49 protein-coding genes, 1 tRNA gene, 1 rRNA gene and 1 riboswitch (1 of these 52 running past the window's edge) are annotated in these 57,671 nt (G+C 37.2%); of the genes, 7 read left to right on the forward strand and 44 right to left on the reverse strand.

What is annotated here, in order from left to right:
- The 11 genes from L866_RS0100470 to L866_RS0100520 form a co-directional block, all read right to left on the reverse strand.
- Positions 1–187: ribosomal RNA gene (locus tag L866_RS0100470) — 16S ribosomal RNA — on the reverse strand; the annotation flags it as partial.
- 471 nt (positions 188–658) lie between these two features.
- Positions 659–1,447: a class C sortase gene (locus L866_RS0100475; protein WP_051452830.1), complete on the reverse strand. Its 789-nt coding sequence runs from the start codon at positions 1,445–1,447 to the stop codon at positions 659–661.
- Between the two features lie 58 nt (positions 1,448–1,505).
- On the reverse strand, positions 1,506–2,315 hold the full coding sequence (locus L866_RS0100480; protein ID WP_245578418.1) for a class C sortase: 810 nt from the start codon (positions 2,313–2,315) through the stop codon (positions 1,506–1,508).
- 80 nt (positions 2,316–2,395) lie between these two features.
- Positions 2,396–3,325: an MSCRAMM family protein gene (locus tag L866_RS0100485; protein WP_025728088.1), complete on the reverse strand. Its 930-nt coding sequence runs from the start codon at positions 3,323–3,325 to the stop codon at positions 2,396–2,398.
- A 119-nt stretch (positions 3,326–3,444) separates the two neighbouring features.
- The gene (locus tag L866_RS0100490; protein WP_084030222.1) at positions 3,445–4,995 is read right to left on the reverse strand and encodes a SpaH/EbpB family LPXTG-anchored major pilin; all 1,551 of its coding nucleotides are present in this window, start codon (positions 4,993–4,995) and stop codon (positions 3,445–3,447) included.
- Between the two features lie 91 nt (positions 4,996–5,086).
- The gene (locus L866_RS0100495) at positions 5,087–8,155 is read right to left on the reverse strand and encodes a VWA domain-containing protein (protein WP_025728092.1); all 3,069 of its coding nucleotides are present in this window, start codon (positions 8,153–8,155) and stop codon (positions 5,087–5,089) included.
- A 417-nt stretch (positions 8,156–8,572) separates the two neighbouring features.
- The gene (locus L866_RS08930) at positions 8,573–12,493 is read right to left on the reverse strand and encodes an alpha-amylase family glycosyl hydrolase (RefSeq protein ID WP_245578420.1); all 3,921 of its coding nucleotides are present in this window, start codon (positions 12,491–12,493) and stop codon (positions 8,573–8,575) included.
- 260 nt (positions 12,494–12,753) lie between these two features.
- A complete protein-coding gene (locus L866_RS0100505) occupies positions 12,754–13,317 on the reverse strand; it encodes a hypothetical protein (RefSeq protein ID WP_025728096.1) in 564 nt (187 codons plus the stop codon).
- A gap of 158 nt (positions 13,318–13,475) precedes the next feature.
- A complete protein-coding gene (locus L866_RS0100510) occupies positions 13,476–16,157 on the reverse strand; it encodes a VWA domain-containing protein (protein WP_025728098.1) in 2,682 nt (893 codons plus the stop codon).
- Positions 16,158–16,363: 206 nt separating this feature from the next.
- Positions 16,364–17,119 (reverse strand): YibE/F family protein, encoded by a 756-nt coding sequence (locus L866_RS0100515; RefSeq protein ID WP_025728100.1) that lies wholly within the window; start codon positions 17,117–17,119, stop codon positions 16,364–16,366.
- Positions 17,119–18,195, reverse strand: a complete 1,077-nt coding sequence (locus tag L866_RS0100520) for a YibE/F family protein (protein ID WP_025728102.1) — start codon at positions 18,193–18,195, stop codon at positions 17,119–17,121. Before L866_RS0100520 ends, L866_RS0100515 begins: the two co-directional genes overlap by 1 nt.
- 181 nt (positions 18,196–18,376) lie before the next feature.
- Here L866_RS0100520 and L866_RS0100525 point away from each other — a divergent pair, with 181 nt between their 5' ends.
- Positions 18,377–19,525 (forward strand): CD0519/CD1768 family membrane protein, encoded by a 1,149-nt coding sequence (locus L866_RS0100525; RefSeq protein ID WP_025728104.1) that lies wholly within the window; start codon positions 18,377–18,379, stop codon positions 19,523–19,525.
- Between the two features lie 334 nt (positions 19,526–19,859).
- On the opposite strand, the gene L866_RS0100530 is transcribed toward L866_RS0100525, so the two are convergent.
- Positions 19,860–21,644, reverse strand: a complete 1,785-nt coding sequence (locus tag L866_RS0100530) for an oligopeptide ABC transporter substrate-binding protein (protein ID WP_025728105.1) — start codon at positions 21,642–21,644, stop codon at positions 19,860–19,862.
- 228 nt (positions 21,645–21,872) lie between these two features.
- Between L866_RS0100530 and L866_RS0100535 the strand changes: the two genes are divergently transcribed.
- Positions 21,873–22,484, forward strand: coding sequence for an alkylmercury lyase family protein (locus L866_RS0100535; RefSeq protein ID WP_025728106.1), 612 nt, complete (start codon positions 21,873–21,875; stop codon positions 22,482–22,484).
- A 53-nt stretch (positions 22,485–22,537) separates the two neighbouring features.
- Here the strand turns inward: L866_RS0100535 and L866_RS0100540 are convergent, their stop codons facing one another.
- From L866_RS0100540 to L866_RS08935, 8 genes are all read right to left on the reverse strand, one after another.
- The gene (locus tag L866_RS0100540) at positions 22,538–22,858 is read right to left on the reverse strand and encodes a zinc ribbon domain-containing protein YjdM (RefSeq protein ID WP_025728107.1); all 321 of its coding nucleotides are present in this window, start codon (positions 22,856–22,858) and stop codon (positions 22,538–22,540) included.
- Positions 22,859–22,930: 72 nt separating this feature from the next.
- A complete protein-coding gene (locus L866_RS0100545; RefSeq protein ID WP_025728108.1) occupies positions 22,931–23,710 on the reverse strand; it encodes an ABC transporter ATP-binding protein in 780 nt (259 codons plus the stop codon).
- Complete coding sequence (locus L866_RS0100550) at positions 23,707–24,600, reverse strand: ABC transporter permease (RefSeq protein ID WP_025728109.1); 894 nt, start codon at positions 24,598–24,600, stop codon at positions 23,707–23,709. Before L866_RS0100550 ends, L866_RS0100545 begins: the two co-directional genes overlap by 4 nt.
- Positions 24,601–24,615: 15 nt before the next feature.
- Positions 24,616–25,638 carry a tryptophan ABC transporter substrate-binding protein gene (gene trpX / locus L866_RS0100555; RefSeq protein WP_025728110.1) on the reverse strand — a complete coding sequence of 341 codons (1,023 nt, stop codon included), beginning with the start codon at positions 25,636–25,638 and terminating at the stop codon, positions 24,616–24,618.
- A gap of 313 nt (positions 25,639–25,951) precedes the next feature.
- On the reverse strand, positions 25,952–26,578 hold the full coding sequence (locus L866_RS0100560) for a ribonuclease M5 (protein ID WP_025728112.1): 627 nt from the start codon (positions 26,576–26,578) through the stop codon (positions 25,952–25,954).
- Positions 26,571–27,365: a TatD family hydrolase gene (locus tag L866_RS0100565; RefSeq protein ID WP_025728114.1), complete on the reverse strand. Its 795-nt coding sequence runs from the start codon at positions 27,363–27,365 to the stop codon at positions 26,571–26,573. Before L866_RS0100565 ends, L866_RS0100560 begins: the two co-directional genes overlap by 8 nt.
- A 30-nt stretch (positions 27,366–27,395) precedes the next feature.
- The gene (metG, locus tag L866_RS0100570; RefSeq protein ID WP_025728116.1) at positions 27,396–29,414 is read right to left on the reverse strand and encodes a methionine--tRNA ligase; all 2,019 of its coding nucleotides are present in this window, start codon (positions 29,412–29,414) and stop codon (positions 27,396–27,398) included.
- Between the two features lie 185 nt (positions 29,415–29,599).
- Positions 29,600–30,832 carry a C40 family peptidase gene (locus tag L866_RS08935; RefSeq protein ID WP_025728118.1) on the reverse strand — a complete coding sequence of 411 codons (1,233 nt, stop codon included), beginning with the start codon at positions 30,830–30,832 and terminating at the stop codon, positions 29,600–29,602.
- Between the two features lie 555 nt (positions 30,833–31,387).
- Here L866_RS08935 and tyrS point away from each other — a divergent pair.
- Positions 31,388–32,653 (forward strand): tyrosine--tRNA ligase, encoded by a 1,266-nt coding sequence (gene tyrS / locus L866_RS0100580; protein WP_025728120.1) that lies wholly within the window; start codon positions 31,388–31,390, stop codon positions 32,651–32,653.
- A gap of 72 nt (positions 32,654–32,725) precedes the next feature.
- Here the strand turns inward: tyrS and L866_RS0100585 are convergent, their stop codons facing one another.
- From L866_RS0100585 to L866_RS0100610, 6 genes are all read right to left on the reverse strand, one after another.
- On the reverse strand, positions 32,726–32,911 hold the full coding sequence (locus tag L866_RS0100585; protein WP_025728122.1) for a hypothetical protein: 186 nt from the start codon (positions 32,909–32,911) through the stop codon (positions 32,726–32,728).
- Positions 32,912–33,601 carry an NAD(P)H-dependent oxidoreductase gene (locus L866_RS0100590; protein WP_025728124.1) on the reverse strand — a complete coding sequence of 230 codons (690 nt, stop codon included), beginning with the start codon at positions 33,599–33,601 and terminating at the stop codon, positions 32,912–32,914.
- A 2-nt stretch (positions 33,602–33,603) separates the two neighbouring features.
- Positions 33,604–34,947: a YcjF family protein gene (locus L866_RS08280; RefSeq protein WP_025728126.1), complete on the reverse strand. Its 1,344-nt coding sequence runs from the start codon at positions 34,945–34,947 to the stop codon at positions 33,604–33,606.
- Between the two features lie 176 nt (positions 34,948–35,123).
- Positions 35,124–36,410 (reverse strand): uracil-xanthine permease family protein, encoded by a 1,287-nt coding sequence (locus tag L866_RS0100600; RefSeq protein ID WP_025728127.1) that lies wholly within the window; start codon positions 36,408–36,410, stop codon positions 35,124–35,126.
- Between the two features lie 272 nt (positions 36,411–36,682).
- Positions 36,683–37,960 carry a peptidase U32 family protein gene (locus L866_RS0100605; protein ID WP_025728129.1) on the reverse strand — a complete coding sequence of 426 codons (1,278 nt, stop codon included), beginning with the start codon at positions 37,958–37,960 and terminating at the stop codon, positions 36,683–36,685.
- Between the two features lie 20 nt (positions 37,961–37,980).
- A complete protein-coding gene (locus L866_RS0100610) occupies positions 37,981–38,298 on the reverse strand; it encodes an ArsR/SmtB family transcription factor (protein WP_025728131.1) in 318 nt (105 codons plus the stop codon).
- Between the two features lie 212 nt (positions 38,299–38,510).
- On the opposite strand from L866_RS0100610, the gene L866_RS0100615 reads away from it, so the two are divergent.
- Positions 38,511–40,406, forward strand: coding sequence for a heavy metal translocating P-type ATPase (locus tag L866_RS0100615; RefSeq protein ID WP_035445801.1), 1,896 nt, complete (start codon positions 38,511–38,513; stop codon positions 40,404–40,406).
- Positions 40,407–40,454: 48 nt separating this feature from the next.
- Here the strand turns inward: L866_RS0100615 and L866_RS0100620 are convergent, their stop codons facing one another.
- From L866_RS0100620 to L866_RS0100660, 9 genes are all read right to left on the reverse strand, one after another.
- On the reverse strand, positions 40,455–41,375 hold the full coding sequence (locus tag L866_RS0100620) for a peptidase U32 family protein (RefSeq protein ID WP_025728134.1): 921 nt from the start codon (positions 41,373–41,375) through the stop codon (positions 40,455–40,457).
- A 126-nt stretch (positions 41,376–41,501) separates the two neighbouring features.
- The gene (locus L866_RS0100625) at positions 41,502–42,182 is read right to left on the reverse strand and encodes a thiaminase II/PqqC family protein (protein WP_025728136.1); all 681 of its coding nucleotides are present in this window, start codon (positions 42,180–42,182) and stop codon (positions 41,502–41,504) included.
- A 14-nt stretch (positions 42,183–42,196) separates the two neighbouring features.
- Positions 42,197–42,895 carry a class I SAM-dependent DNA methyltransferase gene (locus L866_RS0100630; RefSeq protein ID WP_025728138.1) on the reverse strand — a complete coding sequence of 233 codons (699 nt, stop codon included), beginning with the start codon at positions 42,893–42,895 and terminating at the stop codon, positions 42,197–42,199.
- A 14-nt stretch (positions 42,896–42,909) separates the two neighbouring features.
- A complete protein-coding gene (gene thiD, locus L866_RS0100635; protein ID WP_025728140.1) occupies positions 42,910–43,719 on the reverse strand; it encodes a bifunctional hydroxymethylpyrimidine kinase/phosphomethylpyrimidine kinase in 810 nt (269 codons plus the stop codon).
- 55 nt (positions 43,720–43,774) lie between these two features.
- Positions 43,775–44,434: an HAD family hydrolase gene (locus L866_RS0100640; RefSeq protein ID WP_025728142.1), complete on the reverse strand. Its 660-nt coding sequence runs from the start codon at positions 44,432–44,434 to the stop codon at positions 43,775–43,777.
- Entirely contained in the window at positions 44,434–45,072 is a 639-nt protein-coding gene (gene thiE, locus L866_RS0100645) for a thiamine phosphate synthase (RefSeq protein WP_025728144.1), read from the reverse strand. Before thiE ends, L866_RS0100640 begins: the two co-directional genes overlap by 1 nt.
- Before the next feature lie 14 nt (positions 45,073–45,086).
- Positions 45,087–45,908 (reverse strand): hydroxyethylthiazole kinase, encoded by an 822-nt coding sequence (gene thiM, locus L866_RS0100650; RefSeq protein ID WP_025728146.1) that lies wholly within the window; start codon positions 45,906–45,908, stop codon positions 45,087–45,089.
- Positions 45,909–46,041: 133 nt separating this feature from the next.
- Positions 46,042–46,146, reverse strand: a riboswitch (TPP riboswitch).
- A 53-nt stretch (positions 46,147–46,199) separates the two neighbouring features.
- A complete protein-coding gene (locus L866_RS0100655; RefSeq protein WP_025728148.1) occupies positions 46,200–47,159 on the reverse strand; it encodes a 2-hydroxyacid dehydrogenase in 960 nt (319 codons plus the stop codon).
- 57 nt (positions 47,160–47,216) lie between these two features.
- Complete coding sequence (locus L866_RS0100660; RefSeq protein ID WP_025728150.1) at positions 47,217–47,426, reverse strand: hypothetical protein; 210 nt, start codon at positions 47,424–47,426, stop codon at positions 47,217–47,219.
- 103 nt (positions 47,427–47,529) lie between these two features.
- On the opposite strand from L866_RS0100660, the gene L866_RS0100665 reads away from it, so the two are divergent.
- Positions 47,530–47,602 (forward strand) — tRNA-Thr (locus L866_RS0100665).
- Positions 47,603–47,649: 47 nt separating this feature from the next.
- Here L866_RS0100665 and L866_RS0100670 read toward each other — a convergent pair.
- The 6 genes from L866_RS0100670 to L866_RS0100695 all read right to left on the reverse strand — a co-directional run bounded on the left by L866_RS0100670 (position 47,650) and on the right by L866_RS0100695 (position 52,930).
- Positions 47,650–48,387, reverse strand: a complete 738-nt coding sequence (locus tag L866_RS0100670; RefSeq protein ID WP_025728152.1) for an NAD-dependent protein deacylase — start codon at positions 48,385–48,387, stop codon at positions 47,650–47,652.
- Positions 48,388–48,613: 226 nt separating this feature from the next.
- Positions 48,614–49,855, reverse strand: coding sequence for an ABC transporter permease (locus tag L866_RS0100675; protein WP_025728154.1), 1,242 nt, complete (start codon positions 49,853–49,855; stop codon positions 48,614–48,616).
- Positions 49,852–50,535, reverse strand: a complete 684-nt coding sequence (locus tag L866_RS0100680; RefSeq protein WP_025728156.1) for an ABC transporter ATP-binding protein — start codon at positions 50,533–50,535, stop codon at positions 49,852–49,854. The genes L866_RS0100675 and L866_RS0100680 overlap by 4 nt, the downstream gene beginning before the upstream one ends.
- The gene (locus L866_RS0100685) at positions 50,519–51,808 is read right to left on the reverse strand and encodes an efflux RND transporter periplasmic adaptor subunit (RefSeq protein ID WP_025728158.1); all 1,290 of its coding nucleotides are present in this window, start codon (positions 51,806–51,808) and stop codon (positions 50,519–50,521) included. Before L866_RS0100685 ends, L866_RS0100680 begins: the two co-directional genes overlap by 17 nt.
- Positions 51,808–52,431, reverse strand: coding sequence for a hypothetical protein (locus tag L866_RS0100690; protein WP_025728159.1), 624 nt, complete (start codon positions 52,429–52,431; stop codon positions 51,808–51,810). The genes L866_RS0100685 and L866_RS0100690 overlap by 1 nt, the downstream gene beginning before the upstream one ends.
- Positions 52,432–52,537: 106 nt before the next feature.
- Complete coding sequence (locus L866_RS0100695) at positions 52,538–52,930, reverse strand: hypothetical protein (protein WP_025728161.1); 393 nt, start codon at positions 52,928–52,930, stop codon at positions 52,538–52,540.
- Between the two features lie 140 nt (positions 52,931–53,070).
- On the opposite strand from L866_RS0100695, the gene L866_RS0100700 reads away from it, so the two are divergent.
- Together L866_RS0100700 and L866_RS0100705 are read left to right on the forward strand one after the other, a co-directional pair.
- Positions 53,071–53,874, forward strand: a complete 804-nt coding sequence (locus L866_RS0100700; protein WP_025728163.1) for a lipoate--protein ligase family protein — start codon at positions 53,071–53,073, stop codon at positions 53,872–53,874.
- 23 nt (positions 53,875–53,897) lie between these two features.
- Positions 53,898–55,256 (forward strand): HD domain-containing protein, encoded by a 1,359-nt coding sequence (locus L866_RS0100705; RefSeq protein WP_025728165.1) that lies wholly within the window; start codon positions 53,898–53,900, stop codon positions 55,254–55,256.
- A gap of 102 nt (positions 55,257–55,358) precedes the next feature.
- Here L866_RS0100705 and tsaD read toward each other — a convergent pair whose 3' ends face one another.
- The 3 genes in view from tsaD to tsaB are tightly spaced (at most 29 nt apart) and all read right to left on the reverse strand, a layout consistent with a single transcriptional unit that may run on beyond the window.
- A complete protein-coding gene (gene tsaD / locus L866_RS0100710) occupies positions 55,359–56,381 on the reverse strand; it encodes a tRNA (adenosine(37)-N6)-threonylcarbamoyltransferase complex transferase subunit TsaD (RefSeq protein ID WP_025728167.1) in 1,023 nt (340 codons plus the stop codon).
- A gap of 29 nt (positions 56,382–56,410) precedes the next feature.
- Entirely contained in the window at positions 56,411–57,484 is a 1,074-nt protein-coding gene (gene rimI, locus L866_RS0100715; RefSeq protein WP_025728169.1) for a ribosomal protein S18-alanine N-acetyltransferase, read from the reverse strand.
- Positions 57,468–57,671 carry the 3' portion of a tRNA (adenosine(37)-N6)-threonylcarbamoyltransferase complex dimerization subunit type 1 TsaB gene (gene tsaB, locus L866_RS0100720; protein ID WP_025728171.1) on the reverse strand. It continues 516 nt past the right edge of the window, so only the last 204 of its 720 coding nucleotides appear in the window; its start codon lies beyond the right edge, outside the window; its stop codon occupies positions 57,468–57,470. Before tsaB ends, rimI begins: the two co-directional genes overlap by 17 nt.

A 57,671-nucleotide genomic window follows, 5' to 3' on the forward strand; every position in this document is an offset into this window, starting at 1 on the left:
CGGTATTAGCAGTCGTTTCCGACTGTTATCCCCCACTGATGGGCAGGTTACCCACGTGTTACTCACCCGTTCGCCACTCAGTCCATTCGGTGAGTGCAAGCACTCGGTGAATGAAACTGCGTTCGACTTGCATGTATTAGGCACGCCGCCAGCGTTCGTCCTGAGCCAGGATCAAACTCTCATGAAAGAATTTAATTGCTCATTTGTTTGCCAAAACTGGCGTTGTTATCACTTATCCGTGATTTTGAATTGTTGTTTTAATTTGCTCCGTCAGAAACAAATTAACCCTACACATTTGGTTCGTCTTTATTGTTCAATTTTCAAAGGTCACTCGTTAATCGCATGTCGCGACAACTTCTAAATAATATCATAACTTGTATTTCTTTGTCAACACTTTTCCGAAAAAGTTTTTTGTCGCTTTCCGGATAAAATTGTTTCAAGCACGATATATAATTTATACTATCAGTCCCGTTATCCAAAGTCAATAACAATTTAAATTTTCTTTAAATTTATTTTTTTAACTTCCACAACGTTTTTGACAACTATTTATTTATACCATATCCACCTAATCAATTCAATAACTTTATGACATTTTTTTAAATTTTACCCTAAAAAAAACAACGAGCATTAGCGTTCGCTAATCCCTCGTTGTTCATTTTTATATCTTTTGTTTTTTCTTACGATATTGGTAATACACTATTAATGCTATGAGTAAGAATACTATTAACAACACAAGCAGTACACGTTTATATAGGAATCCAACTGATTCTTTACGAATCGCTTTTTCTTGTTTTTCTACATAAGGAATTCGATGCCCACGTACTAATAGGCGGTGACTATTAATCATGTATGGGGTACATGTTAATAAGGTGACATAATCTTGGCCCTCTACTAGCTTCACCGCATCGATGTCTGATGGTTCTACCACTTGAATCTGATCGACTTGGTAAGCTAATGTTTCACCAATGTTATTCACATAAAAAACATCGCCTTTCTTGACGTGATTTAGATCCGTAAAGAGTCGTGCATTCGGTAGGCCACGATGAGCGGTAATTACTGCATGCGTAGTTGTCCCTCCAACCGGAAGAGATGTGCCTTCTAAATGACCCGCTCCTCGTTGCAGAATGTCTTCGCTAGTTCCTGCATAAATGGGTAGTTCCACGTGAATAGAAGGGATGGAAATATAACCTATTTGCTCTTCCACCTCTAACATCCGCGCATACTCTTTTCGTCCTTCTTTTTGTTTCTCTGTAAATGGATCGCCTGACGCACGCCATTGGACGGTCTCATTATACGCCCGCGCTAAGTCTAACCTTCGATTAATTTCTGTTCGATCAATTTTTTGAGCTTCTTCTTTAAACTCATTAATTTTCGCATGAGAAGCTCGGTAATATACGACTTGGCTAACAATTGGATAAGTAACTAGACTTAATCCCATTAAGAACATAAACAATAAAATTAAACGTTGTCTTAACTGTTTTTTATTTGACTGATGAGCTGATCGTCTACGCACGTCGATCACCTACTTTTAACTTTTTCTTCTTCCGACGTTTTCGTAAGTACCATAAAATAAGCAATACGATAACCGCAACGGCTCCACCTATTAGATACCAATCAAAGTTATTCGTGCCTTCTACTTCTTTGTCCATTTTCTCTGGGACGTATGGAATGCGTTTCGCATGCACTAAAAGACGATGACTATTAATCATATACGGTGTACATGTTAATAGAGTCACCCGGTCTTGTCCCGGAATTAATCGCAACGGGTCAATATTAGTTGGTTCAATTACTTCAATCTGATCTACTTCATAAGCTAGCGTTTCTTTCAAGTTACGGACATAAAAAATATCTTTAACTTTTACTTTATCTAAATCCGTAAATAACCGTGCAGTTGGTAAGCCACGATGCGCCGTTAAAACGGCATGCGTATTTTCCCCACCAACGGGTAATGACGTGCCTTCTAAATGCCCGACTCCCTTTTGTAAAACATCTTCACTTGTCCCTGCATAAATTGGTAGTTCTTGTTTGATTTTCGGTATGATAACCTGTCCAATTTGTTCATTCACTTCTAACATGCGGGCATATTCTTCACGTCCTGATTTTTTCTTTTCTTCCGAAAAAGGATCATGCCATTCAATCTTTTCACTTGGATTGTTAAGCGTTTGGTTATACGCTTGCGCCAACTCAATCCGTCGATTAATTTCTGTCATGTCAATTTTTTGAGCCGTTTCTTTAAATTCATTAATCTTCGCGTGGGAAGCTAAATAATAAACCGTTTGACTAACTATTGGGAATCCTACTAGACCTAATCCCATTAGAAAAATGAAACCGAATAAGAGTCGCTGTTTCAGCGATCTCCTATTCGGTTGCTTGTTTGTTATTTTTTTGTTTTTTCTCATCCGATTGATCCCTCACTTTTCGTGGAACGACCTAACTTGATTCCGATTCCGATAAGAAGCACACCCACACCAATCATTAATAATGATTCACCCGTTTGTGGCAACCATGGTGGTGTATTTGGTTTTTTAGGTTCATTTGGTTTGTCTGGTGGTGGCATTAAATGGTTTTCATGCGATACGTAAACACGTTCAGCACTTTGAACAGTAAACCATAGGGGACGATCATCTAACTTGTATCCTTTTGGCGCTTGAATTTCTTTAAAGTAGTATCGCCCTGGTGTCAAGTTTGATACCGTGATTTCCCCCGCTTTATTCGTTGTTAAACGAGTTAAAGCTGACATATCTGTCGTCAATTGTTCATCTTTAACACGTAATGGTGTTGTTCCATTCGCATCATATAATTCAAAAACAGCTCCTGCTAGCGGTACTGATTGATTATCTTTAGTTGTATATTTTAACAACGTCACACTTCCACGTTCAATCATTATTTTAGGATAGACTGTCACGTGCTTATTTCCTTTAATGTCTGGTAATAACACTAAAAAAGGTACACTCTTTTGATGTTTTTGGGCAGTCTTTGGCATTTGACGCACATAGTATAACCCTTGTGGTAACTGCGATAAAGTCGTTGCTCCTGCCTCATTGGTCGGATTAGTTTCATAGGATTTAATTGCTTGAGCTTTTAAACGATTCTCATTTAATTGATTTAACTGATCCAATTGCGCATCATTATTCACTTGATACACATTAAATGACCAACCACTCATCGGTTTATTTTGCGCATCTGAATCTCCTGCACCAACTGCTATAATCGTTAATTCATTTGATTCATCTGCCATAACTGTTGGCATCGCCATTTGCAATGGCATTCCTATCATGCATAGTAATATAAAATATTTTCTCATTATATTTTTTAAATGTTTCATAAATAACTCCTTTCTATTTGCACTCTCTTCCTTGTTAAAACAAACGACCAATTAATTCATTTCCTTTAACAAAGAAGAGCAGTGACCTGCTCTTCAACTGTTTAATGTTTTACATCAAATTACGCTTCTTTTGTTTCTTTTAATTTCATGTAAGCTACACCCATTAAGCCTAAACCTAATGCGATGAAGATTGCTGAACCGATACCACCAGTTTTAGGAATTTCAGGTTTTTTTCTGTTTTGAATTTGTTGGATATCTTTTTCACTATTATATGAATCTTTAGTAACCGTAAATGGAATTGGTTTTTCTGATACCACGTATTCATCAGGTGCAGCGATTTCTTTTAATAAATAACTATCATATTTAAGACCCTTCACTTCAAATTCTCCATTTCCTTCCGAAGTAAAGATGTGAGCCGCACTACTACTGTCTTCAAAGTAACTGTCCACTACCGGAATCCATTTCCATTGATTATTTGGAGCATCCGCTAAATACATCTTTTTATCTTTACTCATAATTAAAAACTTTGCTCCAGGTAATTGCTTATTCCCTTCTTCATTTGTTTTCACAAACTTTTTACCACCTGTCTCAACAGTTGGTGGAGTTTTCGGTCCTACTGAGTTTGTATTCCCTGGATTATTTTCAAATTCTAGTTCTACAGTATTTTTTATTTCTTGTCCCATTTTCGCGTTTCTGTTAATAGTTGTTGTATAGTATACATATAACTTTTTACTATTATCTGAATTTTCATTCAGCTTTTTCAAGCCATCATCCGTTAATTTTACTGTCAATGTTCTTGATACTTTATTTGGTTTTTCTATACTGTAGTAAGCGCTACTAACTTCTTTCTCTTTTAACATTGCATCTTTAGTCTTAAAGTTTCCAAAATATACTTTCACAACATCTGTATTTTCATCAAATGTTAATTTTTCATCTAACTTATCTGTTAATTTAAAAGAAACATAATCCTTTAAGTTAGTCGGTACATCTGCTGTGATAATCCAAGGAACTTTTTCCCCAATTGTATAATTCGCATTATCGTTATCTATTTCTTCAACATCTTTTTCAACTTTTGGTTCGTCACCTGTAATATTTTTTGGATACACATTGACTACATCTAATTTAGTTCCTTTTCCATCCTTATCTATATTTTTATACAATGGCAAAGAAATTACAAAAGGTACTGCTAGCGCACTTGTTACATTCTTAGGTTTATCTGATTCGAAAAAGTAATAAGTGCCGTCCGGTAAAACAACAGATGCAAGTCCGTTACTGTCTGTTTTTTCAGGAAGGGTAACAACTTCTTCTTCATATGTTTCCATAATTGTTTTTGAAGACATTCCCTTTAGTATTTCCTCAGTTATTTCGTCTGTCAGTTTAATGTAACTGAATTGTACATCTTGCAAAGGTTTAACTTTCACTCCAAGGTCGTCAAAGTTTTCAATTTCAGCTCCATCTTTATTTTCCTTACCACCGGCTTCTATCCATTTTTTATTATATGATTCTGCCTGAAGCTTATGAATTCTTAACGTTGTCATATGCTCATTTTCCTCTGCCAATGCCGACATACTCGGTGCGATAACCGATAGTAGCATTAAGAATGTCGTAAATAGTATTGCTAATTTATTTTTGTGTTTCATTTTATCTCTCCTTTTTTTATTAAATGGCATGCTTCTACAATATATTGCTTTGATATACTATCATACAAATTAAGCGAAATAAATACTTACGTCTTTTTTTATTCAAATTCTAAGCATAATTCTAATTATATTTTAAATTTTCTTGTTTTTCGTTGTGCCACCAACTAAATATCGCAATATTTACCAGTAGTATACCGACAGTTAGGTAAATCATCTCCAACGACGAACCTGTTTTAGGGAATTCCGATTTTGAAAGGTTTAATACTGTTAATTCAATTGTTTGTTTATATGTATCATATTTCATATCATAAAAATCATCTTTATTTTCTAATTTTACATTGCCAGTTTCCAATATTTTTAATTTAATTGGTTGTTTTAAAAGATGATAGCCTTCAGGTTGTTTTATTTCTTGAATTAAATACTCTCCGGGGTTTAATTCTAAAATTTCATTTTGTTCATTCTTAAATTCAATAATCCCGTCATCATTAGTCGTTCCCACAGCAAGTTCTTTATTATCTTTCATTATTGAAAACTCTGCTTCTGATAGTTCTTTTTTAGTATGTGCGTCTTTCTTAATCAATTTTAATTTGTAAGGCTTAAATTCTTTGGTATTAATCCAATGAGAATTATCCTTACCTTTTTCAGATTTATAACCTTCTACAGGAATTTCTTTTATATTGTATTTAAATGTTTCTCCTTGATTGTTAAATTCAGGTAACCAATATTCTTTATCACTACCTATTTTTTGTTCAGCCAATATTTTTTCTATTCTTTTGTTTTCCCAACCATTTTTGCCATCCATTGCAACATATCCTTTTGCCCAACTTTCACTTGTCATAGGCGAACGCTCTACTTCAAAGTATATTTCTTTTGGTCGACTGGACGCATCCTTATCATATTCTATCCATTCTTTACTTAATTTCAGCCTTGTCCCAGGAGCTTTAGCGGAAGGAACGCCAAAGTCAACTTTACTGTCACTATTATGATTCGGTTTAAATGTCGTTTTACCGTTTAATGGATACCACTTTCCAGGAATAAATTCTTTTGATTCAGTATTCATGCGGACACGATAATGAATTTGTACTTCTTGCCCTTTACCTAAATTAATATCAGAAACTTTCAATTCACGATCTGATTTATCCAATTTTGGTACTGATGGGTTTATTACATTCCCTTGATCTACTCGCTTAATTGTAATATCTGAATTATCGAAGTGAAACATGTTACCTAAAGGATCAACGATTTCTCCTTGATTTACAGTATTAAATCCTTCAACAATCGTTTTAGCTTGTGCTACAAGGTATTCAAATATTTGATGAGAATAGTCTGCTGATTCATACTTTCCTTGAGAGGCCATCAATTCCATTCGATATTTGACATCCTCTTGTGAGAGGTAATTCACGTAATCACTAGCTAACTGAATTCCAAGCACATTAATATCTATACCTTGACTTTTTATCTTATCTGCTTCTCCTAAAGTCGCCGAGAAGGTATCACTAATTGTCAACCAATAATCTCTATAATACTGATCCCTAGCATAAATATTTCTGGCATATTGGACAGATTCTAATTTAGATGTGCCACCTGTCCCTTCTATTAAAGTACCGTAGTTGTCCACTCCGTATACTAAATTGCCCACTCTTTCCGCTGATTCTAAGTGATATGAATAAGTTGGAACTCCGTCTGTTAACACAATTAAACGCTTATCTTCTGCCGTTCCTTTTTTTAATATCCTGTATCCTTCCATCAATCCTGCCTGAGTAAACGTTCCACCTCTAATAGTTCTTTGCACTCCATCTATAATTTGTTGTTTATTATTTTCTATACTTCCTAAATCAACACTGAATTTTATATCAGCTGATCCTGTATACCGGTCATTAATTAACTGTCTTCCAGCATAACCTACTGCCCCAACCTTTATTTTATCTTTGTTTCCATAATTTTGAATATACTCAATAAATTCGATAACTCCATTTCTCATTTCTATATATTTATTATTGTCCAACATTGACCCAGACATATCAATTACTAAAACAATATCTACAGGTTTGACGTTTCTTTTTTCATTCCCTTTAATATTCAAGTAGACATCGTATAATCCTTTTTCATTTGTTTCCCTAGCATATTTACGTATCGAAAAATCTGGATTAGTTTTATTTTCTCCGTATTCAATATATGAATCCTGTGTATTGTTTGGGTCGCCGTCCCATTGTCCGTTGCCATCCCATGTTCCTTTTTTTAACGAAAAACCTTGATGATTTATTACGTTTTGCTGGTTAGTTGGCTTCCAACTGTGAGTAGGAAATACCCCTTTTTTATTATCATCATTTGTATATTTGGGTGCTTTATTTGTGTAGTTAATCGCTTTTTCATCAATCGATACTCTGTATTCTGCTGAACGAAACGCACGTGGTGTCACTTGATCGATTTGATCTACTTCACTGTCAAAACTTGCTTCGAACGTTTGCTGTGTTTCATCTGTCATTGCTATGGTTACATCGACTTTTGAAGTGACATTCGCTGTTCTTTTTTCCGGTAATTTAATTCGCCATTTTATTACTTGTTTGTTATGGCCTTTAGGAAGCATCATTTGGTACTGCCCATCATTTTTCTGATAGATTAATTGCCATTGTTGTTCTGCTTCTTCGTTAAATGGATCAATCAGATTTGTTTCTTTTGCTGTTGGTTCAGTCACTTCTGATTCAATCTCTTCTTCCATCAACTCTTGTTCTTGTTTATCAGCTGTTTCTTCCACCTCTAATGGTGGTGTTTTTTCTGAATAGGATTGTTTTTCAGCTGCTTCTTTTGCTAATTGATACGCTTCTTTCTTATTTAAGTAGTTTTTATAATTCTCATAATTATTCAAATATTCTTGTTCATTTTTTGTGACTTTTATCGGTTGATACGGATCATCAGAATCTTCATCTAAAATGACCTCTTTTAAAGTCACTTTTGGATCATGAAATTGCACATTCAATTGAAAATCTTCAATGAGTTTTTCTTCTTGATTAATGAGTAATGTCCATTCACCTTCTCCAGCATGTTCAGAATACGTCCCGTGAATATACGACGTTCGATCATCGGCCTGAATACTTTTGGTTATATTCACACAACTACTTATCAATTGCATGAATAGACTAAATAAAAATCCGTACGTCATCCATCGATAAAAAGTTTTATTCCTGTTCATAATGCTCTCCTTTTACTTCTTTTACTTCTAAACACTCCACTAATCAGATATTATACAATAACCTCTACTTTTTTACGATATAAATGTTTATTTTTATTCATATTTTTTGTTTTATTATAATCATTAAATATATATGAGACCGGTTTTGCTCATTTTTTCACCTATTTAAAATCGTTTTATGATTATTCCTAATTTACAATTTAAAATTATTCATACTATATTTTTCTTATTAAATTTGCTATTATGCTTCTTTATTCGTTATTTTGTATTAATTAGACATTTTGACTTTACATATACTATTACTTAAAGTTATTAGCTATATTTTCACAAACAAAAAGAAGGAGTAGGTAGCTGGGCTACTTCTCCTTCTTTTTCCGCTTATATTATTGGTATTGTTTCACTGATTCTAATTAATAATTAATTATTTTCTTCAGTTTTCTTCATCGTCATTGGCGCTAAACCTAACCCAACTAATGCCATAAGGGCTGCCGTTTGATAAACCGTTGCTTCGCCTGTTTGTGGTAAAGCACTTTGGGTTGTTAGTTGAACTTGTTTGCTTATTTCTTTAGCGGATTGAATCGCTAATGTTTGAGCTAATTGGTCTGTCGCTTTTTTAAGTGCTTGTTGCTCTTCTTTAGCTTTTTCAACTAATGGTTTTAATGTTTCTTTGTTCAATGCTTTTGTGTCAGTTGATGGCTCAACGTTAGGCGTTTGCGCATCTTTTGATGGTTTATTATCCGGTTTGATGGTTTCATCTGTCCCTTTTAACTGATCTTGAGCATCTTGTTTTTCTGTTTGAATGCCTGGTACTAATGGCGTCATTGGCACAGTTTCTTTTGGTGTTTCGCCATTTAGTTTTGTATTTGGCTTTGTATTTGGTTCTTCATTTTGTTTGCCTGGTGCTGATGGTTTTATCGGATTCGTTTCTTTTCCTTCTGACGTTTGGTCATTTGGCTGTTGTTTAATTGGTTTGCCTGGTACTAATGGTTTCATTGGTACGGTCTTTGGCTTTTCTTGTTTAAGTGGTGTAAATTCATCTGATGGCAATGCACCTGGACGAACATACATTGTATTATTTCCTGCATCGATATAAATTACACGATTTGTATCTAGTTGAGTAAATACATAATCTGCTGTTTTCTTTTTATTTACACGATCTACAATTTGAAAACCAATTTTCTTAGCATTTGTTGCTAAAGGTACATCCACATAATGACCGATGTCATCTACACCTGAAAATGCTTGGGCTTCCATTGGCCATTTATCTTTATCGTTATCTGTCTTTGCATGTTCTGCATCAAACCAAACCCATGCACCTAAATTTTGTGAAGAGGTACTTGGTAGCGGTGATTGATCATCAGTTGCAGTAGGTCCGTTATAATAAATTCTTACATGCCCATCTTTTAAATTATCTGGAGTTGTCACAACGGACTTCGCTTCTTGAATGATTCCTCGATCTACTGATAATAGAACTGTTCCGCCTTCTTTAATCGTTGGCATCATCAGTTGAACTTCACCCGCATCATTTGATTGATACGTTTGATTACTATAATGATCCGTTACAATAGCATTTGGTGTTGTTTTTAATGTTAAATGCATTGGTGCTGATGACAAGTTATAACCAATGTATACGTCATTTGTTGTTGTATTGGCTGAACGCATTTGAACAGTTGGTTTTACTGCCTTTTTGCCTTGGCTTCGTTTGGATAATAACCAGCGTTCTGCATCTGATCCACCCACTACTTCTAGCGTACCACGTGCTAATAATTCCGAATGATCTTTTCTGAATTGAAGTAATTTTTTGTAATGTCTTAGTACAGGGCTAGTTTCGACCTTATTCCAGTCTAAATCATAACGGTTGCCATATTCTGGCCAATTATTCGCTCCACTTTGCCCTAATTCTTCACCATAGTAAATCACCGGTTGTCCTTTTGACATCATTTGTAAAGTTGCAGCAATTAAGGCGAGGTCTTTTTTATGTGCTAAATTTTTGTATATAAATCCGTCTTCGTCATGACTACTTAAAAATTGTCCTAATGTTTCGTTACTTGTTAATTTTTGGTTCCGTTTAATTAATTCATCATGTGCTTCTTGTAATTGACCATTAATTAATTGTTTCGCAATATTCTTGAACCCAAAGTCTAACAAGCTGTCCATCATACCATAGCCTAAATGACCTTTTGTATCTCTGTATTCTGCGTCCCATGACTCCCCGATTAAATGGAATCCTGGATCAATTTGAACGAGCTCATTTTTAAAGTGTTGCCATGTTTCAGGATCAACGTGCTTCACTGTATCGACACGGTAAGCATAAATTGAATTACCTTTTTCTGTTTTAGCTGTTTTCAGCCATTGTTTTTGCCAGTCAACCAGTTGTTTACGTACGTTGTGATCTTCTGTTTTAAAGTCAGGTAATCCAGCTAAAGTAGAATGAATTGGATCACTATCAACATTGTCAGCAGCGTTTTGACGTAACATGCCTTCGAATCGTTTACGTTCTGCTTCGGTTGGGAATCCTGGTGCATTTCTGTTTCCTTTTCCATCCATTCCATATCCTGCATGGTTTAAAACGACGTCAACCATAATTTGAATGCCTTTTTCAGCCGCTTTGTCAATTAATTCATGAAACTCTTTAAGTGTTCCTAAATGTGGATTTAATTTTTCGAAATCTGATGCCCAATAACCATGATACCCGTAGTACGCACCATTTTTTGTTCCATAAGATGGATTATGTTCAACGTTTTGAACAATTGGTGTCACCCAAATCGTATTCACGCCTAAATCGCTTAAATAATCTAATTTTTCTGTGATTCCTTTGAAGTCTCCACCGCGATAAACACCCCGTTGATTTTTAGCTTCAGCGTATGGTAAATGATTTGGATTATTATTCTCTTTGTTTCCATCGTTAAAGCGATCTGTTACCATGAAATAAATAACGCGTTCATCCCAATCAAAGGTTCCCGGTTTTTTATTGCGTTCAACCACTTCTACTTCAGTTGTTAAATGATATTCGCGGTATTTAGAATCCATAACCGTTACTGGGATTTTATATTTGCCCGGTTTTACATTATGGTTTACTGAAAAGCTTACTTTCTTCAAAATAGGAGATATTAATTGAACGCTTGGTCCACCTACTGCAGATATATCTGCTTTAATGCCTGTAATTTGAGCTTTCTCTTCGCCAGTCGCTTGAATCGACAATACAGCTGATTGGTCATAATGAATTGCTCGGTTCACTGATGCTGTAACATTTAATGAAATCGGTGCATCTGGATTTGCTTCACCGTGGTTATAGAATGGGTCTTTAAAAATAATGAAATCTTCATCTTTTAAGAAGATTTGTCCGCCAGAATTTTTTCTTAAGACAGATAAATCTCTTGATTGATACCATTTGTCATTAGATTTCTCTTTGTTGACTAATAGGAATTTTAAGTTGGATTCAATTCCTTTCGAAAGTGGAACGTCGATATATCGTCCGAACGAACCTTCTTCTTTAAATTCGATGGCATCTGTTACACCTTTATTAGAATCACTATGCTTTTGTGCGTCGCCCCATAACCATACAGACCACCCTTTATAATCTCCGTCTGTTCGCTTGTAGTTAATACGCAATACATTTTCTTCTAATGGTTTATAATCGCGTTGAGCGAAATCCGGTTCAACCCACGCTTCTTTTTGCGATTGGTCTCTTAAATGAATCGCTTTATTGCCTTCTTCAACCTTTTTCCCATTTTTTAATAAAATATAGTTGATATCACTTGGCACAGCTGATTGCTTAATGTCTACGTAACTTCCGTAAGCTGTTGTATGGTCTGATTCAATCGGAGTTGCACCATCAGGCCAAGGGGCAACATCTTGTGAGATTTTTTCTACACCTCCCCAAACCCAAACGCTATATTTATCTTCATTGGTTGTTTTTATTCCTTTAAAATGTATGCGGAAATTTCCATTTTGAACTGCCGGCGCTTCTTTTTCTACGTTTTGTACTTGAGTTGGTGTAGTTGTTTCTGACACATCACCTGTTTTAAATTTCTTCTCTTCCGTTAGTGTTTCTTCCTTTTTTGAATCCGATGCAGTTACTTTTGTATCTTCTTCAGATAAATCACTTGCGACAGCTGATGTTTCTTGTGCATTTAGTGCAACCGGTTGCTCTTTATCGTTTAAAATTTCTAATCGTTCTGTTGTTCCACTCTCTTTTACACTATCAGCTAAAATTGTTGAATGGTTAATACTTGGTGCGAAAAATAACCCTGTAAATAGTAATACTGAACCTACGCCTGTTTTCAAACGGCGAATACTGTATCGTTGAACTGTCTTTTCAACTTGAAATTCTTCCATTTTTTTCAATTTTTATACCCCTTTCTTTAATCCCATCCTTATGTTCCCGTTTATTATACATTTAAGAGAAAACGTTTGCAACATCTAACAATAATTATTTTATAAAGAATCTAATTTCTTCTCTCCTATATAAAAAAACATCTATGGCAATCACCCATAGATGTTAATCATATTTTTCATATTTTAATGTTCTCACTTAATTTTATACTTTCAATTATTATTTTTTACTATATATTATGTTTGTTAATCACGCTAATGTATTATTTGAAAAGATTCTGTACCCAACTCGTAAAGTTTCCCCAAGTATTTCGGAAAGGATCACTTACTTTAGTTTTCCATGACTTAGAATTGTCATATTTGACATATCTTTCATATAAACTCTCGTTTCTATCTTTTTCGCGTTCTTCTCTTCTTTCTGCTTCTTCTTTTTCTACTGCAGCCTTGCTACGGTACACAGCCGTTCCTAAATATACATTACCGTCTGCTGCTATTTTTAATCTAATAGTATCACTTTCTTCTAAGGGTCTATGTAGTTGTACCGTATAGTATCCTTTTCCATCTGCTCGAAAACTTGGTTTCTTTTTATTTTTTTCCTTATCTTTTTCAAAATTAAAGTTTTGTTCTACATTATTAACATAAGGGATAACATATCCATTATCGTAGATTTTAACTGTGAATTTATCTTGCCCTATTTTCATATTAGTAACTTCAACAGGTGGATATTTTTGCCCTGCCCTTGCAAAATCATTAGAATCGTCCGCTTTTACACTGACTGATAAACCAATTGCTAACATCGTAAATAATAACATTATTTTTTTGATCATTTTATCCACTTCCTTTTTATATAACTATTACGCTTAATTTAAACAGATACGTTTTGATCAATTCATCAATTGTTACAAAAAGCGCCCTCCATTAAGAGCGCGCTTATTGTAACAAAGATGTTCAGACCTTTGATTTTTAGTTATTTCATTGAACAATTTTAATTTTCTTGTTCTTTTGTTTTAGTTGAGCGAATACCTAGGCCTAATCCTTCTATTAATGCAAGACTTGCTAAGGCATAGTGTGAACCCTCACCTGTTTGAGGCAATGTTGCTTGTTGAGTATTTGATGGTGTAGATGTTTGACCTTTGTTTTGATCTTCCGCTTTTTCTTCGTGTTTTGGTTGATCTTTCTTAGGCATTTCTTCTACTTTTGGCTGTTCTTTTTCATCCTTTGCATCCTCATGTTTTTCAACTTTTGGTGCTTTTTCCGGTGCTTGATGTTTATTTAATGCATCTTTTCCATCATTTTGTGTTTCTTTATTAGGTTTTTCTTTCTTAGGTACTTCTTGTTTTGGTACTTCTTGTTTTGGTACTTCTTGTTTTGGTTCATCTTTCTTAGGACTTACTTCAGGTTTTTTAGGCAATGGTTTAGATTCTTTCGGCATGTCTTTCTTAGGTTCTTGATGTTCACCTTTTCCTAAGTTTTCTTCTTTTGGCTTAGGTGCTGGTGTTTGAGATAATTCTGGTGTTTTTTCTGATTCATTTTTACCTGCATTATCATGATTTAAATCTTCTTGGCCTGAATCATTTGGTTTATCCATTGAACCATTGTTTTCTAGTTCAGGTTGGTTATTTCCATTGTCTTGAGGTTGTTCTTTTACTGGTGGAACAACTTCAGGTGTTGGTTTTTTATCATCCTCATGCACTGGTGGTGCTTGTTGTTCATCTTCTTTTTTAGGTACATCTTGACCTTGAGGTTCAATTGGTTGTTGAGGTTGTTCTTGAACTTTTAAATCAGTTAGTTTTGGAACTTTAATTTGTTCTTCTTTATCTTTGTTAAAGACTTTATAAGTTAATTTGGAGTCGATTGTATTATTTACATCAGAAACGCTTAATTTATAAGTCATCTTAACCGGTTTTTTTGAAAAATCATCTTTATTTAACTTCCACGTTACATTTGCTGGGTTTTTCCAAAATATTAAAGTTGTAGACATAGGTGTATATTCACTATTGCCAACAGTTTGTGTTAATGAGTCTTTTATCAATTTAGCATCATCTGGTAAGATATCCTTTATTTCAATGTTATTTAAAGTGAATCTTGAACGAATATCTTCGTCTTTCGAATTCATGATATCAAAAAATTTGCCGTCACTTGACATTCTTTTAATTAATCTATCATATTTCGTTTCGGAATTATTTATATTTATAGCATGAATATGGATCCCAGCTTTTTGAGCTAATCTAGCTTCCGAAATCGCATTATTAATATGATTATAATAGATAATTTTACGTGGTTGAGTAACTGTTTCAATTAGTTTTTGAGCAGCATCATCATACGGATCATTATCTTTTATTATATTTTTAAAGAAACTGCCTTGTTTCGACAGCCATTTAAATGGACTATTTGGACTAATTTTCTCCATGATTTTTTTTGTTACCGTTCCACTTGGTTTGCCATCTTTCATCTGCTTTCCTAATGAATGGATGTGAGTACCTTCACCAATTTTTGTATTATAATCGTAAACATCTTCTTCTGTATCTTTTGTTTCTTTCAATCGAATATAATTTAATTGTGGAAATGCATAAGAAGCTAGTTTGCCCAATCCCCCTGTCAAATAGCTAGGGAACTTTATATTAAAGAAAGCACCTAATTTTTCAGCATCTTCTATTACATAATGAGATTTGTGGGTTGTTTGATATGGAATTAGATTAAACAAATATCTAGTATCTGTAACTTCTTTAACATCATCAATTGGTAAAATGTTTTCTAAATTCTCTTTATTAACTCCATAGCTATAATTTGCTTTCCCATGAGTTAGTAATACAATATGCTGCTCTTTGTGTGGTTGTTTTTTGTCTTGGATTTCTTTAAAATCTTTAAGCGCTTCATGAATTGCACCTTGTGTAAAAGCTCCGTCAACAAAATGTCCAACTTCTTTTACTTTATCTAATGCATCTAATATTTTTTGTTTATTAGATGTGAATTCGACTAATGTTGTAAATTTAGAATTAAATGTCATTAACTGCATGCGATGCAGATTATTTTCATTATCTAAAAGTACATCAGCTAATTTTTTAATACTTTCTTTTGCTTTTTCTAATCGATTATCTTTCCCCATTATATTTGATGTGTCTAATAACACACTAACATCAGATCCAAATTCCATTTTTTCTGGATCAACAATTGTTTCTACTTCATAAATAACATTTCCATTTTCATCTGTAGTTCTTGTGATTTTTTTATTAATTGCACCGATTTTTGTTTGTGTATTTTCTTCTGCGCTTTCAACTACTGGTTTTTTATGGGATTCTTCACCCGTTGTTTCCTCGGCTTTATTTTGCTTTTCTTCTGCTTCGCTACCTTCAGTTGAAGATGTTACATTTTCAGCAGTTGGTTCTTCATTATTCGTTTGTAATTCTGTATCTTTTACCTCCGTTGCATCCACTGCAGTTGCTTGTGGTAACACAATTGTCGTATCGTCTGCCGTTGTTTCTGTTTCAACAGGAGCTGGTGCAGTAATTGCTGGAGAAGCTGTTTCTGCCGCCATAACTACTGGTGTTGTTGATAAAATGAAGCTTCCTGCTCCAAATGATACTAAGCCGATTGCTAATTTACGTAAAGTGTACCTTCTAGTGTTTTTCGATAATTTTAATCGATTACTACTACGTTTATTTTTCATTAAGTTTAATCTCCTTGAAATTTAGTATTATTCGCTGCGTCAATTTTTCAATTTATTATAGCACAGCGTTTTGACAATTCAAGGATTTTTTTGTATTAAAAGAGTGTTTTTCTATATTATTAGAGAATTTTTAGTTTAAATTAATTTATTAACCATTTTAAAAGCATTTTTTAACTTTAATATGTATCGCATTCGTGCTTATTTTATCATTTTTTTGCTTTTTCGTGCTGTAATCGATAAACAAATGCGGTTACTGGTAAAGTTAACAGTGCGAAGCCACCTGCTAGGCACATGCCTAACACTTGTCCGGTAATAATTTTTGCGTTAACAATCATTTGCCAAGAATAATGTAGATCAAACACCCAAATGACTAGTCCAATATATTGTCCAAAAAAGGCAAATAATAATGTGTTCACAGTTGTTACTAAAATATCTTGACTCACATTCATTCCACTGCGCATGAGTTGTTTTGGTGAAATGAGCGGATTGGCTAATCGAATTTCGTCCATTGCTGTTGCTACTGCGATAGCGGCGTCGATCACTGCTCCCATCATTGAGACGAGTACAACCATTAAGCTAATAGCGCGGTAACTAATCCGTCCATTCATTGAGAAGATATCCATCTCATGTAATTCTTCACTACTAAACCCGTGAATATAAACTGCATCGAGAAACATCGGTGTGACGAACCAAGCAAAAACAATTAATAATAAGCCCGATAGACATGCTACTTTCATTGCGGTATGGTCGCCATTTAAAACTAACGTATTAAAATACAGCATGCCTAACCCTAACAATAGAACTGCCAGTCGTGGGGGCATGCCCATACCAATCAGATGAACCATTAAAAAGATACTGCCAATATTAATGAATAAACCAATAAACGCTAAACTGCCACGCTGACCACCCACTGCGGTCATTGCAATAAAAACGATTAAACTCATTAAAACAATTGCATTCATTATTTTGCCCCCCTTTTCAATAATATTGAACTTAAGTAGGCACTCACCGGAACAGTTAGAGTAATACCTAATGCACCGACCAATGCACGCATTAATTCCAATGATAAAGTTATTTGAGCGGTTTGAGTATAGGTCCAATCATTCTCTAAGTAAAGGAACATTAACGGTAAAGCTTCACTTACATAGACGAAAAATAAAATATTAATCATTGGTCCTAAAATATTACGTCCTACGCGTCGACTCGCTTGTAACATCTCTTTTGCTTGCATACCGGGATGTTGTTCTAATAACTCACTCATTGTCGACACAATGGTAACCGCCACGTCTGTTGTCGCACCTAATGTTCCGATTAATAAACTAGCGACAAAAACTTGTCGATAGGGACGCGTTAAGAATTCCATTTCCTCGAAGCGTATGCCTTGATCACCGGTTAATTTCATAATGATTGAAGCTGTCCCCCATGCGAGGGCTGTGCTGATGAGTGTACTTCCTGCCATCACCACACTTTTGGCGTTCCAGCCATTCATGGAAAATGCCATTAATAGAACCGCTAAGACACTAAATGTGACAACTGCCGGTAGCAATGGTACAGCGAGTTGACTCGTATAAATGTAGATGACGACGATATACAGTAATAAATTGCCGAAAATACTAAGAACAGCTGCTACGCTTTTCATTCGCCCGACTGCTAGAACAATCATTAAAAAGAGCATCATCCCGGCCCATACGTAACGATCGCGTTTCACCGAACGGATTTCGATGGCGGTTCGATTAGCTGTGACGAATACTTCGTCTCCGACGCGATAGCGCATGGAACTTGCTTCTGAAGGAATGTAGTGATGACGGATGGTGATCTTTTGATCTTTTTGTGGTCCGTTCAGACGTTTGGCTTGAAACTGTTGGAATTGTGTATCGTGAGATTGCTCTTTCGATGGCTTCATCGGTTGCTCTTCTTGAATGAGTTGAACAATAGGTTCGTTGTACCATTCATAATTGGTGGATAAGATTAGCCATCCGATGATGGCAACGACTCCGACGATGAATAATGTTTGATTGTTTTTTATATGTTTTTTCATAAGCCTCACTCTTTTATTTTTATTTATATATATTATAGAAGAAACACATCATTTTTTTGTCTCATTTTGTGAATCTTAAAAGTTTATCTCGAAAAAAATAGTGAATCATTTGAATGTTTTTCGTATCTGCATCCTATTTTATTACATTTTGTATTATACTTAAATGAAGCGAGGTGTATCAATGAATAAAAAAATAGCGTATCAACCAAGTATTAGTCGTGAAAACTTTGTGTTTTCTATTATCTTTTTTGGATGTTTTGGTTTGATGGCTCATATTATGGGCGTTTCTCATTTATTAATGACTTTAATGCGTACAGCTAATGATTTGTTAATTAATGTGTGCTTTTATATTATGGCCATTTCCGTATTAGCTGGCGCCATTTCTGGTTTATTCTCAGAGTTTGGTGTCATTGCTTTAGTCCATCATATTTTATCGCGGTTTATGAAGCCCGTTTATGATTTACCGGGAGCTGCTTCATTAGGTGTTTTAAATTGTTATTTATCCGATAATCCGTCGATTTTGACGTTAACGAAAGAAGCGAATTTTCTTAACTATTTTAAACAGTATCAATTACCTGCTCTAACTAACTTAGGGACTTCTTTCGGAATGGGGCTAATCATTACAACAACAATGGTCGGTTTGGATGTTCCTGGTGCTGTCACTGCCGCTTTAATCGGTAATGTGGGCGCTATTGTCGGCAGTATTATTAGTGTCCGTATGATGTTGTATTATACACGGAAACAGTATGGAACGACAGCTCTCGTGGAAAATGAAGAAGTGAGTCAATTGCCTGATAATACACGTATCGTTCGACAAGGAACATATGGGACGCGTCTGATGGAAGCTTTATTGGACGGTGGAAAAGTTGGTGTTCAAACAGGTATGGCAATTATTCCAGGCGTAATCACCATTTGTTCGATTGTCATGCTGTTGACTAATGGGCCAAGTGAAGCGGGAACTTACACGGGAGGATTAAATGAAGGTATTCCCTTACTTCCTTACTTAGGCGATCATCTTTCTTTTATTATTCAGCCGTTATTTGGGTTTAGTTTTAAGGAAGCTTTAGCAGTGCCGATTACAGCACTAGGATCAGCTGGGGCAGCGATTGGTTTAGTGGGACAGATGAGTAAGAACGGCTTAGTCCAAGGTAATGATATCGCCGTTTTTACAGCAATTTGTATGTGCTGGAGTGGTTATTTATCCACACATATTGCGATGATGGATGCTTTAGGGACGAAAGAAATGACAGGGAAAGCGATTTTAAGTCATACAATTGGTGGCATATGTGCTGGAATTTCAGCACATTGGATTTACTTATTACTTGGTTAATTCTTCCACAGACAATTTTAAGTAGAATTTTATAAAGGATGACGAGCCGATGCTCATCATCCTTCTTTAGTTTGGCGATTTACTATCTAAGCACTTAATAATCGATCTCTTATGCCTTCTCTTGCTTGTTTTAAACTACTTCTATGCACAATGTTAAGCGAAACGAATATCGCGTTGTTCGTATTCCTATGCCGTTTGAGCAGATGCTATTTAGTCATTCAAATGATTACTTTTGATGCTCAAAACAAACAAAAACACCTCAACTCATTTGGTGGATGAGTTAAGGTTTTTCGTTCTCTCTCGTTATAAAGAATCATAACGCTTTATTGGTTGTTTATTTTGCTCGTTTTTCGTCGAGTAATTCAAGCTTGTTCAAGCTGAATTTACTTGGAATTGAGCTATTTTCAATCGAGTAGTTTTTCACACGGTTGTTAACAGCTGTAATGCTCGATCTGAACAATGTTGGTAATGCAAATACTTGTTCATGAGCATATTTTTGCCATTTGTTGTAAGCTTCTTTACGGAATTCCATATCAAAGGCTTTATTTGAAGAAATATCTTCTAATAATTTTGTATGTTCTTCAGATGAGAAACGTGTCATATTAAATTGTGCTTTCGGTCCGTATAATCCTGAAGGATCTGGATCAGAGCCTGTTCCCCATGCAGCTGAATAAATGTCAATTGCTGGATCATCAGCTTTTACTTTATCGTAGAATGAGTTAAATTCAATTGGACGACCTGTCGTTAGACGAACGTCTAATCCAATTTCGTTCCACCATTGGATATATGCTTGTGCTAATGTTTCATCATTGGCACCACCAGCCATTGTCGCATAGTTAATGACAAAGTCTTTTCCATCTTTATCTTTACGGAACTCGTCGCCTTCTTTAGCATATTTGTAGCCTGCTTCATCCAGTAATTTGTTTGCCATTTCTAGATCTTGATGGTAACCATCTTGTCCATTATTTTCTTCAAATACGGGTGGAATTAAGCTGTTCGCACCATGACGTGTACCTTGATAGAATTTCTCAGCAATTTTGTCATTATCCACCGCATAGGCCATTGCTTGACGTAATTTAACATCTGCCATTTTTGCATTTGGATCAGGTACTACTTCACCTTTTTCATTATCCCATTTACCTAGTTTGAATCCGATATAGCTATAAGCTAAATCTTCTGTTCCTAGAATTTTGAAGTTTGTTGCGTCTTTATAGTTGTCATATTGATCTTCAGGCATTTTAGCAATATCATAGTTGCCATTTTCCATTTCTGAAACAATGTTTTTACTTGAAACGACTTCAATGATGACTTTATCTACTTTTGGTTTACCGTTCCAGTAATATTCATTGGCTACAACCGTTACTGATTCGCCTGATACTGATGAATCGACTTTGTATGGTCCAAAGTCTACTGGTGATTTACGTACGTAATCACTTTCCATTACTTTATCCATTGGGATATCTTTAAAGATATGTTTTGGAATAGTCATTCCTAATAAATCGCCACCCGCTAGGAAAATAGATGGTCCCATTTCTGTATATTTTAAAATAACTGTTTGATCGTCTACTTTTTCTAAACCAGAAATTGAATCGGCTTCGCCGTTATGGAACGCTTCTGCTCCTTCAATTTTCCCTACGTAGTTCGGGTAACGAATTCCTGGATATTCAGGATGAGCGATGAATTCATGTGTAAAGATGTAATCATCAATTGTCATTGGTTCGCCATCTGACCATTTAGCGTCTTTAGGGAATGTTACTTTTACGCTCTTTTCTTCTTCATTTACTTCAAACTGAGCAAATCCATCGTTTGTTAAATGGAAGCTGTTGTCTGTTGTAAAAATACTATCATTTGTAAAACCTAATACATTGGAATCTGGATTAGAATCATACAATGCGATATTAAAAATTCCTGAAATTGGTGAATCTGAAACAAGCGCGTATTTTAACTCGCCACCTTTAATTGCTTCACCTTCTTGTTCAATTTTACTGTCGAATGTAACGATTTTTGCTTCACCATCTTTTGAAGATGATTTGTCGTCTGATTTTTCTCCACTACCACATGCTGCTAATAGTAACGCTGATGCGAATACGGGTACTGATCTTTTTAATAATTTATTCATTTAATTTCCTCATTTCTTTGTCCATATCTAAATGACTATAATCTAATATTAACACCTTTCTCATTTTATTGCAATCATTTAATGAAAATATTCTAATCTTTTACTAATATTTTTAATTTTTCGTTCATAATTATCATTTTGACGTCTTTCTATGGGTATGATATACTTCATTCAAATCGTTACCATGTCGATTTAGTTTTATATCATTTCACCTTTAGGAGGAGTATTATGTCTATTACACCAAGCCATTCGCTACTTCAATCGCTTCATTCCATTGAATCAAAACTTTCACCAGAAGAAATTCAATGGCGTAATCAAATGATTGATGCCTTATTATCCGACGAATTATTAGAATATGCTAAAAAACATCCCAGTCGAGTATCTGCTCTACAAAAGAAAGATGTCTTGCAATTAAATTCTAATGAAGAGATTATGACGTTCTATCCATTTTCGTTACAACCTACTCCACATCACGTGACGATTTTATCCACTGGTCAAACATTTTATGCGATGTGTGCGATTGATTCCATTGGTATTGCTTATATGTTACAAACAGCTATTTCTATTACGAGCCAATGTCATCAAACCGGTGAGCAGGTCACGCTTCATGTGACGCCGGAATCAATTACGAGTGAACCAAACAATGTGCACGCTCTGTATGTTGACTTAAGTCAGTCTGATACGTGGTCTACTTGTTGCTGTTGCCAAATGCATTTTTATAAGGATCCAGAAGCATTTCGTGCATTTGTCGCTCAACAGGGTGCCCCGAACTTGCCCTACGAATTACTCGATTTAAACGATTCAGCTCGTTATGCTCAAAAACTATTTGAACGTCAATAACAAAAAAATACCTTATCCATTTTTCTGGATAAGGTATTTTTATATGAAGTGCATTACATTTTTTTAACGACTTCAGATTTTAAGTAAAGCGCGCCTACTCCATCCACACGACCTTCTAAGTCATGTCCATTTTTAGGTTCGTCTAAAATACGAATATTTTTAGCGCGTGTTCCACGTTTCAAGGTATCTTTACCCATTTTTAAATCACGGATAATCGTAACGTCGTCGCCTTCTTTTAATTCATTTCCGACTGCGTCTAATACTTTTTCTTCTTCTAATGAATGGTCTGTCCACATATGACCGCATTCTGGGCAGTTGTAGGCCATTCCATCACTATAACCATATTCACTTTGGCATTTTGGGCATTGAATCATTTGTTTTTCTCCTTTTTCGCTGATTGTTTCTTCTATTATATCATATTCACTAACTGAAATAAGTCATGCGCGTTATTTCGAATGTTTTTCTTTCACGTCATACGATGCGAGCAATTCGTAAAGTGACGTCGTCGTTAACTGGGCTTTTTCTTCTGCTGATAAATCCCGAACGATTTCTCCTTGATGCATAACGATTAAACGATTGCCATATTCAATCGCATCGGACAACTGATGTGTGATCATTAAAGCCGTCAAGTGATCGGTTGTAATTTTTTCTTGCGTTAGTTCCATCATCATGCGTTGTGTTTTGGGATCTAAAGCCGCCGTGTGTTCATCGAGTAATAATAGTTTTGGTGCTCGAATAGTCGCCATCAATAACGCGATTGCTTGCCGTTGTCCCCCCGATAAGACGCCCATCTCACTGTTTAAACGATGCTCTAATCCTAAATTCATTGCTTGCAGTTGTTGATAAAATTGTTCGATTTCTTGTGACGTTTTACCTCTTTTTAATCCTCGACGACAACCGCGTCGTTGGGCTAAAGATAAATTTTCCGCAACGGTCATTCGTGGGGCCGTACCTTGTAATGGATTTTGGTACACTCGGCTAATCGTTTGTGCTCGTTTACTTTCGCTTTGATGACTAATATCTTTTCCTTCTATAAGAATAGCACCAGCATCTAAAGGAAAGCTTCCCGCAATGGCATTGAGAAAGGTCGATTTTCCTGCGCCATTTCCGCCAACAATGGTAATGAAGTCCCCTGGGGTAATTGTCAAACTGACTTGACGCAATGCATGGTGTGCTCGATTCGTTTGTGGATTAAAGGTTTTATCGATAGCTTGTATTTGAATCATATCGTTCGCCCTCCTATCGGTAACACGCGTTGAAATAATCGTCTAAATTGTGGTAGCGTTAAGCATAAAGCGATTAAGAGCGCTGTAAATAATTTGAAATCATTTGCATCAATGATTTTTAATTGTAAGACGCCCATTACAAAGAGTCGGTAAATAATCGATCCTAATACAATACAAATCAGTCTTAAAATAAAGGTGACTTGACCAAAGAACACTTCTCCAATAATGATTGCAGCTAACGCAATGACAATCGTGCCTACTCCACTATTAATATCAGCAAATCCGTTATGTTGCGATAGAATACCTCCTGCTAGAGCAATAATACTATTAGATAGCATCAATCCTAAAATAATCATTCGATTCGTTGAAATACCTAAAGAGGTTGCCATCGTTGGATTATCACCTGTCGCAATAATAGCTTGACCGATTTCAGTTAAAAAAAAGCCATACATTAAGTCAATCAAGAGGATGACAAAACCTCCTCCTATTAAAATTAGGTCATAATATAGCGGTAAGTTAAATCCGCTGAATGCTTTAAAAATGGTTGATTCATTTAACAAACTTAGATTAGGTCGTTGCATCACTTTCAAGTTGATGGAGAGTAGACCGGTCATCGTTAAAATTCCCGCTAACAAGCTCGGTATTCGACAGACCGTAATCATCACCCCGGTCACTAACCCAGCTAGTGCCCCTGCTATCATTGCTAATAACGTTGCTAATAATGGATGAACGCCTTGATGAATAAGCATCACGCAGGTCGCTGCGCCTAATGGATACGAACCTTCTGTTGTCATATCCGCCACATTTAATATGCGAAAACTAATGAACAACCCTAATGATAAAATGCTCCACAAAATACCTTGAGCAATTGCTGAAACGAATAATTCCATCATGTTCCCTCCCTTTTACTTTGATTGTGTTACATTCACATCGATTACTTGTTTCTGATTCGTTGACGGTAATTGAATATTGAATTGAGTCGCTTTATTTTTGTTTATGTAAATAATTCCTTCATTCGCTAATACTAGTGGTATATGAGTTGGACGTTTTCCTTTTAATACCTCCACCACTACTTGACTCGTTTGATAACCGATTTGATATTGATCGACCCCAATCGCTAACACGCCACCATCTGCTACCATTGTATCGGATGAGGGGAAAACTGGAACGTTGTATTGATCGGTTATCGGTATAACAATATTCATTGCACTCGCAATCGTATTATCGATGGGAATGTAAATCGCGTCTACTTGGCGGGCTAAATGTTCAGTCACCGGTTGAATATCATTTGAATGATTCACCGTTGCTTCAATAGCAGTCCATCCCATGGCTTCTATTATTTCTTTTGCTTCACTTGCTTGTTTCGTCGCGTTATCTTCACTAGTCGTATATAAAATGCCTACTGTATTCAATGAGGGTAAAACGTCTTTCATTAAAATAAGCTGATCTTTAATGGGTGTTCGATCACTCACACCGGTCACATTATTTTCTGAAGCGACCTCACTTTTCATCAATCCCGCTTCAACGGGATATGTAATGCCTCCCATCACAATCGGAATAGTGCTCGTACTATTTGCCAACGATAACGTTGCGGGTGTCGTAATGCCAACGATGACATCATTCGCGTCTTGCACCAATTGTGTACTCATCATATTCAAATGACCTTGATCACCTTGGGCATTTTTTAAATCCAATGTCATGTTCTCTCCATCTACATACCCACTCGCTTCTAATCCATCAACTAATCCTTCATAAATTCGATCTAATGCGGGATGACTAAGTAATTGCAACACGCCTATTTTATAATGGGATTGCTCTTGGGTCAGGTTAACTGCTTGATTGCGATTAGGCATGTTAAAAAATCCATAAATTAAAATGAGCAGGATAACAGTGACACAGCCATATATTCGTGTAGTATTTTGTTTCATTCGTTTCCTCCAATATCCCTTGATTTACTTTTAAAACAACAAAAAACCACGTAGACATTTACTCTACGCGGTCATGTTAATCCTTGTTGTCGCCCACATAGATACTCGTTCATCTGAAATGAAGGTTGTATCCATGTAGAATAAACATGCACAGACAACCTGTATCTAGTCGACTTGCCAATTTTTATTTAGTGGATGGGTCATTCGATTCAAGTGCATGCCTTACTCTCCTTTTTGATGCGTTGTTCCTATTATAGCGTGCATCAAATAAAAGTCAATGCTTTATGGCATTTATTCTTTTTATCTTCTCACTTTATTTTAATGAAGGGTCGCTCGACTCGAGTTGGTCTAAGGTTTGAATCAATTGACCTTTAGTTACTTGATGCCATTTCAAGCGTTCAAGTAAATGTTTCCCATTCACATAGCCCATGCGTAACGCCTCTAATAAGGCTTCCCGACGACGCCGTGCTTTCGGATGACCAACGAGATGCAGTGCTAATAAATCGGACGCGTTCAGATCGCTAGCGGTTTGTGCTTGGCGTTCTGATTCAGTCGTTATTCTCGCCATACCACTCCACAAAACTTCTCGTAACGTTTCTAATTGCGCGTGTTCAATCCCTAAACTTTTGTCTTTATTGCGCGATGAGCGGGCTTCATGTCGTCTTAAGTACAAATCAATCGGTGGATGTGACAATCGTTCTTTTAAAATGCGTCGAATTCGTTCTCCTTGTACATCCGGATCGGTAAAAATCATGAGCCACTTCGTTTGTTCCAATTGTGCTAATTCGATTTGAACTGCTTCAGAAACAGCTGAACCACCCGTTGCAATCGTTTGAAGACGTGAATCAACTAATGCTAAACGCTGTTGATCACTCTTTCCTTCGACTACAATGACTACCGATTCAAAAGGAAAATCTTCCCAGTTGTATTCCTTATTCAACCGCCCAACCCTCTTTTTCAAGTCCGAAGAGTTTCATCGCATTTTGCGTCGTTTCTCTTCCCACTTGTTCATAGCTAATTTGACGGACTTTTGCCATTTCTGTCGCTACATATTGAACATACGCTGGTTCATTTTGTTTGCCCCGGTATGGAACAGGCGCTAAATATGGGCAGTCTGTTTCAATTAAATAGCGGTTGGCCGGAACGATTTGTGCAGACGCACGAACTTCTGGTGCATTTTTGAACGTTAACACCCCGCTATATGATAAATGCATATCTAAATCTAAAAATCGCTCCGTATACTCTGGATCTCCATTAAAACTATGCATTACACCACCTGTTTCGTATACTTTTTCTTCTTTTAAAATACGATAACAATCAGCAATTGCATCACGATTATGAATAATAACAGGTAATTTCATTTCGCGCGCAATGGCTAGTTGGCGACGAAAGGCCCGTTCTTGATCAGCCGGTGTTGACGTGTCCCAATAATAATCTAATCCCATTTCACCCATTGCTACTACTTTCGGATGGGCTAGTTGCTCGATTAAATACTTTTCAACTGTCGCATCATAAGCGTAACTTTCTGTTGGATGCCAACCAATAATGGCCCAAACTTGTTCGTATTGCTCAGCCAGTTCAATGGCGCGTTTAATCGTTGGATAGTCAAATCCAACGACATTTAAATAGTGAGCATGAAATGTTTTTGCACGTTCAATCGTTTCAGCTTCTTTTCCAAAGAACACTTCTGTATTAATGTGCGTGTGCGTATCAAATAAACGAACCATCTAATCCTTCTTTCTTTTGTTTCAACTCCATTAAGCGATGATTGCACCGTTTGGAATATTTTTCGGTGCACGAACGATTTCTAATTGACCATCTTTTTCAGCTGATAAAATCATTCCTTGGCTTAATTCGCCACGCATTTTACGTGGTTTTAAGTTGGCCACAATACATACTTTTTCTCCCACTAATGCTTCGGGGTCTGGATAAAATTCGGCAACGCCGGATAAAATTTGGCGGTAACCTTCATCGCCTGCGTCTAATTTAAATTGTAATAATTTATCGGCACCTTTTACTTTTTGACAAGCAATGACTTCCGCTACTTTTAATTCAATGGCTTCAAATTGATCATACTTGATTGCCTTTTTCGTTAAATTCAACGTCGTTTCGCTCGGATCAAATGCGCCTTCCTCTTCTTCTGACACTTCTTCTGCTTGCTTAGTTGGTGTCATCCAATCACGAATAACTTGTGTTTCTTCTTCTAAATCTAAGCGTGGGAAGATTGGTTGTCCTTTTTTAACAACGGTCAATTGTTCTGGTAATTGACCGGATTGAATTCCTTCTAATTGTTCTAAAACACGAACGTCAAAACCTAATTGGGTCACAATCGCTTCTGGTGCGTCTAGTAAAACTGGCTGAACTAAAGTTGCCACAATTCGTAAGGCATCTACTAGTTCTACCATCACACGTGCTAAAGTGCCACGTTCTGCTTCGTCTTTAGCTAACGTCCATGGAGTTGTTTCATCGATATATTTGTTTGCCCGACTTACGATTGTCCATGCACTCATTAATCCACGAGAGAAGCGCATCGCTTCCATTTCTTCAAAGTAAGTGGTTACTTCTTGTTGAATAACCGCTCTAAAGTCTGCATCAAAGGCTGTTTCAGTCGCTTCAGCCATTGGAACTTCACCGTCAAAATACTTATTAATCATCGCAATCGTACGGTTTAATAAGTTACCTAAATCATTCGCTAAGTCTACGTTAATTCGTGTAATGTAGCTTTCTGGTGTGAAGACGCCGTCGCTACCAAAGCTTACTTCACGCATTAAATAGTAACGTAAAGCGTCTAAGCCATAACGTTCTACTAATTGATCAGGATAAACGACATTTCCTTTTGATTTAGACATTTTACCGTCTTTCATCAATAACCAGCCGTGACCAAAAATTTGTTTTGGTAATGGTAAATCAAGTGCCATTAAGAAGATTGGCCAATAGATAGCGTGGAAACGAACAATTTCTTTTCCAATCATATGCACATTGGCTGGCCAGAATTTTTGGAACAATTCATCTTCATCCGTACCATATCCTAATGCTGTAATGTAGTTTGTTAGCGCGTCTAACCAAACATAAATGACATGTTCAGGGTCACTCTTCACTGGAACACCCCATGTGAAGCTTGTTCGTGTTACGGATAAATCTTCTAAACCTGGTTTGATAAAATTGTTAATCATTTCATTTTTACGTGATTCAGGTAGGATGAATTCAGGCATTGCTTCGTAATATTCTACTAAACAATCAGCATAGCGACTCATTTTAAAGAAATATGTTGGTTCTTCTACCCATTGTACTTGATGGCCACTTGGTGCTACTCCACCAATGACTTGACCATTTTCATCTTTATATACTTCTTCTAACTGTGATTCAGTAAAGAATTCTTCATCAGAAACCGAATACCAACCTTCATACTTGCCTAAATAAATATCGCCTTGTTCTAAGAAACGTTCAAAAATATTTTGAACAGCTGCCATATGTTTAGGATCTGTTGTACGAATGAAGCCGTCATTAGATATTCTTAATTGTTTCCACAACTTTTGAATGTCCTCTGCCATACCATCTACGTAAGTTTGTGGATCTAATCCTAGTTCTTTCGATTTCAATTCGATTTTTTGACCATGTTCATCCATTCCTGTTAAGTAATAAACATCATGTCCCATTAAGCGTTTGTAACGGGCCATTACATCACAGGCAACTGTGGTATAAGTATTTCCTATATGTAATCGTCCACTTGGGTAATAAATAGGTGTTGTTATGTAAAATGTTTTATTCGTCGTCATCATTATCCTCCTTTTATTCAATCTCTACTATTATATCATAAAGGGTACTTTACTTGAGCGTATGGCCTTATTTTTATACCGAATTATTCAATTTTTTCAAAAAGAATCACGTCAATATTCCTTCATATTTGGCAATAAAAAAAAGAGCAAGCCTCAGCTTACTCTCACTTATTGTTATATGATAATTATAGACGAACTGCGAAACTTGGTGCGCTCCAGCTGTTTGAACGGATACCTACTGTACCACCTGGTTGAGGTGCGTCGATGTATTGACCGTTACCCATATAAATTGCTACGTGATAACTTGAACCTTGTGCGCCCCAGAATAATAAGTCGCCTGGTTGTGCTTCACTTACTGAAATATATGTTCCTGCATGTTCCATATTGTAAGTTACACGTGGTAAGTTAATACCCATTTGTGCATATACATATTGAACAAATCCTGAACAGTCGAAACCACTGTTAGGGTTTGAGCCACCCCACACGTAAGGTGTTCCAATATATTGTTGTGCAATCCCTAATACGCCACCTGTTGTTGATGGAGCAACTGGTGCTGATTGAACAGGCGCTACTGGTGTTGCAATTGGTGCTGTATAAGTTTGAGGTGTTGCTACTTCTTCAGCAGCTTGAACTTGTTGTGCTGCATGAGCTTGTTCAGTTGCTCGAACTAATGCACGTGCTTCTTCTGCAGCTTTTTCTTCTGCTTCTTTAGCTGCACGTTCTTCTGCAATACGACGAGCTTCTTCTGCTTCTCTAGCTGCTTGTGCCGCTTGTTCTGCTGCTATACGACGTTGTACTTCTTCTGCTTCTTGTTTGCTCAAGTTTTGTGAGCGTTCATTTAATGCTAAATATTCGTTAGATAAAGAATCTTTCAATGATTCTAGTTCATAAGCATTTTTTTGTTGTAAAGCTAATTTTTGTTCTAATTGAACTTTATCTTGTTCTAATTGTTGTTGATCTTGTTTTTGTTCTGACACTAGATGGCTGTTTGCATTTAATAAGTTTGTAACAATACGTAAACGGCTAATCACTTCTTGGAAGTCTTTTCCGCCAAATACAAATTCTACTAACGCTTTGTTTAAACGTTTTGATTGCATCATACGTGCTTGTTGTTCTAATTTTGATTGACGTTTTTCAATCTCCATTGATTTTTGATTAATTTTTTGTTTTAATGCTTCAATTTCTTTTGTTGTTTCTTGTTGACTTAACATAATCGCATTAGCGCGAGCTTGTGCTTCTGCCAAACGACTAGATACATTATTCATTGCAGATTGTGTTTCTGCTTGTTTTGCTTTAATTTCTTCTAAAGTAGTTCTGCTTACTTCATCTGCATTGATTGATGCAATATTTAAAGGTGCAACGGCGCTAACTGCTAATAATGAACTAGTTAATAATAACTTTAATGATTTCTTAGACACGTGTGTTTGCCTCCCAGCATTTTTTCGTCGTTATCTCGATACATCTTATCGATGGATAATTTTAGTTTTATAAATCAAATAAACTCTGTCTTTTACTGACTGATAAAATCATATCATGTTTTCTATTAAAATAAAGGCGTTATACGGATTCGTATCTAAATTGTAACATAGCTGTAATTTAAGACTTTGGTCTGAGCCGTTGTATGTCATATAAAACCCTTTTTACTTTGATTTGTAACAAATAATTTGCAAGTGGCTCCATTAACATCTTGCTTATTGTGATGACTTTCGTTACAATGTTTTTAATAATTAAATCATATGAAGCTAATGTTGAACGCAGTAGTTAAGTCAATGGACACACAGAAAGTTAAGGGAAGCTGGAACTTAACCAAGGTGACTTAATGAATTACACTCAACACTATCATTTAGCTCCTGGTCACAGTGATGAAAAGAGTGAAACACTTGGGTGGTACCACGTTCAGCGTCCCTATTTTTATAGGGGCGTTTTTTGTCGTTTTTTTATATGATTTAAATACAATAAAAGGAGTGTTATCTATGAATATTATCGAAGATTTATCATGGCGTGGCGCGATTAATCAACAAACTGACGCTGAAGGTTTAGCGGCATTAACACAAGAGCAAGCGATTCGCGTATACTGTGGCTTTGATCCAACGGGAGATTCTTTGCACATTGGTCATTTAATTCCCTTTATGTTACTTCGTCGTTTTCAATTAGCTGGGCATACCCCTGTTGTATTAATTGGTGGTGGGACTGGTTCAATTGGAGATCCATCAGGACGTACGTCAGAGCGTAGTTTACAAACGGCAGAACAAGTGAAACAAAATACACAAGCTTTAATGGAACAAACTCGTCGAATTTTCCCAAGTAATGATTCTCATTTACCAGAAGTTGTCTTTGTTGATAACAACGAATGGTTAAGTGAATACAGCTTACTTGATTTTTTACGTGATGTTGGTAAAAACTTCAACATTAACCAAATGTTAGCAAAAGATGTTGTCGCAAGTCGTTTAGAAACAGGGATTTCCTTTACAGAATTCTCTTACCAAATTCTTCAATCCGTTGATTTCCATCACTTATACAAAACGCATGGCATTCAACTACAAATTGGTGGAAGTGATCAATGGGGAAATATTACATCTGGTCTTGACTTCATTCGTAAAAAAGAAGGTCCTGAAGCGAAAGCATATGGTCTAACTATTCCATTAATGTTAAAAGCTGATGGGACTAAGTTTGGTAAGTCAGCTGGTGGAGCTGTTTGGTTAGATCCTAAGAAAACGACACCTTACGAATTCTACCAATTCTGGATTAATCAAGATGATCGTGATGTCATTAAATACTTGAAATTCTTTACTTTCTTATCACAAGAAGACATTCAAGCATTAGAAGAATCGGTTGCGAATGAACCGCATAAACGTTTAGCTCAACGGACTTTAGCAGAAGAAGTGACTCGTTTTGTTCATGGCGAAGCTGGACTTGAAAGTGCCCTTCGTATTACAGAATCTCTCTTCAAAGGCGATATTAAAGCTTTGACAGCTGATGAAATTGAATCTGGTATGAAAAATATGCCACATGTAGTCAGCGAAAAAGGAACATTTGACTTAGTTCCTTGGTTAGTTGATTTAGCGATTGAACCAAGTCGTCGTCAAGCTCGTGAAGATATTAAAAATGGTGCACTATCGATTAACGGTGAGCGAATTACCGATGTTGATGCACAAATTAGCGAGCAATTGGCGATTGAAGAACGCTTTATCGTTATTCGTCGCGGTAAAAAACGTTACTTCCTTGTTAGCTTTGCCTAATTGAATCAATTATTTCACAAAAAAACTCCCTGCCACCTGTCGTGGTGAGGGAGTTTTTACTTTGTCTTTGTTTTATTCTAATGATGTGTCGTGTGCCCATAAATAGGCATCTAATTCGCCTTGTGCTTGTTGCAGTCGTTTTTCTTGTTCGAGTAGAATCTGTTCAATTTCGACTAACAAGGCGCGCTCCATATAATGCGTACTCGTCTGATCTAGCGCTTGCAATTGTTCAAATAATTGCGATTGTCTCACTTGCATCTAATCACGCTCCCAACGAAAAGGTTCTAATTCATGTTCTAAATCCAGTCGTTGTTGTTGATTGTTCAACAGTACATCGACTACAAGTTGCAGTTGCATTTTTCTCGACGCATCGGTTGTTTGTGCAATCAATTGCTCTAACTCGTTGACTGCCCAAGTTTCTCGTTGAATCAATGAATCCTCACGATTATGAGTCACATAGCGACGATAACGAATAAGTAATAATTTCTTTTCATCTTCTGTTAACTGCGCAAACTTAAAAACGTTCAACGGTGGTAAAAAAGTCCAATGCAATGTCTGGGCAAGGGCATGAAATGGTCGATATAACTCCGATAAAGTAAACCCTTCTCGTCCACCACTTTGAAAATGACTCGCCTTCACTCCTAATGTAACTACTAACCCGAGTTCCTTTGAGGATTTCTTTTTTAAGTTCCAATCAATGACTTCATCGATCCATTGCTTCAATAAGAACGGCGCACTGTACCAATACAAAGGGAACTGGAAAATAATGCGATCATGAGTTGCTACTAATTGTTGTTCAGCAGTAACATCAAAATGCCCATCTGCTTTAATTTGTTGGTCTAAAACATGCCAAGTGACTTGTTCTAATCCAGCTGTACTCTCTTTAAAAAAATGTTGGGTCGTACTGCTTGTATAGGATGGATGTGTCACAATAATTAAAGTTCGCAACGTTATTCCTCACTTTTCTTTTTATATCGTTTTAATAGATTGTATAGACGTTTTTTTCCTAATTGACTCAACGGCCGACCAATTTGATTCAACTGACGTTTCGAGTGGGTCAATGATAGCGCCGCTAAGTGCGTCATCACACGGACATACTGTTTCCCACGTTCTGATACCGTTTGTTCATCATTTGCTGCATGATTTTCGAGTAAAGGGACTAATTCTTCTTTTATAGCGGTCAATGGGGTATGTTCAATGCGCATGTCGATTTTTCGTTTTAACATGTTTGCGAGCGCTTCTGGTTCAATAACTTGCTGCGCGATTTCTTTTCGATTGAACAGTGCTAATACTTCGATATAACTGTAGCCTAAAGCAGTTGTTAAGCTAGCAGCAGTTGCGCCACTAACTAAAGAACCCGCAACCGTTCCAATGCCTGGCACTAATTTCACAATATTTGAAACGATAAATCGACCAACAAAAGTTGCGCCAGTCGTTCCCCCAATTGTTCCGATCATAGCAGTTAATGTGGCTTGATCTAACGTCACCCCAAAAATAGCGGTAATATGTGCCATCATCGTCACTTGCATCGGAACAAGTAACGTCGCGTCAGAAAAAGGAATGGGCGTAAATCCTACACCAAATGAACTATAGATGTACTTTTTAACCCATTTACGTGCTCGTGTCACTTTTTGAGTCGTATCTACTTTTTGCATGTTGGTAAATGCATTACGACTCGATTCAGGAATTGTTTCAAATGTTTGATCCACTAATTCTTTCAAACCACTTGCGGGAATAGTCACTTGTTCATAAATCGGATAAGGCTTCGCCATAACGTTAAATATTCCTTCAATCGGTAAATTCAGTGATTGAATGTATTGGGCAAAATCTGCAGCAGGCGTTCCAATCGATTGAGTAATCACTAATAAAACCGGCACTTCACTCGCTATTCGTTTGATGAGTTGTATTTCTGCCGGCTCAATCCGTTTGCTTTGTGCGTTTATACAATAGTAGACTAAGTGCAATTTTTCAAAATGATTCGCTTTATTTTCAGTTAATACTTCTTGTAATTCTTGTTCAAACAGCTCATCAATATTCTCATTCAGTTCTAAACCGCGTGTATCGTAGAGAATCATTGGCACGCCCTTTTTTTCAATGCGTTCCAAATGCTGTGTGACGGGTTGCCCCATACCGGTTGTCGCTAAATTTTCGCGAAACAAGCTATTAATTAACGTACTCTTTCCTACACCTGTTTTTCCCGCAACCATAATTCGTAAAGGCGCCATCTTTTTTACTTCTTGTTCTGTTTTGTCGAGTAATTCTCTTACTAAATTGAAATCAACTGGTCGAGTCAACACGTCACCTTCCTTCTCTAACTTTTGTTCCTTATTTTAAGTTCATTATAATTCTTTTTATAAGGAATAACGAATAAAATGAGTAAAAAAAATAAAAATCATGCTAAAGGCCGATAAATAAAAAGCAGTAAATACAACTCGCGTCGTACTTACTGCTTCGTTTCTTCTTTTATCGTTTAATCGTTATATCCGGTTTTGGGTAAAATTAAGTTCATAATCACTCCAGTGAATGCACATAGAGTCGTTCCTGTTAAAGTGATTACACCTAAATCTAATGTCGCTCCACCCATTCCTAAAACAAGCATGGAACTCGCAATAATTAAGTTTCTGACTTCCCTAAAGTCTACATTATTTTCAATCAAGACTTTCAACCCATTTGATGCAATCACACCATACAATAGAATGGACATGCCACCTAAAACAGCAGCTGGGATTGTTGCAATTAAGGCGGTGAATTTTCCTAAGAAACTTAATACAATGGCGATACATGCAGCTTGTTTAATCACTGACACAGAAGCAATTCGCGTTAAAGCAATCACTCCTGTATTTTCACCGTATGTCGTGTTCGCTGGTCCTCCGAGTAATGCAGAAACACTCGTTGCAATCCCATCACCGACTAATGTACGGTGTAAGCCTGGATTTTTTAAAAACGGACGGCCGACGATTTGACTCAATACCGTATGATCCCCAATATGTTCCGCTATGGTCACTAGGGCAACAGGGACAATCGCTAATGCTTCCGGGCCAAAGTATAAATCGTAGTGGTCAAAGTATGATGTTTTTACCGGTAAAATAAATTCTGGCAATTTAAACCATGGCGCATCTAAGACTGGAGTGAAGTCTACTAATCCAAGAACAACAGCTAGTAAATACCCACCTACTATCCCAAAGATAAATGGAATAATTTTGAAAAATCCTTTGCCTCGTGTATTAATAAAAGCTGAGATTAAAAAGGTTGCAATCGCCACCAGTATCTCTCTTGCCGAGCCTTCACTAGTAAACCCTGCATTTTTCACTGCACTCGCTGATAAGCCTAATCCTATGACGATAATCATCGGCCCAATAACAATTGGTGGAAGTAAACGATTAATCCAGCCCGTTCCTAATTGACGGACGAATAATGCCACAATAACATAAACTAGTCCGACTAATATCATTCCACTTTGAGCAGCCTTCACATCTCCACCCATTTGTTCCATTGCAAATGCCATAGCAGAGATAAAAGCAAAGGAAGAACCTAAATAAACAGGAACTTTACTTTTCGTTGCTACACTATAAATTAAAGTCCCTATCCCACTTGAAAATAATGCGACTGAAACGGGCATACCAAGTATTAATGGGACTAAGATGGTTGCTCCAAACATTGCAAATACGTGTTGTAAACTTAATAACCCACTTAATAAAGGTTCTGGTCGCTCATCCACATCATATCGCATCTCTATTTTCCGTGTTTCTAATTCCATTGATCAATCTCCTCCATTTGGGCATCAAAAAAGAGCCCTTTTTATTCAAAAGGACCCTTAACTCCATCTCAAATGAATGGCATGTATCGAATACACGAGAAATCATGAAATGCGTTTGATGCACTTCATGCTTTCAGTTAACTGATTCGGCTTTTCTTACCTCACGGGATAAGTTTAAAAGTCCTAATGTCTTCATGTATTATAATTGAAATACTTCGTTTGTCAACCTTTTTTCAAAAATAACTGCTATTTAATCGTCTATCTGTTCATCATTATGCTTCGTTTTTTTGACGATTACGTGAACGATCTTTCTTTTGTTTACGAATCATATCAAAACGTTGCACAGGTTGTTCGACTTTAGTTTGGCAAATCATCATCGCATGCGGTGCACGATCAATGTCATTGCCATCTTCGTCTTTCAACAACTCAATTTTTTGTTGAAAATGGCGCATACCTGGCCCGAAGAATTCCACTGTATCTCCTACACCAAAGTTATTTCGTTGTTGGATTGTTGCAATTTGTGTTGCTGGATCATAATCTAAAACTTGTCCAACAAAGGCGTATTGTGGAATTTTACGACGTGGTCCGAATAATTGTTCATCCTCGCTAGGTGTTTTGTAGAAGAATCCAGTAGCTAACTCGCGTTGAGCCACTTTCCATAATTCATCTAACCACTCTTGTTTAAATTCATAGTTGTCTGGATCCGCACAGTAACTATCGACCGCAGCACGATAAACGTTCGCAACCGTCGCAACGTAATGAATCGATTTCATCCGTCCTTCGATTTTTAAACTATTTACACCGGCTTCAACAATATCGGGAATATGCTCAATCATCGCTAAGTCAACAGCACTCATCGAGAATGCTTCTTCAATGCCTTCTTCGCCTTTTCCCACTGCGGTAGTCAAACCAGGTAACTCTTGTTCAAATAAGCCATACTTCCAACGGCAACTTTGCGCACAGCCTCCACGGTTAGCGTCTCGATTCGTCATGTGATTACTTAAAACACAACGCCCGGAATACGAAATACACATAGCGCCATGAATAAATGCTTCAATTTCCACGTCGACTTTTTCACGCATTTCTTTAATTTCTTCAATCGACACTTCACGTGCTAATACAACACGTTCCAATCCTTCTTCTTTCCAGAAATTCAATGTTTCGTAGTTCGTTGCACTCGCTTGAGTCGATAAGTGAATCGGTAAGCCAGGCGCTTCGGTCACACAAATATCCATTAACGCCGGATCACTAATTAAAACCGCATCAACTCCGATATCGCGAATTGTCCGGAAAAACTCTCCTGCGCCTTTTTCGTCACCTTCATGAGTCACCATGTTTGCTGCTACATAAATTTTGGCATTATGTTCATGTGCGAATTCGACAGCTTCTTTCATCTCTGGATAATCAAAATTTCCTGCGCGGCTTCTTAAGCCATACGCTTCTCCCCCGATATAACAAGCATCGGCTCCGTATAAGATTGCTGTTTTTAATTTTTCTAATGTGCCGCCAGGAGCTAATACTTCTGGTTTGTTTTTAATTTGTCGTGCCAAGTCAGATCCTCCTCGTTATTTTAGTGCGTACATTCTTCTCGTGTATGCGTTAATACTTGTTCTAAAATACTAAAAACATGTAAATCGTCTAATTGATAAATCACTGATTTCCCTGAACGTTCTGATTTTACTAAGCGTGCTTCTTTCAAAACTTTTAATTGGTGAGAAACGGCAGATTGTTCCATTTGTATACTCTCTGCAATCGCATTGACATTTAACGGTTCTTTCTTTAAAAGAAATAAAATGGATAAACGTGTCGGGTCACTGATTGTTTTGAATATTTTACTGACGGCTTGAATTTCGCTATCAGCTAAGCGTTCTTCTGATAATGCTGTCATTCGTCATCACCTCTTTCAACTGTCTCTTTATTTTATTCACAAATATGCTAAATGTCAAAAACAAACTTAATAATTATCTAGCTGATTATATTTAGTTAGCTTAACTTATTTGACTTTACATAACTTACGATATATGCTTATTTTAACATATGAATATATATTCATATTTAATCGGAATGGTTATTGTTTATAAAATTAGGAAGGTGATTCGAATGGAAATAACTTCAAACACACATGGACACTCACATCATCATACTCACGGAAATTGGCCAATCGTTCTTTATTTTATCGGACTTATGCTGGCGATTCTTGCGTTTTTTACATCGCCATCTATTATTTCAGCCATTCTTTACATCACGGCTTCTCTTTTAGCGGGGTATCATGTCATTTTGATTGAAGGGATTAGTGAAACCATCGAACATTCTAAAATCGCTCAACGCTTCACTCCTAACTCGCATCTTCTAATGGGGTTAGCCGCGATTGGTTCAGCTATTATGGGAAATTATGGGGAATCCGCTTTACTCGTATTAATTTTTGCTGGTGCTCATTTATTAGAAGATTATGTAGAAGGACGTAGCAAAAGAGATATTAATGCTTTACTCGCTATGAATCCGACAACTGCACGTTTACTTTTAGACGACGAGTCGACAGAAGTTGTTGATGTCCACACATTAAACGTTGGAGACCATTTACTTGTATTAAATGGCGATAGCATCCCTATTGACGGCATCATTATTGCAGGAACAACAACGGTTAATGAATCTTCAATTAATGGCGAAAGCTTACCCAAAGACAAAACAGTAGGTGATGCGGTCTTTGCAAGTACAATCAATGTGACAGATTCTTTTAAAATGAAGGTCACTAAACTTCATAAAGATACGGTGTTTTCAAAAATCACTCAATTAGTCCAACAAAACCAAGCTAATCAAGCACCTATCACGACTAAAATTCAACACATTGAACCTCTTTATGTCAATGCTGTACTCATAATGATTGCTCTATTTATGGTGTTCATGCCCCTTTTATTTAATTGGTCTTGGTCTGAAAGTGTTCAACGTGGACTCACTTTACTCGTTGCCGCATCTCCTTGTGCGTTAGCAGCAACTTCTATCTCCGCATCACTAAGTGCTACTTCTAACTTAGCAAGACACGGTGTTTTGTCTAGGGGAAGTGCTTATTTAGCAAAATTTGCGGATATCGAAGCAATCGCCTTTGATAAAACAGGGACGTTAACATCTGGCCAACCTCAAGTGGTTCATTCTTTTTTTAACAATGACTATCCTCACGAATTTTTATTCAATGTAATTGTTGCTATGGAGCGTCAATCGAATCATCCGCTTGCAAAAGCGATTGTGAATTTCTTTGACCCAACTGAAATTTTTGATTTAGAAGTGGAGAATCAAATTGGGAAAGGTCTAACTAGTTATTTCAATGATGATTTATATCAAATTGGAAAGCCTGATTCATTTAACCTAGTTGATCCAACGATTCACGCTTATCAACAACAATGGAGTCAAGAAGGACAGACTGTCGTTTTTGTTGCAGTTAATCATCACGTCGTTGGTTTAATTGGATTACGTGATGAACCTAGTCCCCATGCCAAAAACGCTATCCATTATTTTAATCAACAGCAAGTACATACAACACTCCTTACTGGAGATGCTCAACTCACCGGGGACGCCATTGGAAAGCAACTCGGAATAGAAGAAATAATAGCCCACGTTATGCCCGATGATAAATCTAAACTGATTCAAAAACATCAACAACATTATGGTTATACAGCAATGGTTGGTGACGGTGTGAATGATGCCATAGCGTTAGTTTCAGCAGATGTCGGAATTGCAATGGGCGAAGGAACAGATGTTGCTGTCGAAGTGTCTGATTTAGTACTTATGAAAAATGATTTAAATCGATTAATACATACACATCAATTGGCGAAAAAAATGAAACGCATTATTCAACAAAACATTGGTTTTGCGATGTTTATTGTTGCTTTGCTCGTTACGGGTACACTTCTCGATAAAACTAATATTACTTCCAGTATTCTTATTCATGAAGGAAGTACACTTGTCGTTATTTTAAATGGCTTAAGATTGTTAAACGATTAAAAATACCTCTATCGAATCGGATACTACTCCGCTCGATAGAGGTATTTATTATTGAATTTCTTTTGGATCTTTGTAATAAAATCCTGTATCAAATTCTCGGTTTTTACGTTTTAATTGACTCAGTTTTTGGTAAGCAATGGTTGCCATTTCACGGTTAAATTGTCCGTTACTAATGGCTTCACGTAAACGGGTTATAATCGCCACAATTTCTGTATAAGGCTCTTCTTCACTGAATAGTCCATCGATTTTCCAAATGCCTACGCCCATTTGATTTAGTTCTTCTAATTCCATTACTAAGTTAATATCATTCGAAGCAAAAATATGTGTGCCATTGATATCTTCATAAATAGAATAATGTGTATCATCTTTCATCGGTTCGCTAATAAACAAGTCGCGCTCTCTTGATCGACCTTCTTCTTTTTGAACATAGTTAAAGTAGTTTTCTAAGAGTGGACGTTTTGACTGGTGAATAGCGGTTGGGCCATATACTAGCACTTCAATCGGTACATTAGCACCTTGAACGAGCGCTTTTAATTCATCACGTGGTACTTCGCGTGCCACGACTGCACTTGTCGCTCCACGGTTCGCCCAAAAATTAATTTGACGCGCATTCGTCACCATGACTTGCATGTCATAACGCATTGCTGGCTTTTGTTCTAAACGCTTTAATACTTGAACTACTCCTGGATCACCAACAACAATCGAATCCACACCAATTGATGTTAGAAAACGTAAGTATTCTTCCACTTGATTGATGCGATCATTATGAAAAATTGCATTCACTAATACATCGGCCTCTTTACCGTATGCATGGGCTAAGTCCACTAATTCTTTTTGTTCGTCGCGTGTGAATGAACGTTTTAATCGTAAACCAAAGTAATCTTCTCCAAATTGAATGGCATCCACTCCTGCTTCAAGCACTTTTTTCGCTTGTGCAACGGATTCTACTGTTGCTATTATTTTCGCCATTGTTTTCTACCTTCTTTCATTGGAATTCATCCATTTTCTCTGATTTATCGATCATATCATTCTCCCCATCATTTTTCAATGGTGGTCCTTTGTCCGCTTAATATTTCAACTACTTGTTCGATCGTTTCAATCGATGGCATCACGTGATTCAGCTTTTGTATAGACCGATTCAAAAAAAGCGAATTCATATTGTGCACACTGTTTAAATATGGTCAGTATTTGATTGCGTTCGGTGACTGTTAAGTGGTGTGCTAATGCATCGACTTGATCAATTAACTGTTGATTATTCTGTTGATATGATTCGTTAACATACGATTGAAACCATTCCCCATAAAGCGCGTGTTGCACAGCTTCTGGATAGTGCTTGACTACTTCTTTAGCAAGATACGCATACGCCCAAGAGCAATTCAGTAAAATAACTAATCCGGTGAGTTCGTCAGACGTTCGAGCAGTATTTAACATAAACTGTGTATAAGCGGTATTGGTTGCATTCGGATGACCTACTTCAATCATCGTTGGTGTTATATTCAGTTTTTCCATTGCGGGTAGATGAACGTATTCAATTTCGATTAATAATTCACTGAGCGCTTCATTGTATTGTTTCGTATGACTCAAATGTTGTGAGTGATTGATTAGTATGCCATATAATTTGATGTACTCGTTTAAATACCAATAATCTTGCAACATATATTCGCGATACTTACTTTTGGGTAATGTTCCTGTTGCCATTTCGATTAAGAAGGGATGTTGTGCACATTGTTGCCAAATGGTATGTACTTCGTCATATAACTGCGCTGAAAACGTCACGTTATTCGCTCCTTCTATTTATGTGCAATAATTGCGACATAACCACCTTGTTTATAGCCTTCAATCACTTCTTCCACTTGTTCATTGGCATACATTGGGTGGTTTAAAAGTGTTTGATAAAATTCAAATTGTTCAAACCCGATTGCTTTTAATACGTCGATTTTTTCTTCAGTGGAATGCCAAATACCATGTACACATAGTTCAAGTGGATAAGGTAATTGGGGCAACACATCTCTTAAATCGTCATGATCGAATGTGCCCACTTGTTTCGCTAATAAATACATGAACCCAAAACCACTTTCTTTCGGTACATCAAGCAAGATTAATCGACCATTTGGTTTAAGGGCACGACGGCATTTTTCATAAGGTGCCGTAAGGTCTTCAATATAACTTGAACTTCCATTAAAATAAATGACATCATAAGCTGCTTCTTCTAATTCAACTTGTTCAATCGTGCCAAATTGAATCATCTCCACACCCCGTTTTTGAGCGATTTCTCCCATGTCACGTGATGGTTCAATCCCCTCAATCTGTGCATCCGTTAACATACTTTCGAACAAACCACTACCACATCCTACTGATAAAATGCGTTTGTCACGGACGTCCCCTAATACTTTTTTATATAGTTTTAATTCACTTTCAAACAGTTGATTATTTTCCATAAACCATGAGTCGTATGCTGTTGCGTATCCATCAAATGCTGCTTGTGTCATTTTATTTCCTCCTTTTATCCTTGGTTGGCTTGTGTATTAAGTTGCTTCAAAAGAAAAGCATGATTCATTGGGCCACTCCCTTGACCGATATCTAATCCGTCAGCTAATGCGCCAGATAGATAATCTTTCGCTTGTCTAATCGATTCAACTAACGAAAAACCTTGCGCTAAATAGGCCGCTATTGCACTAGACAGTGTACATCCTGTTCCATGTGTATTGGGATTATCAATGCGTTGCCCATAAAACCATTGATCGAATCCTTCGCCATATAAATAATCGTTCGCATCATTAATCCGATGCCCACCTTTACAAAGCACGTTACATTGATACTTTTCACTAATAATTTGTGCCGCTTTCATCATGTCTTGTTCATTTTTGATGGAATAGTCAGCCAATAATTCAGCTTCTTCAATATTCGGCGTGATGACTGTTGCGATTGGAAGTAACTTGCTTTTTAATGCCTCAATCGCTTCATCGGAAATCAGTTTCGCTCCACTTGTTGCGACCATCACTGGATCAACGACAATGTTTTGTGTTTGATAAAAGGCTAATCGCTCACTTATTTGATGAATTAATGCAGAAGAAGCGACCATTCCAATTTTAACTGCGTCAGGACGGATATCTTCAAATACGGCATCGATTTGATGCGCTAGAAATTGCGGGGACACTTCTTCTATTGCGCGTACTCCTGTTGTATTTTGAGCGGTTAGAGCGGTAATGGCACTCATCGCATAAACCCCATTTAAAGTCATCGCCTTTAAATCCGCTTGAATCCCTGCACCACCACTTGAATCACTTCCTGCAATCGACAATGCTGTTTTCATATTGTTTCCTTCCTTTCACCCATCATTAATAGATTTTCACATGCCTACCCTTCAATTAGTGGCTAAATAGTTCCTTATCCTGACGAACTTCCCACGCTTCAAAGGATGTAATATATTTTGTTGCGAGCTGTTTCACCTCTGTTTGACGAGCTTCAGATGCATCGAATACCCCTATTACTTTAAATCCATCCGCTGTTGCTGTTTTAATTGCATGCAAAGCATCTTCAAATACCCAAGTATCTTGTTTCGTCGTCTTTAAATACGTCAATGCTTCTCGATAAATTAATGAGGATTGTTTACTTGCTCCCACCATTTCTTCCGTCACAATGGCAGAAAAATACGATTGAATGCCACACCGATTTAACGCCTGTTCAATGAGTGATCGATCAGACGCAGTCGCTATGCACATCGCAACACCTTGTTCCTTTAAGTCGCTTAACAAGTCTTTGACGCCTGGTTTGAGCTGAACGTCATGTTGATAGAACGCTTCCATCATTTGGTGTAGTTCAGTAGCCAGCTGATGCCGTGATTGATTGAGTTGATACGTTTCGATTAAATAAGACAATCCTTCATCTAATGACTGTGTCGCCAACGTTTCTTTTAAATTGATAGCAGGTTGAATGCCTTGCTTTTTCAAGTACTGCGCTGCGAGATTATCCCACATTGCCATCGAATCGAATAACGTCCCATCTGCATCAAAAATTGCTCCGCGCATCATTCTTTCACAAGCTCCCTTGCCATGCGATATAATGTTCGTGTTTGTTCTTCTATCTGTTCGGCTGAAAAAATAGCTGAAACCATCGCGACGCCATCAATGCCAGTCCCTGCTAATTGCATCATATTATTTTCCTGAATTCCTCCGATTGCAACAACAGGTATATGAATCGCCGCACTAATTGCACGTAATTCATCCATTGTGACTTCAACCGCATCTGCTTTTGTCGACGTCGTAAATACAGCCCCTACGCCAACATAATCAGCCCCTGCTTGTTCAGCTACTTTCGCTTGATCAATCGTTTGAACCGATACACCTAATAGCTTGTTTGGTCCAATCAGTTGACGTACTTGTTCAGCGGGCATATCGGATTGCCCCACATGTACGCCATCAGCGTCGCATTGTAGTGCTATATCCACATTATCGTTAATAATAAATGGTACGTGATACACTTGGCACCGTTCTTTTATTTGACGTGCTTCCACTAAAAAATCCGTCGCATTTAAATGTTTTTCACGTAACTGTACACAGGTTACGCCCCCTTTTAAAGCTGCTTCAACTTGCTCTAATAAGGTTTGACGGCCTACCCATGCACGGTCTGTCAATGCATACAATAACATTGCTTGTTTAACTTCCATGCGTTGTGACCTCCTTACATTCTCTTTAATTTTGCGCGTTGCTTCAACGTTTCTCCATCTAAGTGATACATCGCATCGATCATGTAATTTCGATAAGTCGCATTGCCATCTTGAGGTGTTAGGCGTTCATGAGCTATTTCTCCACATACCCCCATAGCGGTTATCGCTGCAACCGCTGCTTCAAATGGCTCAGTCGGATTAGCAGCTAAATATGCTCCTGTTAAAGCGGATAATTGACAGCCTGTTCCAGTCACTCGACTCATCATGGCATGCCCATTGTAAATGCAACACGCTTGGTTCGCATCAGCTACAATATCAATAGCACCCGTGATTGCAATGACCGCACCTGTTTTTTTCGCAAAATCTTTCGCAAAGGCTACTGCTTGTTCCATTGTGTCTTCAGTCACTTGATCAGCCACATCTGCATCGACGCCTCGTGTCGTTCCACTTCCATTCGCCAACGTTTTAATTTCTGAAATATTCCCGCGAATTACTGTGAATTGAACGGTATCTACTAACTCATTAGCCGATGTTGTTCGTAATGGAGAAGCTCCCGCACCCACTGGATCAAAAACAACCGGATGATTTAACTCATTGGCCTTTTTCCCAGCTGCTTTCATAGCTGCAAACGAACGATCATTTAATGTCCCTAAATTAATATTTAAACTGTCACAAATGCTCGTAATATCTTCTACTTCGGTCACATCATCGGCCATAATCGGCGACCCACCACATGCCAGCAAAATATTGGCACAATCATTGGCAGTTACATAGTTTGTAATATTATGGACTAAAGGGGATGTCTCTTTTACTTGGTTTAACATTTTTTCTAACATTTGTTTTCCTCCTCTTATTTTATCGCTCATTTTTTTATCTTTTGCACGGGTATATGAATAATTTCGTTGGCCACTTCCTTTCTTTAAATATAAAAAAACAGAGATTACCTATTCAGTAATCCCCGTAAAATACGTTCGCTCATTGTATTCTCCCTACGTTGGCATTATCCAAATCAGGTTAGCGGTCTAAGGTCACACCTTACTCTCAGCCTGTTTACAAGCTCCCGTATCTTTTAATTGTCTTCATCATAAAAGAGATTAATCTATGTGTCAATGATTTTACTACTCGGTTTAACGACTCACAACATTTTGTGGATGACCGTTTAAAAACGCAACTGCATTATCAAAAGCAATTTGTGCGCGTAATTCCATCGACTCATTACTTAAATAGGCGATATGAGGTGTCAGTATTGCACGTTTAGCATATAATAGCGGATAATCTGATGGAATCGGTGGTTCCATGCCGTACACATCAATCCCCGCTCCAGCAATCTGCCCTGTATTTAACGCCTCGGCTAATGCTTCATTATCTACTACTGGGCCACGTGCGCAATTAATTAAAATAGCCGATTTTTTCATTAAGGCTAACTTTTCTTTTGAAATTAATCTTCGTGTACTTGGTATTAATGGCGTATGTAATGACACAATATCAGCCTGTTGCATCAATTCTTCCAACGGCATAAACGCTATTCCTAATTGTCGCGCTTCTTCAGAAGGATGTGGCGAGGTACCAATCACGCGTGCACCAAATGCTTGAAATAATTTAGCGGTCATTAAGCCAATTTTTCCTACTCCAACAATACCGACTGTTTTTCCTTTTATTTCGGACCCTTGAAATGGACCAGGAAATTGCTCTGCTTGACGTGTATCTTGATCGCTTGAACCAATTTGACGGTACAAACTGAGTGTTAGTCCAATGACCAACTCTGCAACGGCCTGATTTGCATAACCGGCTGCATTTAAGACCATAATATCTTGATTTTTAGCTTGTGATATTCCGATATGATCTACTCCTGTAAAAGCTACATCAATGCATTTTAGGCTTTCAATTTGATCGATGACTTCGGTTGGATACGGAGTATTTCCGATAATAACTACGTCTGCCCCAGCGCTTCGTTGAGCTAATTCTTTAGGATCCGTAGTTCGTTGATTGTAATAAACAAATTCATGTCCTAGCGCCTGAATGGGTTGCGCTAATGCTTGAATGCGCTCATCAGGGACCTTTAACGGTTCTAATAAGACTACTTTCATTGCTATCATCCTTTTCTTTTTAGTTCTATTAATGTTACTCGCTTGATGTGTATGTCATTATTCATCAAATGCTTGATAAGGTTCTTCTGGTTCAATTGAATGCTGTTGATCCTTTTTGTTTTTTAAATCGCGTTGTTGTAAATAAAGAAAACTGATTAGCCCAACCACTACACCCAATCCGGCACTTGGCCATTGTTTCATGCCGAATCCTAAACTAATGACTACCGTTAAAAAGGCGATAATAACGGCATAATTTCGTTGAATCATCTTCCACCTCGTTTCTACTCACTAAATTTTATGAATAACATAAAAAAACAATTAAATAACTAGACATATCGTTAGTGCATTCGGTATAATAACTAATGTTATCGCCGAAATAGCTCAGTTGGTAGAGCAACGCACTCGTAACGCGTAGGTCGCAGGTTCGACCCCTGTTTTCGGCATCACTTTTATCGAAACGAAGACGGTTTATCAACTGTTCTTCGTTTTTTTATTGTTCTAATTGTTTCTCTAAAGCTTTAACTACCGTGTTAATATTCTCATGAAAGCAAGCAGTAAATAATGAATCATAGGGTGTTGGATCACGATTAATGAGATAACTCGACCTTCCTGTGAAATAACTCGGCAAACTGGCTACTGGATACACTTTTAAGCTTGTCCCCATCACTAACATAATATCTGCCGTTAAAAAGGCTGATACTGCTGCTTCCAAAACTTGTTGATCTAACATTTCTCCATATAAGGTAATTGCTGGACGCACGATTTCTCCCCGATTCACTAACAGTCCATCGCGTTGAGTTACATCCTTTAAATCTACCGGTTCACCCTCCATCGTTTCAAAACGCATTGCACTCCCATGAACTTCGTATACTTGTGAACTTCCTGCCTTTTGATGCAATTCATCAATATTTTGTGTCACAATTTGTATGTGATGCCCATTTTTTTCTAGTTTTGCTAAAAAATCATGCGCTCGATTGGGCTGCGCATCCGGGTAGTAAATATGGTCTAAAAAGTTTTGATAAAATAACTTCGGATTTTCTTTCAAAAATTTAATTGATAAAGCTTCTTCCCCTGTATAATGCTGGCCACTTAGTTGATTAAATAATCCCCCACTAGAACGGAAATCGGGGATACCACTAGCAGTTGAAATACCCGCTCCCGTTAACACAACAATTCGTTGGGGTATTTTTAGTTCTTGCGCCAATTGATTGAATGCCATTTGATTCATCTTCATCCATCCTCCTCGTCAATCGATAAACTACACTATTTTCATTTTTTATCTTATCTTTCCATTTTATTCTTACTTTAAGTTTAACATGTTTCCGTTAACAAACAACTCCCGTCCGCTGTTTATTCCTTTTACGTCATAATGATTGAAACACAAAAAATCCCCTCACCACAAAGGGGGAAGGGACGGCTAATTAATTGATTACTCTTCTAATATTTCATTCAATCTATCTCAATATATCAATCACGTTCTTAGATGCTGCACTTTTCGCTGGGAACACACTAAATACTACACCAATGAATACGGAAATAGAAATGGCAAGAATAATCGTAAACGCATCTGGATAAATCGAGAATGGTAAAAATTGGCTAATCACAAAGGCGATTGTAATCCCAAGAATATACCCAATCATTCCACCCAATACGGTTAAGGCAATTCCTTCAATTAAAAATTGATTTTGAATGTCCTTTGCCGTTGCTCCTAGCGCTCTTCTAATACCAATTTCTTTAATTCGTTCCGATACAGAAATGTACATCATATTCATCACCCCTACCCCGGCAATAACGAGGGAAATACCCGCAATTGAAGAAACAAAGTAGGTTAAAGTATCTAACGTTTTACCGATACCGTCCAATATTTCAGACATATCAAAGTAAGTGTACTCTCCGTTATTTCGTTCCGGACCATTCGCTTTTAAATAATTTTTAACGTCTTCCGAAACGGTCTTCGAACTAAATCCTTGTTTAATATATAAAGTAGCTTGTAGATTGGATCCGGCATCTTGATTTAAATAACGCATATAGGTATCAAACGGAATATTGACTACACTGTTCTTTGGATCAATTTTTGATGGCGAGTCAAAACTAAATGATAGCCCCATCGCTGGTTCACCATAAGAATATGTCCCAATAATTGTGAAATCAATTCCATCAATTGATACGGTTTTATTCAAACTATTCTCTTCTGTTCCATACATCTCTTTTGCCGCATGATCAGCTACTAAGGCTACCCGATGATGCCTTTTATTGTCTAAAGATGTAATTCCACGTCCATGATTAACGGTAACATGTGGCCCACTTCCTTTAATTAAGGCATACATATCACTTACATCATATTTACGCGCTTTGATCGAACCAAATTGTTCCATTGGCATGTCGCGTGACATCATTTCCATTCGATCGACACCTTCAATGGTTTTTACTTCTTCAAATACTCGATCATTAAATGGATGAATTTGCTGGATGTCTTGGTCAAAATTAGTCGGTTGAAAGGTAAAGGTTGTAGAAACTGATCCACCATCATCTTGCGTTAGCGTTTTAGCAGTATGACGTTGGAACCCTTTCCCCAAACTAATAATGGTAATCACAGCAGCGATACCAATAATGATACCTAACATCGTCAATATCGAGCGTCTAGCATTTTGTCGTAACGAATGGAGCGCTTGACGAATTAGAACACTTGTTTTCACTGCGCCACCACCTTATCAGAAATAATTTGTCCATCTAAAATTTTGATTTGATGATTAGCAAATTGCTCTAAATTAGGATCATGGGTAACCATAATAATTGTTACCCCGTCATTTTTATTTAAGTCATCAATGAGTTCCATTATTTTTGCACTAGTCTTTGTATCTAACGCACCGGTTGGCTCATCCGCAATAATGAATTTAGGATGATTAACAATCGCACGTGCTATCGCTACCCGTTGCTTTTGTCCACCTGATAGTTGATTAGGATAGTGATCCATACGGTCGCCTAGACCGACACGCGTTAGTACTTCTTTAACACGTTCTTCTGTTTCAGCTACCGTTTGTCCTCGATACAATAAAGGGACCCGCACATTATCTGCCACTGTAATGGTTTGAATCAAATTGAATTCTTGAAAGACGAAGCCAACCGTTTGATTACGCATTTTTGCTAATAAATTATCGGTCCGTGCTTTTACTGATGTGCCATTGAATTCATATTTTCCTTCAAACTTTCGATCTAAAAAACCTAACACATTAATAAGTGTGGATTTCCCAGAACCACTCGGCCCCATGACACTCACAAATTCACCTTCATCAATATTTAAATTAATATCTTTTAATACGTGTAAGCGACTGTCACCACTGGGAAAATATTTATTAATATTACTTAAGTTGATCATCTGGGTTCGCCCCACTTTCATCCACTGGTTCTTGCACTTTTACCGTATCGCCTGATTTTAAATCATGAGGATCAACAATGATGCGATCGCCTGCTTTTAAGCCTTTTGTAACGATTTGATTTAATCCTTGTTTTTCAAGAGTGACTTTCACTTTTTTCGCCTTGCCATCTTGATAAAGGTAAACGTAATTTTCTTCGCCTTCCATTACAACAGCAGTTTCAGGCACTTCGAATCCTTTTACTGGTATTTCTAAGCTAACTGAAAATCCAATATGAATTGGGTCATTAGGGATCACTTGGAAACCATAAGTAGTTGGGTTTGAATAGTCTGTCGCTCCTCCACCACTACCTCCAGGCACATCACTTGAAGCTTGGAATGTCGTTCCTCCAGTTGTTGGTGCACTTGACTCAGGTAATTGGTCAATCGCAGAAATCTTACCTTCTACATTTTGATCAGTTGCTTTTACATAAATATGAACTTTACTTTCTACTTCTAATGCATGGTAATCATATTCGCTTACTTTTGCATTAATCACTAAATTTTGTGTCACTAAACGAACTAATGGCATCGTTGGATTATTTAAAGCATCTTGATTCACATAAACAATTCCAGCATAATCTGCTTTTACAGCTGCCTTTTGGTCGCGACGAGCACGAATCAATTTTTTCTCTACTTCTTTAATTTTCATGTTCACTTCATCAATGGCTGCGTCTCCTGTTGAAGGAATCGATGGGTTTAAAGGTTTACCGTCTGGTGTTGTCGTTGGCGCTTGATCACTTGAAACTCCTGCACCATCTGTGTTGACAGCACCTTTACCATAAACTTCACCGGTAATCGGATAGCCTGCATAGTTATATTCTTGTCCGGTCATTTGTTTACGATCTCGAATTAAACGTAACCGTTCATTATACAACTGTGTTTGTTCTTCTTCTAAATCTTGAATTTGATCAAGTACTTGACTATTTTTGTTATCATAGTCAAATAATAAATCACCTTTTTGAACTGTTTGACCGTCTTTTACATAAATAGTGGCAATTTCTCCCATTTCTGGATTAAACATATAATTACGGTCCACATTACTCGCTACTTTACCATTTGTAGACAATGGTGGTTGTTCGTATATATCCATTACTTCATAAAAATCTTGTTCATCTGATGGATTAGATGCGCCACCCATTATAGCTGTACGAGTCGCATCAATCCCAATAATCAGCGCAAATACTGTCAATAAACCGACTAAAGCGTACTTGGCAATTTGTGTTGCTTTTGCCATTATTTTTGGCCTCCTTTTTGTTTAAGTGCTCTTGAACCACGAGGTACTACTTTTCTTTTTACTTTTTTACGTCCCATTACTTTACTTTTTAATCGTGTGAAGCGTTCTTTCCATTTAACCTCATCTTCAGTTGGGACGTAAGTTATCACTTGGCTCGCTTGTTTACGGAAATAAAGCATCCCCGCTAAGAAGGCGATTGAAATAATTGCTACTACCAATGGAGCGTTTAGTGCATTCCACGCGTCTAATCCAGCATAACTAGCGTTTAAGTGCCACATGCTAAAGAATGACAATACGCAGGTTACTATATCTGCCCAGTACACAAATGAACTCGGTAAATCTTCCTCTTTCATGCGTTGATTAGCCTCAATATATAAGACGAATAATGCAACTGTAACAATCAACGAAAGAATTAATGTTAGACGATTATATCCACTCGCTTGGGCATCAACTAACATGGCGTTTGCATAAGGAATACCCGGCTCTGTCTTTGGGAAAAATGATTGAAATAAACTATATAATGTACCGATTATACTTATTCCATTAATTATAATTAATGCTAGTGTTCCTCTTTTTAACCATACAAATGGTTGATTGGCTTTTTTCATTTGTTTTTGTGCCACTTTTTTCACTCCTTGTCATTTTAACTACGTCTAATTGATACAATTGTAACCGTATTAATCAGTTCTATTTTTTCACACTATGTATTGGAATGCAATTCTTTTTTTCTTAAATTTTTCTTGAGCGAGTCTTTTTAAAATAGCGCCAATAAAAATAAACTACCATGATCAAGTAAACTAGCGCTGCAGCAAGTGATGTTTCTGTAAAACGAAGCGATTGACTGAAGCCTAAAATGGCAAATAATCCAGTTGCTAATTTAGAAAACAATCCTTGTTCTTCTTTCATTCGATTAATCGTTAAAAATAAATACCAATAAGCAACGCCAGCAATAAACATAGCAATTAATGGGTACTTAACCAATGCTGGATCTAAAATAACTTGATTATTCCAATCAGTTAGTACAAACGTTAAGCTTAATAAAATACCGCCCGCTAAACACATGACCACGCGTTTAATCATGGGGAAACGTCGGCCCATATCTGTTAATTCATATTGCAGCATGATTTCCTCCTTTTGTGAGAGAATTAGACATAATTTTCTTCTCAATATCCCCATTTTAATGGGTTTCTGATATAATGTAAACAAAAGACAGCGATTAAATTGTATATTCGTCGTTCAATAAAAAGAAAGTAGTTGAGCTAATGATTCCCCCATCATTTAAAATTTTTAATGCTTATTCTAAATTACAAGAAAATATTCTTTATCCTATTGTTTTAGATGATTTATTTCTAAATATGGTCAATCAAGAACCGACTGAAGGAATCATCCATTTTTGGCCTATTCAACGGATGGTATTATTAGGTATGACCGATACACGACTGCCTCATTTGAATGATGCTTTAACTGTTTTAAAGGACGCAGATTACCCGACAGTTGTTCGTTCTGCTGGAGGATTAGGTATTGTCATGGATGAAGGGATCTTGAGTTTCTCTATTATTTTACCTAACCCTTCTAATATGATGAGTATCGAAGCAGGCTATGAATGGCTCGTTTCTTTCATTAATAAGTGGCTAGCTACGTATGACTTAAATGCACAAGCGTTCGAAATTCCTACGTCCTATTGCCCGGGCACCTATGATTTATCGATTAATGGCTTAAAAATTGCCGGTTTAGCACAACGTCGTTATAAACAGGGAATTGGTTTAATGTTTTACTTAAGTGTCAACGGACCACAACGAACACGTGGTGAATTAATGCGAGCTTTTTATGATGCCGGTCTTAAACAAGAAGAGACACCTTTTCATTACCCTAACATTGATCCCGATTCCATGACTTCTTTGGAGCGTATTTTAGGGCAGTCGTTAGATATGAAACGTGTCCAACTTGAATTTGCACAAACCTTACAATCTTATGGTTTAGTGGATACCATTGAATTTGATCAGATTCCTTGGTCACTTGCTTCATCTTATATTGAAAAAATGGAAAAACGTCAACAAATTATCTAGTCCCATTAAAAGGAGATATGCGTATGTATTTTGATAGTCCGGAGTTACCTAGAGAAAAAGTATTTCGTGATCCAATTCACGACCATATTCACGTACAGCATCAACTCATTCTTGACCTCATTAATACAAAAGAATTTCAACGTTTAAGACGAATCAAACAAACGGGTACGTCCCTCTTTATTTTCCATGGTGCAGAACATACTCGTTTTGGCCATTCGCTTGGTGTATATGAAACTGCTCGTCGCATTTGTGATCAATTCCAACGTAATTATCCTAGCCAATCACCAGATGACGGGTTATGGGATGATCGCAATCGCCTACTCGTGTTATGCGCAGCACTCTTACATGATATCGGCCATGGTCCTTATTCTCACGCATTCGAAAAAATATTCAATACGAACCATGAAGCGATTTCTATTCAAATTATTACATCACCTGAAACAGAAGTGAACCGTGTGTTAGCTAGTGTCCATCCTGACTTTCCTGCTGCGGTTGCTAGTGTCATTGAAAAGACATATCCTAATCCGCAAGTTGTTCAACTCATTTCAAGTCAAATTGACGCGGACCGTATGGATTATTTAATTCGTGATGCTTACTATACCGGTGTAAATTATGGACGATTTGATTTAGCTCGTATCCTTCGAGTGATGCGTCCGCACCGTGGCGGTATTGCTTTTCACTTTTCAGGTATGCATGCGGTAGAAGATTATATTTTAAGTCGTTATCAAATGTATATGCAAGTCTACTTCCATCCAGTATCACGCGGAGTAGAAGCGATTTTATCTCATCTTTTGGAACGTGCAAGTTATAATTATGGGCATTTTGAACATCCACTTAAACATTCTGCCACCTTACTTGTTCCATTCTTTGAAAAAAATTGGACACTTAGTGATTATTTACGATTAGATGATGGTGTACTAACGACGTACTTCTTACATTGGTTAGATGAGGATGATCCAGTACTAAGTGATTTAGCGCGTCGTTTCTTACATCGTAAACCGTTCAAATCGGTAGCTTATCATAATGAAACCGATCAAGCGCGAGTAGATCGTATGATTCATTTAGTCGAAGCTATGGGATACAATCCAGATTATTACACGTCATTAAATTCGAGCTATGATTTACCTTATGATTTCTACCGTCCACATCAAAAAACTAAACGAACACAAATTGAACTGGTCGAAAGTGATGGTACATTAACCGAATTAGCTCAAGCGAGTCAAATTGTGAATGCTATTGCCGGAAAAACATGGGGCGACCACCGCTTATACTTCCCTCATGAATTACTCAAAGACCAACCTGATGATTTGTTTAAAGAAATACACCAAGAATTTCTTGCGTTATATCAAGAATTAAGACAGTTACAAATCACACCCGAATAGCACAATAGAAAAAGAGAAGTAGCTCGCCTACTTCTCTTTTTTCGCTTCGGTTATATTATAATGGTATCGATTATTTGAACATTCTCTTTCTTTTTCACTCGATTAACTTGGACGTGGTTGATCAATTTCCCATCCTGGATACGCATTAACGTTCGATGCTGCAAAATCTTGTGCTTGCCATTGTAAATAAGCAACGGCTCCAATCATGGCTGCATTATCTCCACACAATGATAACGGCGGCATCAGTAAGCGTGGCGCATCATCTAATTGCTCTAAAGCTTCTGTTAAGCCTTCTCGTAATCCTCGATTAGCAGCTACACCACCTGCGATAATTAGTTGCTTCACTGGATACTCTTTTAATGCACGCATTGTTTTCGTCACTAATACCTCTACCACAGCGGCTTGGAAACTAGCGGCTACATTTTCTTTAATAACTGATTCACCACGCTGTTCTTGATTGTGTAACGTATTGATGACTGAACTCTTTAACCCACTAAACGAGAAATCATAATGATTCTCTTCCATCATGGCTCGTGGGAATTGATACGTGTCTTCTCCTTGATGTGCTAACTGATCCATCTCTTTACCTGCAGGGTAGTTTAATCCTAAGACTCGTCCTACCTTATCATACGCTTCACCGACTGCATCATCTCGTGTTTCGCCAATAATTTCAAAATGTAAATGATCTTTCATATACACTAATTCCGTATGTCCACCACTAACTACTAAACTCATTAGTGGAAACTCTAACGGCTCCACTAATTGATTAGCGTAAATATGTCCAGCCATATGATTGACCGCAATTAACGGTTTTTGTAAGGCAAAAGCTAATGATTTACCCGCTTGAACGCCTATCAACAAGGCACCTACCAGACCTGGTCCAGCGGTAACGGCAATCGCATCAACCTCTTCATATGTGAGATTTGCATCTTGCATTGCTAACGCTAGTACTTCATTGATTCGTTCAATATGATGGCGACTAGCGACTTCTGGTACAACACCACCAAAACGTTCATGTGACTTGACTTGGCTTAAAACGATATTGCTCAAAATTTTTTCGCCATTTTCAACGACTGCTATACTCGTTTCATCACAACTCGTTTCAATTGCTAATATTTTCACCACTTTTTTTCCTTCTTTCTACCATTCATGGTTTACTTATGCGGTTGATTTGTTTCTGTAGATTTTGTCCATTTCATTAATATTGCATCCTCTACAGGTTCTTGGTAATAATTCGGTCGACTATGGTACGCAACAAATCCTAACGACTGATATAGTTGTTGCGCGGCTTGATTACTTGCCCGAACTTCTAAAAAGACCTCTTGTACTTCTTCTTGTGCTAACTTCTTTAACGATTGACGAACTAATGCTGATCCAATACCTTGTCGTCTAAAATCTGGTAAAACACCGACTAACATTACATCTGCTTGACCTGCAACCACTTGATACATAATCCAAGCGACGGGATAAGTCGCATAATACGCGATAAACGTCCGATTGATTGCTAATGATGTGCTATCTTCTAACATGGCGTGTGTCCAAGGTGCTGAATCAAACGCTAATTGCATCACTTGTTCCATTTCGTTAACTTGTGGCGCTTGAACATTTGGAAGATATTCAACACGCAACGGCCAATTTCTTAATGGCTTCACCATATAATACGCATCACTTTGATCGGCCCGATAATAATTTGGCAAGCGACGCAAGCGTTTGAATCCTGATTCGCGATACAAATGAATCGCAACATGATTGGTGACACGACACTCTAACCCCATGCTCAATGCGTCATACGTCTGAGCATGTCGTATGGCTTCTTTCATTAATAGATGACTTAATCCTTGTCCTTGGTGCGTTGGTTGTACTGCAATTTGAGTAATATGTGCTTCATGGGGATCCAAGCGCACGCCAACATAACCAATCACTTGTTCATTCCAGACAAGTGAATAATAGCAAGTATTCACTCGATATAAATCATGGTGAAAACCAACTGTCCCCCACGGAGGATGTGGTTCATACACTTGTTGTTCAATGGTGACGTACTGTGGCAAATCACCTGGCATATAGCGACGAATCAAAAACTTTTTATCCCTGATTTGAACCACTCTTTCCACATAAGGATACGTTTCTGAAACTGTTCCCCCCACAACATCAGGTGGAATAACTTGTTCTACCGCACGATTCATTTGATCATTCATTTTTTTAATATATGCTTTAAACGTATCGAACATACTCATTTACCACTAAATTCGGATGACTTTGTTGCCATTTTTCTTCCGCTTCAACTGTCTTTAAATAATCTGGCACAAACGTTTTCGGATCCACTGCTTGTTCTTGATAACTCAGCTGAACTAAGTGATGAGCTTTAGGATACGCATCCACCGTTAGATGGTGTTGTGCCACTTCAAAGTTCGCCTC

This window comes from Atopobacter phocae ATCC BAA-285 (assembly GCF_000526675.1).
GTDB lineage: Bacteria > Bacillota > Bacilli > Lactobacillales > Aerococcaceae > Atopobacter > Atopobacter phocae.

Bases quoted from the DNA above. Each gene is read 5' to 3' on its own strand.
- L866_RS0100525 (WP_025728104.1), top strand. From the start codon at position 18,377: ATGAATAAAAAAATAGCGTATCAACCAAGTATTAGTCGTGAAAACTTT.
- tyrS (WP_025728120.1), top strand. From the start codon at position 31,388: ATGAATATTATCGAAGATTTATCATGGCGTGGCGCGATTAATCAACAA.
- thiE (WP_025728144.1), bottom strand. From the start codon at position 45,072: ATGGAAGTTAAACAAGCAATGTTATTGTATGCATTGACAGACCGTGCA.
- L866_RS0100550 (WP_025728109.1), bottom strand. From the start codon at position 24,600: ATGGAATTATTCGTTTCAGCAATTGCTCAAGGTATTTTGTGGAGCATT.
- trpX (WP_025728110.1), bottom strand. From the start codon at position 25,638: ATGAAACAAAATACTACACGAATATATGGCTGTGTCACTGTTATCCTG.
- L866_RS0100700 (WP_025728163.1), top strand. From the start codon at position 53,071: ATGATTCCCCCATCATTTAAAATTTTTAATGCTTATTCTAAATTACAA.
- L866_RS0100545 (WP_025728108.1), bottom strand. From the start codon at position 23,710: ATGATTCAAATACAAGCTATCGATAAAACCTTTAATCCACAAACGAAT.
- L866_RS0100685 (WP_025728158.1), bottom strand. From the start codon at position 51,808: ATGGCAAAAGCAACACAAATTGCCAAGTACGCTTTAGTCGGTTTATTG.
- L866_RS0100490 (WP_084030222.1), bottom strand. From the start codon at position 4,995: ATGCCATTTAATAAAAAAAGGAGAGATAAAATGAAACACAAAAATAAA.
- L866_RS0100480 (WP_245578418.1), bottom strand. From the start codon at position 2,315: ATGGGATTAGGTCTAGTAGGATTCCCAATAGTTAGTCAAACGGTTTAT.
- L866_RS0100515 (WP_025728100.1), bottom strand. From the start codon at position 17,119: ATGAATGCAATTGTTTTAATGAGTTTAATCGTTTTTATTGCAATGACC.
- L866_RS0100520 (WP_025728102.1), bottom strand. From the start codon at position 18,195: ATGAAAAAACATATAAAAAACAATCAAACATTATTCATCGTCGGAGTC.
- L866_RS0100585 (WP_025728122.1), bottom strand. From the start codon at position 32,911: ATGCAAGTGAGACAATCGCAATTATTTGAACAATTGCAAGCGCTAGAT.
- L866_RS0100610 (WP_025728131.1), bottom strand. From the start codon at position 38,298: ATGACAGCATTATCAGAAGAACGCTTAGCTGATAGCGAAATTCAAGCC.
- L866_RS0100485 (WP_025728088.1), bottom strand. From the start codon at position 3,325: ATGAAACATTTAAAAAATATAATGAGAAAATATTTTATATTACTATGC.
- metG (WP_025728116.1), bottom strand. From the start codon at position 29,414: ATGACGACGAATAAAACATTTTACATAACAACACCTATTTATTACCCA.
- thiM (WP_025728146.1), bottom strand. From the start codon at position 45,908: ATGTTAGAAAAAATGTTAAACCAAGTAAAAGAGACATCCCCTTTAGTC.
- L866_RS08930 (WP_245578420.1), bottom strand. From the start codon at position 12,493: ATGGAAGAATTTCAAGTTGAAAAGACAGTTCAACGATACAGTATTCGC.
- L866_RS0100680 (WP_025728156.1), bottom strand. From the start codon at position 50,535: ATGATCAACTTAAGTAATATTAATAAATATTTTCCCAGTGGTGACAGT.
- thiD (WP_025728140.1), bottom strand. From the start codon at position 43,719: ATGAAAACAGCATTGTCGATTGCAGGAAGTGATTCAAGTGGTGGTGCA.
- L866_RS0100695 (WP_025728161.1), bottom strand. From the start codon at position 52,930: ATGCTGCAATATGAATTAACAGATATGGGCCGACGTTTCCCCATGATT.
- L866_RS0100475 (WP_051452830.1), bottom strand. From the start codon at position 1,447: ATGTTCTTAATGGGATTAAGTCTAGTTACTTATCCAATTGTTAGCCAA.
- L866_RS0100535 (WP_025728106.1), top strand. From the start codon at position 21,873: ATGTCTATTACACCAAGCCATTCGCTACTTCAATCGCTTCATTCCATT.
- L866_RS0100495 (WP_025728092.1), bottom strand. From the start codon at position 8,155: ATGAACAGGAATAAAACTTTTTATCGATGGATGACGTACGGATTTTTA.
- L866_RS0100565 (WP_025728114.1), bottom strand. From the start codon at position 27,365: ATGGTTCGTTTATTTGATACGCACACGCACATTAATACAGAAGTGTTC.
- L866_RS0100640 (WP_025728142.1), bottom strand. From the start codon at position 44,434: ATGCGCGGAGCAATTTTTGATGCAGATGGGACGTTATTCGATTCGATG.
- L866_RS0100510 (WP_025728098.1), bottom strand. From the start codon at position 16,157: ATGAAAAATAAACGTAGTAGTAATCGATTAAAATTATCGAAAAACACT.
- L866_RS0100705 (WP_025728165.1), top strand. From the start codon at position 53,898: ATGTATTTTGATAGTCCGGAGTTACCTAGAGAAAAAGTATTTCGTGAT.
- L866_RS0100620 (WP_025728134.1), bottom strand. From the start codon at position 41,375: ATGGCGAAAATAATAGCAACAGTAGAATCCGTTGCACAAGCGAAAAAA.
- rimI (WP_025728169.1), bottom strand. From the start codon at position 57,484: ATGTTCGATACGTTTAAAGCATATATTAAAAAAATGAATGATCAAATG.
- L866_RS0100540 (WP_025728107.1), bottom strand. From the start codon at position 22,858: ATGATTCAATGCCCAAAATGCCAAAGTGAATATGGTTATAGTGATGGA.
- L866_RS0100630 (WP_025728138.1), bottom strand. From the start codon at position 42,895: ATGACACAAGCAGCATTTGATGGATACGCAACAGCATACGACTCATGG.
- L866_RS0100600 (WP_025728127.1), bottom strand. From the start codon at position 36,410: ATGGAATTAGAAACACGGAAAATAGAGATGCGATATGATGTGGATGAG.
- L866_RS0100615 (WP_035445801.1), top strand. From the start codon at position 38,511: ATGGAAATAACTTCAAACACACATGGACACTCACATCATCATACTCAC.
- L866_RS0100660 (WP_025728150.1), bottom strand. From the start codon at position 47,426: ATGATTCAACGAAATTATGCCGTTATTATCGCCTTTTTAACGGTAGTC.
- L866_RS0100530 (WP_025728105.1), bottom strand. From the start codon at position 21,644: ATGAATAAATTATTAAAAAGATCAGTACCCGTATTCGCATCAGCGTTA.
- L866_RS0100505 (WP_025728096.1), bottom strand. From the start codon at position 13,317: ATGATCAAAAAAATAATGTTATTATTTACGATGTTAGCAATTGGTTTA.
- L866_RS0100655 (WP_025728148.1), bottom strand. From the start codon at position 47,159: ATGAAAGTAGTCTTATTAGAACCGTTAAAGGTCCCTGATGAGCGCATT.
- L866_RS0100670 (WP_025728152.1), bottom strand. From the start codon at position 48,387: ATGAATCAAATGGCATTCAATCAATTGGCGCAAGAACTAAAAATACCC.